The organism is Streptomyces sp. WM6378, assembly GCF_001279695.1.
In the GTDB taxonomy this organism is placed as follows: Bacteria; Actinomycetota; Actinomycetes; order Streptomycetales; family Streptomycetaceae; genus Streptomyces.
The window spans coordinates 1-57671 of record NZ_LGDD01000235.1; the positions used below are offsets into that span (position 1 = coordinate 1).

The 57671-nt window shown below is 70.8% G+C and carries 46 protein-coding genes and 2 pseudogenes; 19 read left to right on the forward strand and 29 right to left on the reverse strand.

Annotated features, from left to right (window positions below; translation table 11 throughout):
- The 4 genes from ADK54_RS19275 to ADK54_RS19290 form a co-directional block, all read left to right on the forward strand.
- Positions 1 to 353: potassium-transporting ATPase subunit C (locus ADK54_RS19275; protein WP_159047840.1), on the forward strand; the 353-nt coding region annotated here is incomplete at its 5' end.
- A 130-nt stretch (positions 354 to 483) separates the two neighbouring features.
- On the forward strand, positions 484 to 1170 hold the full coding sequence (locus ADK54_RS19280; protein WP_053726904.1) for a response regulator: 687 nt from the start codon (positions 484 to 486) through the stop codon (positions 1168 to 1170).
- A gap of 87 nt (positions 1171 to 1257) precedes the next feature.
- Complete coding sequence (locus tag ADK54_RS19285) at positions 1258 to 3801, forward strand: sensor histidine kinase (RefSeq protein WP_053726905.1); 2544 nt, start codon at positions 1258 to 1260, stop codon at positions 3799 to 3801.
- A 116-nt stretch (positions 3802 to 3917) separates the two neighbouring features.
- Positions 3918 to 5735, forward strand: coding sequence for an APC family permease (locus ADK54_RS19290; RefSeq protein ID WP_053726906.1), 1818 nt, complete (start codon positions 3918 to 3920; stop codon positions 5733 to 5735).
- A 208-nt stretch (positions 5736 to 5943) separates the two neighbouring features.
- Here the strand turns inward: ADK54_RS19290 and lysA are convergent, their stop codons facing one another.
- The 4 genes from lysA to ADK54_RS19310 all read right to left on the reverse strand — a co-directional run bounded on the left by lysA (position 5944) and on the right by ADK54_RS19310 (position 9447).
- Positions 5944 to 7287, reverse strand: a complete 1344-nt coding sequence (lysA, locus tag ADK54_RS19295) for a diaminopimelate decarboxylase (protein ID WP_053726907.1) — start codon at positions 7285 to 7287, stop codon at positions 5944 to 5946.
- A 10-nt stretch (positions 7288 to 7297) separates the two neighbouring features.
- Positions 7298 to 7705, reverse strand: a complete 408-nt coding sequence (locus ADK54_RS19300; protein WP_053726908.1) for an SAV_915 family protein — start codon at positions 7703 to 7705, stop codon at positions 7298 to 7300.
- Positions 7706 to 7939: 234 nt separating this feature from the next.
- Positions 7940 to 8191 carry a hypothetical protein gene (locus ADK54_RS19305; RefSeq protein WP_053726909.1) on the reverse strand — a complete coding sequence of 84 codons (252 nt, stop codon included), beginning with the start codon at positions 8189 to 8191 and terminating at the stop codon, positions 7940 to 7942.
- On the reverse strand, positions 8188 to 9447 hold the full coding sequence (locus ADK54_RS19310; RefSeq protein ID WP_053726910.1) for an RICIN domain-containing protein: 1260 nt from the start codon (positions 9445 to 9447) through the stop codon (positions 8188 to 8190). Before ADK54_RS19310 ends, ADK54_RS19305 begins: the two co-directional genes overlap by 4 nt.
- Positions 9448 to 9831: 384 nt before the next feature.
- Between ADK54_RS19310 and ADK54_RS19315 the strand changes: the two genes are divergently transcribed.
- From ADK54_RS19315 to ADK54_RS19330, 4 genes are all read left to right on the forward strand, one after another.
- Entirely contained in the window at positions 9832 to 11283 is a 1452-nt protein-coding gene (locus tag ADK54_RS19315; protein ID WP_053726911.1) for an amidase, read from the forward strand.
- A gap of 665 nt (positions 11284 to 11948) precedes the next feature.
- Positions 11949 to 13532, forward strand: coding sequence for a UDP-N-acetylmuramoyl-L-alanyl-D-glutamate--2,6-diaminopimelate ligase (locus ADK54_RS19320; RefSeq protein WP_078966477.1), 1584 nt, complete (start codon positions 11949 to 11951; stop codon positions 13530 to 13532).
- 245 nt (positions 13533 to 13777) lie between these two features.
- Positions 13778 to 15391: a purple acid phosphatase family protein gene (locus ADK54_RS19325; RefSeq protein WP_159047841.1), complete on the forward strand. Its 1614-nt coding sequence runs from the start codon at positions 13778 to 13780 to the stop codon at positions 15389 to 15391.
- Between the two features lie 158 nt (positions 15392 to 15549).
- The gene (locus tag ADK54_RS19330; protein ID WP_053726913.1) at positions 15550 to 16203 is read left to right on the forward strand and encodes a DUF6629 family protein; all 654 of its coding nucleotides are present in this window, start codon (positions 15550 to 15552) and stop codon (positions 16201 to 16203) included.
- Between the two features lie 42 nt (positions 16204 to 16245).
- On the opposite strand, the gene ADK54_RS19335 is transcribed toward ADK54_RS19330, so the two are convergent.
- From ADK54_RS19335 to ADK54_RS19375, 10 genes are all read right to left on the reverse strand, one after another.
- Positions 16246 to 17217, reverse strand: coding sequence for a class I SAM-dependent methyltransferase (locus ADK54_RS19335; RefSeq protein ID WP_053726914.1), 972 nt, complete (start codon positions 17215 to 17217; stop codon positions 16246 to 16248).
- A gap of 54 nt (positions 17218 to 17271) precedes the next feature.
- Positions 17272 to 19428, reverse strand: a complete 2157-nt coding sequence (locus tag ADK54_RS19340) for an MMPL family transporter (RefSeq protein WP_063802012.1) — start codon at positions 19426 to 19428, stop codon at positions 17272 to 17274.
- A 30-nt stretch (positions 19429 to 19458) separates the two neighbouring features.
- Positions 19459 to 21168: an AMP-binding protein gene (locus tag ADK54_RS19345; RefSeq protein ID WP_053726916.1), complete on the reverse strand. Its 1710-nt coding sequence runs from the start codon at positions 21166 to 21168 to the stop codon at positions 19459 to 19461.
- Complete coding sequence (locus ADK54_RS46090; protein WP_053726917.1) at positions 21165 to 21419, reverse strand: acyl carrier protein; 255 nt, start codon at positions 21417 to 21419, stop codon at positions 21165 to 21167. The genes ADK54_RS19345 and ADK54_RS46090 overlap by 4 nt, the downstream gene beginning before the upstream one ends.
- Positions 21416 to 22492, reverse strand: a complete 1077-nt coding sequence (locus ADK54_RS19355) for a 3-oxoacyl-[acyl-carrier-protein] synthase III C-terminal domain-containing protein (protein WP_053726918.1) — start codon at positions 22490 to 22492, stop codon at positions 21416 to 21418. The genes ADK54_RS46090 and ADK54_RS19355 overlap by 4 nt, the downstream gene beginning before the upstream one ends.
- Positions 22489 to 25110, reverse strand: a complete 2622-nt coding sequence (locus ADK54_RS19360; protein WP_053726919.1) for an aminotransferase class III-fold pyridoxal phosphate-dependent enzyme — start codon at positions 25108 to 25110, stop codon at positions 22489 to 22491. The genes ADK54_RS19355 and ADK54_RS19360 overlap by 4 nt, the downstream gene beginning before the upstream one ends.
- 37 nt (positions 25111 to 25147) lie before the next feature.
- Positions 25148 to 26185: an NAD-dependent epimerase/dehydratase family protein gene (locus ADK54_RS19365; protein WP_053726920.1), complete on the reverse strand. Its 1038-nt coding sequence runs from the start codon at positions 26183 to 26185 to the stop codon at positions 25148 to 25150.
- Entirely contained in the window at positions 26182 to 27942 is a 1761-nt protein-coding gene (locus ADK54_RS19370) for an N-acyl-D-amino-acid deacylase family protein (protein WP_053726921.1), read from the reverse strand. The genes ADK54_RS19365 and ADK54_RS19370 overlap by 4 nt, the downstream gene beginning before the upstream one ends.
- A 99-nt stretch (positions 27943 to 28041) precedes the next feature.
- On the reverse strand, positions 28042 to 28170 hold the full coding sequence (locus ADK54_RS48305) for a hypothetical protein (protein ID WP_267887021.1): 129 nt from the start codon (positions 28168 to 28170) through the stop codon (positions 28042 to 28044).
- A gap of 132 nt (positions 28171 to 28302) precedes the next feature.
- On the reverse strand, positions 28303 to 29529 hold the full coding sequence (locus ADK54_RS19375; protein ID WP_053726922.1) for an MFS transporter: 1227 nt from the start codon (positions 29527 to 29529) through the stop codon (positions 28303 to 28305).
- Between the two features lie 25 nt (positions 29530 to 29554).
- On the opposite strand from ADK54_RS19375, the gene ADK54_RS19380 reads away from it, so the two are divergent.
- On the forward strand, positions 29555 to 30031 hold the full coding sequence (locus tag ADK54_RS19380) for a helix-turn-helix domain-containing protein (protein WP_159047842.1): 477 nt from the start codon (positions 29555 to 29557) through the stop codon (positions 30029 to 30031).
- Positions 30032 to 30356: 325 nt separating this feature from the next.
- Complete coding sequence (locus ADK54_RS19385; RefSeq protein ID WP_053726924.1) at positions 30357 to 30893, forward strand: response regulator transcription factor; 537 nt, start codon at positions 30357 to 30359, stop codon at positions 30891 to 30893.
- A 65-nt stretch (positions 30894 to 30958) separates the two neighbouring features.
- Here the strand turns inward: ADK54_RS19385 and ADK54_RS19390 are convergent, their stop codons facing one another.
- The 10 genes from ADK54_RS19390 to ADK54_RS19435 all read right to left on the reverse strand — a co-directional run bounded on the left by ADK54_RS19390 (position 30959) and on the right by ADK54_RS19435 (position 42334).
- The gene (locus ADK54_RS19390; protein WP_053726925.1) at positions 30959 to 32065 is read right to left on the reverse strand and encodes a M16 family metallopeptidase; all 1107 of its coding nucleotides are present in this window, start codon (positions 32063 to 32065) and stop codon (positions 30959 to 30961) included.
- Positions 32062 to 33138, reverse strand: a complete 1077-nt coding sequence (locus ADK54_RS19395; RefSeq protein ID WP_053726926.1) for a M16 family metallopeptidase — start codon at positions 33136 to 33138, stop codon at positions 32062 to 32064. Before ADK54_RS19395 ends, ADK54_RS19390 begins: the two co-directional genes overlap by 4 nt.
- Positions 33135 to 33896: a DUF5944 family protein gene (locus tag ADK54_RS19400; protein WP_053726927.1), complete on the reverse strand. Its 762-nt coding sequence runs from the start codon at positions 33894 to 33896 to the stop codon at positions 33135 to 33137. The genes ADK54_RS19395 and ADK54_RS19400 overlap by 4 nt, the downstream gene beginning before the upstream one ends.
- 10 nt (positions 33897 to 33906) lie before the next feature.
- Positions 33907 to 36075 (reverse strand): TOMM precursor leader peptide-binding protein, encoded by a 2169-nt coding sequence (locus tag ADK54_RS19405; RefSeq protein WP_053726928.1) that lies wholly within the window; start codon positions 36073 to 36075, stop codon positions 33907 to 33909.
- Complete coding sequence (locus ADK54_RS19410) at positions 36072 to 37604, reverse strand: SagB/ThcOx family dehydrogenase (RefSeq protein ID WP_053726929.1); 1533 nt, start codon at positions 37602 to 37604, stop codon at positions 36072 to 36074. The genes ADK54_RS19405 and ADK54_RS19410 overlap by 4 nt, the downstream gene beginning before the upstream one ends.
- Positions 37601 to 38524 carry a hypothetical protein gene (locus ADK54_RS19415; protein ID WP_159047843.1) on the reverse strand — a complete coding sequence of 308 codons (924 nt, stop codon included), beginning with the start codon at positions 38522 to 38524 and terminating at the stop codon, positions 37601 to 37603. The genes ADK54_RS19410 and ADK54_RS19415 overlap by 4 nt, the downstream gene beginning before the upstream one ends.
- 201 nt (positions 38525 to 38725) lie before the next feature.
- A complete protein-coding gene (locus ADK54_RS19420) occupies positions 38726 to 39913 on the reverse strand; it encodes a cytochrome P450 family protein (RefSeq protein WP_053726931.1) in 1188 nt (395 codons plus the stop codon).
- Positions 39910 to 41100 (reverse strand): MAB_1171c family putative transporter, encoded by a 1191-nt coding sequence (locus tag ADK54_RS19425; protein ID WP_053726932.1) that lies wholly within the window; start codon positions 41098 to 41100, stop codon positions 39910 to 39912. The genes ADK54_RS19420 and ADK54_RS19425 overlap by 4 nt, the downstream gene beginning before the upstream one ends.
- A complete protein-coding gene (locus tag ADK54_RS19430; protein ID WP_053726933.1) occupies positions 41097 to 41624 on the reverse strand; it encodes a regulator component in 528 nt (175 codons plus the stop codon). Before ADK54_RS19430 ends, ADK54_RS19425 begins: the two co-directional genes overlap by 4 nt.
- A gap of 254 nt (positions 41625 to 41878) precedes the next feature.
- Positions 41879 to 42334, reverse strand: coding sequence for a helix-turn-helix domain-containing protein (locus tag ADK54_RS19435; protein ID WP_053726966.1), 456 nt, complete (start codon positions 42332 to 42334; stop codon positions 41879 to 41881).
- 660 nt (positions 42335 to 42994) lie between these two features.
- Here ADK54_RS19435 and ADK54_RS19440 point away from each other — a divergent pair.
- A complete protein-coding gene (locus tag ADK54_RS19440) occupies positions 42995 to 44518 on the forward strand; it encodes a catalase (RefSeq protein WP_053726934.1) in 1524 nt (507 codons plus the stop codon).
- Between the two features lie 115 nt (positions 44519 to 44633).
- Positions 44634 to 45728 carry a carboxylate-amine ligase gene (locus ADK54_RS19445; RefSeq protein ID WP_053726935.1) on the forward strand — a complete coding sequence of 365 codons (1095 nt, stop codon included), beginning with the start codon at positions 44634 to 44636 and terminating at the stop codon, positions 45726 to 45728.
- Positions 45729 to 45750: 22 nt separating this feature from the next.
- Here ADK54_RS19445 and ADK54_RS19450 read toward each other — a convergent pair whose 3' ends face one another.
- Entirely contained in the window at positions 45751 to 45939 is a 189-nt protein-coding gene (locus ADK54_RS19450; protein ID WP_053726936.1) for a hypothetical protein, read from the reverse strand.
- Positions 45940 to 46257: 318 nt separating this feature from the next.
- On the opposite strand from ADK54_RS19450, the gene ADK54_RS19455 reads away from it, so the two are divergent.
- The 3 genes from ADK54_RS19455 to ADK54_RS19465 all read left to right on the forward strand — a co-directional run bounded on the left by ADK54_RS19455 (position 46258) and on the right by ADK54_RS19465 (position 47894).
- The gene (locus ADK54_RS19455; protein WP_234392135.1) at positions 46258 to 46671 is read left to right on the forward strand and encodes an STAS domain-containing protein; all 414 of its coding nucleotides are present in this window, start codon (positions 46258 to 46260) and stop codon (positions 46669 to 46671) included.
- 111 nt (positions 46672 to 46782) lie between these two features.
- Positions 46783 to 47097, forward strand: a complete 315-nt coding sequence (locus ADK54_RS19460) for an Lrp/AsnC family transcriptional regulator (RefSeq protein ID WP_053726938.1) — start codon at positions 46783 to 46785, stop codon at positions 47095 to 47097.
- Between the two features lie 419 nt (positions 47098 to 47516).
- The gene (locus ADK54_RS19465) at positions 47517 to 47894 is read left to right on the forward strand and encodes a peptidase inhibitor family I36 protein (RefSeq protein ID WP_053726939.1); all 378 of its coding nucleotides are present in this window, start codon (positions 47517 to 47519) and stop codon (positions 47892 to 47894) included.
- A 77-nt stretch (positions 47895 to 47971) separates the two neighbouring features.
- Here the strand turns inward: ADK54_RS19465 and ADK54_RS19470 are convergent, their stop codons facing one another.
- The 4 genes from ADK54_RS19470 to ADK54_RS19485 all read right to left on the reverse strand — a co-directional run bounded on the left by ADK54_RS19470 (position 47972) and on the right by ADK54_RS19485 (position 53296).
- Positions 47972 to 48853, reverse strand: a complete 882-nt coding sequence (locus tag ADK54_RS19470; RefSeq protein ID WP_053726940.1) for a geranyl diphosphate 2-C-methyltransferase — start codon at positions 48851 to 48853, stop codon at positions 47972 to 47974.
- A 17-nt stretch (positions 48854 to 48870) separates the two neighbouring features.
- On the reverse strand, positions 48871 to 50124 hold the full coding sequence (locus tag ADK54_RS19475; protein ID WP_053726941.1) for a family 2 encapsulin nanocompartment cargo protein terpene cyclase: 1254 nt from the start codon (positions 50122 to 50124) through the stop codon (positions 48871 to 48873).
- A 99-nt stretch (positions 50125 to 50223) separates the two neighbouring features.
- Positions 50224 to 51636: a family 2B encapsulin nanocompartment shell protein gene (locus ADK54_RS19480; RefSeq protein WP_053726942.1), complete on the reverse strand. Its 1413-nt coding sequence runs from the start codon at positions 51634 to 51636 to the stop codon at positions 50224 to 50226.
- Positions 51637 to 52246: 610 nt separating this feature from the next.
- On the reverse strand, positions 52247 to 53296 hold the full coding sequence (locus ADK54_RS19485) for a YncE family protein (protein WP_053726943.1): 1050 nt from the start codon (positions 53294 to 53296) through the stop codon (positions 52247 to 52249).
- 163 nt (positions 53297 to 53459) lie between these two features.
- Here ADK54_RS19485 and ADK54_RS19490 point away from each other — a divergent pair, with 163 nt between their 5' ends.
- From ADK54_RS19490 to ADK54_RS19500, 4 genes and pseudogenes are all read left to right on the forward strand, one after another.
- A complete protein-coding gene (locus tag ADK54_RS19490) occupies positions 53460 to 54377 on the forward strand; it encodes a LysR family transcriptional regulator (RefSeq protein WP_053726944.1) in 918 nt (305 codons plus the stop codon).
- A 184-nt stretch (positions 54378 to 54561) separates the two neighbouring features.
- Positions 54562 to 55179: pseudogene (locus tag ADK54_RS43515) on the forward strand (GntR family transcriptional regulator); the annotation flags it as partial.
- Positions 55161 to 55782: pseudogene (locus ADK54_RS43520) on the forward strand (oxidoreductase); the annotation flags it as partial. The pseudogenes ADK54_RS43515 and ADK54_RS43520, both read left to right, overlap by 19 nt.
- A 221-nt stretch (positions 55783 to 56003) precedes the next feature.
- A complete protein-coding gene (locus ADK54_RS19500; protein WP_053726946.1) occupies positions 56004 to 57155 on the forward strand; it encodes a hypothetical protein in 1152 nt (383 codons plus the stop codon).
- Positions 57156 to 57671: the final 516 nt, after the last annotated feature.

A 57671-nucleotide genomic window follows, 5' to 3' on the forward strand; every position in this document is an offset into this window, starting at 1 on the left:
TCATTTCCGGTGCGACCAACCTCTCCGGCGACAACGACAAGCTGATCAAGCAGGTCAAGGACGCCAAGGACGCGGTCGTCAAGGACAACTCGACCGCCGACTACCAGGTCAACCCGGCCGACGTGCCCGCCGACGCGGTCACCTCCTCCGGCTCCGGCCTCGACCCGGACATCTCGCCCGAGTACGCGAAGATCCAGGTGCACCGGGTCGCCGAGCAGAACAAGCTCACAGTCCAGCAGGTCGACAAGATCGTCGCGGACGCCACCAGCAGCCGCGCCCTCGGCTTCATCGGTGAGCCCGGCGTCAACGTCCTCAAGCTCAACATCGCACTCAAGGAACTCACGCAGAAGTGATCGGCTTACCGCGAGGGGCGGGGGCCAGCGGTCCGGGTACCACCCGCCGCGGGCTCCCGCCCCTCTGCACGAGCACGCCCCTCCTCGGGTTCCCTTTGGATTCGCAGCAAGCAAGAAAGGCGGCACACCGATGACCCGGGTGCTGGTGGTGGAGGACGAACCACAGCTCGTACGGGCTCTTGAGATCAACCTCAGGGCGCGAAAATACGTCGTTGACGCCGCGCCCGACGGGGCGACCGCGCTCCGCCTGGCCGCCACGAGCCCACCGGACGCCGTGCTGCTCGACCTCGGGCTTCCGGACATGGACGGCCTCGACGTGATGAAGACGCTACGCCGCTTCTCCCGGGCGCCGATCCTGGTGGTCTCGGCCCGCAACACCTCTGACGAGAAGGTCGCAGCCCTGGACGCGGGCGCCGACGACTACATCACCAAGCCGTTCAGCATGGACGAACTCCTGGCCCGGCTGCGGGCCGCCACCCGGCGCACCGGTCCCGAGGGCCAGGCCGAACAGGAGCAGGGTGTCGTCACCACCAAGGGTTTCACCATCGACCTGCTCGCCAAGAAGGCCAAGAGCGGCGGCAAGGACATCCGGCTCACTCCGACCGAATGGCACCTGGTCGAAGTCCTGGTCCGCAACCGCGGCCGCCTGGTCACCCAACGCGAGCTGCTGCAGGAGGTGTGGGGGCCCAGCTACCGTACGCAGAGCAACTATCTCCGCGTCTACATGGCCCAGTTGAGACGCAAACTCGAAGCGGACCCTTCACATCCGCGGTACCTCATCACGGCACCGGGCATGGGCTACCGCTTCGAGGTGTGACCCCAGCAAGCCCCCACTTCGTCCGCCTTCACCAGCAGTGAGCCGGGGTCCGGCCTCCCAACTGCAGCGACCACAGGGATCGGAACCATGGCACGCGGCAAGCTCCGCATCTACCTCGGCGCGGCGCCGGGCGTCGGCAAGACCTACTCGATGCTCTCCGAGGCGCACCGCCGCATCGAACGCGGCACGGACTGCGTGGTCGCCTTCGTCGAGCACCACAGCAGGCCGCGTACCGAAGTGATGCTGCACGGCCTGGAGTTGCTGCCCCGGTGCGAGATCGAGTACCGCGGGACCGTCTTCACCGAGATGGACGTGGACGCGGTCCTGGAGCGCCGCCCCTCGGTGATCCTGGTGGACGAGCTGGCGCACACCAACATCCCGGGTTCGCGCAACACCAAGCGCTGGCAGGACGTCGAGGAACTGCTCGCCGCCGGCATCGACGTCATCTCCAACATCAACATCCAGCACCTGGAGTCCCTGGGCGATGTCGTCGAGTCGATAACGGGCGTACGCCAGCAGGAGACCGTACCGGACGAGTTCGTACGGCGAGCCGACCAGATCGAGCTCGTCGACATGTCACCGCAGGCACTGCGCCGCCGCATGGCACACGGCAACATCTACAAGCCCGAGAAGGTCGATGCGGCGCTCTCCAACTACTTCCGGCCCGGAAACCTCACCGCGCTGCGGGAGTTGGCGCTGCTCTGGGTCGCCGACCGGGTCGACGAGTATCTGACGGAATACCGCAGCGAGCACAGCGTCAACCGGATCTGGGGCTCGCGCGAGCGCATCGTGGTCGGCCTGACCGGTGGACCGGAGGGGCGCACCCTCATCCGGCGCGCGGCCCGGCTCGCCGAAAAGGGCGCGGGTGGCGAGGTGCTGGCCGTATACGTCGCGAGGAGCGACGGCCTGACTGCTGCCTCTCCGAAGGAACTCACCGTCCAGCGCACCCTGGTCGAGGAGCTCGGCGGAACCTTTCACCACGTCGTGGGCGACGACGTGCCGCCGGCCCTGCTCGACTTCGCACGCGGGGTGAACGCGACACAGATCGTGCTGGGCACGAGCCGCCGCAGAGCTTGGCAGTACCTCTTCGGACCGGGCGTCGGCGCCACGGTCGCCCGCGACTCCGGCCCCGACCTCGACGTCCACATCGTCACCCACGAGGAGGCCGCGCGCGGGCGGGGCCTGCCGGTGGCACGCGGAGCACGGCTCGGTCGCACCCGGATCCTGTGGGGCTGGCTGACCGGCGTCATCGGCCCGGCGGTCCTCACCGTGCTGCTGACCCGCATCAGTATGGACCTCGGCCTCGCCAACGAGATGCTGCTCTACCTCGCGCTGACGGTCGGGTCGGCGCTGCTCGGCGGCCTGCTGCCCTCGCTGGCCTCGGCCGCACTGGGCTCGCTCCTCATCAACTGGTACTTCACCCCGCCGGTCCACGAGCTCACCATCGCCGACCCGAAGAACATCGTCGCCATAACGGTCTTCTTCCTGGTCGCGGCATCGGTGGCCTCAGTGGTGGACCTTGCGGCCCGGCGCACGCATCAGGCGGCCCGGCTGCGCGCCGAGTCGGAGATCCTCTCCTTCCTCGCGGGCAGCGTGCTGCGCGGTGAGACCAGCCTGGACGCGCTGCTCGAACGGGTCCGGGAGACCTTCGCCATGGAGTCCGCGGCGCTCCTTGAGCGTACGAGCGAAGTCGAACCGTGGACATGTACGGGCAGTGTCGGACCCGCCCCGGCTACCCGGCCCGAGGACGCCGACGTGGACATGCCGGTCGGCGACCACATGGCGCTCGCCCTGTCCGGGCGGGTGCTGCCCGCTGAGGACCGCCGCGTGCTGGGCGCGTTCGCGGCCCAGGCCGCCGTCGTCCTGGACCGCCAACGCCTCCAGGAGGAAGCCCACCAGGCACGGTTGTACGCCGAGGGCGACCGCATCCGCACCGCGCTGCTCGCCGCGGTCAGCCACGACCTGCGCACCCCGCTCGCGAGCATCAAGGCGTCGGTGACGTCCTTGCGCTCGGACGAAGTGGAATGGTCCGAGGCGGACGAGTCCGAATTCCTCGAAGGGATCGAGGCGGGCACGGACCGCCTGGACCACCTGGTCGGCAACCTCCTCGACATGTCCCGGCTCCAGACCGGCACGGTCACCCCGATCATCCGAGAGGTGGAACTCGACGAGGTCGTACCGATGGCGCTCGGTGGCGTCCCCGAGGACAGCGTGGTTCTTGACATCCCCGAAGACCTGCCGCTGGTGGCGGTCGACGCGGGGCTCCTGGAACGCGCGGTGGCCAACGTCGTGGAGAACGCCGTGAAGTACAGCCCCGAGGGCGAACGCGTCCTCGTCTCCGCCAGCGCCATCGCCGACCGGGTCGAGGTCCGCGTCGCCGACCAGGGCCCGGGCGTCCCCGACGAGGCCAAGGACCGCATCTTCGCCCCGTTCCAACGCTACGGAGACGCGCCGCGAGGCGCCGGAGTCGGCCTCGGTCTCGCGGTGGCGCGTGGCTTCGCCGAGGCGATGGGCGGCACGCTGACCGCCGAAGACACCCCCGGCGGCGGCATGACCATGGTCATCACGCTGAAGCAGGCGGCCGAGCACCCGCCGGCCAGCCCTGAACTCCCGCCGACCGCTGCCTCGTAGCGCAGGAGGACGGCTTTCCGCGCCCGTGAACCCTGGCGCGTCGTTGACTGCTCGCGCCGCAGGCGGACCGTCACACTGTGCCGGACACCATCCGCCCCCTTCCCCGCGAGGTTCCCATGGCGTTCGGGCTGGCTCGCCGAGAGCTGCGGCCGAGAGTTCCACTGCGGCACGGGGAGGGCGACAAGTACCGCCTGACCAGCGTCGAGGGGCTTGCCGCGCTGTCCCTGGACGCGCTGAGCTCGGTCGCCTACGGACCCGAGGCGATCGTGCTCGTGCTGGTGGCTGCCGGGACCGGCGCGCTGACGGCCACGCTGCCGGTGACCCTGGTCATCGCGGCCCTCCTCGCGGTCCTCGTCGTCTCGTACGGGCAGGTCATCGCGGTGCACCCGGACGGCGGGGGTGCCTACGCGGTCGCGAAGAAGGATCTCGGGCCCCGGACGAGTCTGCTCGCGGCGGCCAGCCTCGTCGTCGACTACGTCCTCACCGTGACCGTGAGCCTGGCCGCCGGTGCGGCGAGCCTCGCCTCCGCGTTCCCCGCCCTCGGATCGCACCTGCTGGCCGTCTGCCTCATCGGGCTCGCCCTCCTCGCCGCGGTGAACCTGCGCGGAGTGGCGGAGAGCGCCCGGGTGCTCATGCTGCCCACGATCCTGTTCATCGTGAGCATCCTGGGCATCATCGTCCTCGGTCTGCTGCGCTCGCATCCCGCGGCCGTCGTCGGCACCGCCCAACCCGTCCACGCCACCGAGACGTTGGGGGTACTGCTGCTCCTGAAGGCGTTCTCCTCCGGCTGCTCCGCGCTGACCGGAGTGGAAGCCATCGCCAACGGAGTGCCCTCCTTCCGCACCCCGCAGGTCAAGCGGGCCCAGCGCACCGAGCTGATGCTGGGCGCACTGCTCGGGCTGATGCTGATCGGCCTCGCGGTGCTGATCCGCCGCGACCACGTGGCCCCGCGCGGCGGCGTCACCGTCCTCGCCCAGCTGACCGCGGGCTCGTACGGCACGGGCTGGCTGTACTACGCGACCAACCTGATCGTCACGCTCGCCCTCGCCTTCGCCGCCAACACCAGCTTCGGTGGACTGCCCGTCCTGATGAGCCTGCTGGCCCGCGACCACCGGCTGCCCCACCTCTTCGGGCTGCGCGCGGAACGGCCGGTCTACCGCTGGGGAGTGGTGGCCCTCGCCCTGCTCGCCGCCCTGCTCCTGATCGCCGTGAACGCCGATACCCACCGGATGATCCCGCTGTTCGCGATCGGTGTCTTCATCGGGTTCACGATCAGCCAGATCGGACTCGTACGGCACTGGGCCGGCCAACAGCCGCCCCGCTGGCTGCCGCGCGCCCTGCTCAATGGTGTCGGCGCGGCCCTCACCGCCGTGGCGGGGGTCGTGCTCCTGGCCACCAAGTTCCTCGAAGGCGCCTGGGTCGTGGTCGCCGCCGTGCCCCTGCTCATGCTGCTCTTCGCCAGAATCCAGCGCTACTACACGGCAGTCGGAGTGGAACTAGGACTCGGTGAGCTCCCGCCGCCGCCCGTGCGGCACACCGACTCCCTGGTCATCGTGCCGGTCGGCGAGGTCAGCAAACTGACCCAGTACGCGCTCACCGCCGCCGGCACGCTCGGGCGCGAGGTCGTCGCGGTCGCCGTGCACAGCGATCCCGACAAGGTCCGTGCCCTGAGGGAGAGTTGGGGCCGCTGGAACCCGGGCGTCCGGCTGGAGGTCATCGACAGCCCGCACCGGTCCCTGGTGCAGCCCATCGTCGAATACGTCCAGGAGATGGCCGAGGGAGGGCGGCAGATCGCCGTCCTGATCCCCGAGGTCGAACCCCGCCACCGCCGCTACCAGATCCTGCAGAACCAGCGCGGCATCCTGCTGGCCACCGCGCTGAGAGCACGCACGGATGTGGTCGTCTGCATCGTGCCGTACCGGCTGAGCCTGTGAGCAAGTCACGGGCCCGGCGGTGCCCGCGCTAGAGCAGCGCGTCAGCGATGGTGCCCAGGGACAGCGCCGGAAGGAAGCTGAGCAGGGCGAGGATAAGGGCCTCGTCCTTGCACAGTAGGAGGTATGTTTCGGTCTGCCGGGAGCATGCGTGAGTCACCCCTCCGCCGAGCCCGTGACCCGGCGGAGGCCGGGGGATCCAGAAGCGGTCCTACAGGCCGACGTCCCGGCGGCTCATGTCCTCCAGCGACTCGCGGCGCACCAGCATCCGCGCGGCACCGTCCCGGACCGCGACGATCGGCGGGCGGCCGACGAGGTTGTAGCCGGAGGCCATCGACAGGTGATAGGCGCCGGCGGCGGGCACCGCGAGCAGGTCGCCGGGGCGTACGTCACCGGGTAGCGGCACCGCATCCGCCAGCACGTCGCCCGCCTCGCAGTGCCGACCCACCACGGTGACCAGGGCGGGCGCGGCTGTTGAACGGCGTCCTACGAGCCGGGGCGAGTAGCGGACTCCGTAGAGGGCGGGCCGGGGGTTGTCGCTCATGCCGCCGTCGACGGCGACGAAGATGCGTCCTGCGGTCTGCTTGACCGCGAGCACGTGGTAGACGGCGACCCCGGCGGGTCCGACGAGTGCGCGCCCGGGTTCGAGGGTGAGGCGGGGGACGGGCAGTTTCGCATGGGCGCAGCCGTCCACGAGTTCAGCGCGGACCCGGCCGGCCAGGACGCCGATGTCGAGGCTGCTCTCGCCGGGGCGGTAGGCGATGCCGTGACCGCCACCGATGTTCAACTCGGGCAATTTGACGCCGTGTTGGTCCCGCACCTGGGACATGAGGCCAACCATCCGGCGGACGGCGGCGACGTACGGCTTGACCGAGGTGATCTGCGAGCCGATGTGGCAGTGCAGGCCGACGAGTTCGAGGTGAGGCCGGCGAAGGACGTTGGCGATGGCGTGCTGGGCGGAGCCGTCCGTGATCGACAGACCGAACTTCTGGTCGTCCGTGCCGGTCCTGATCTTGGCGTGGCCGCCGGCGGCGATGCCGGGCACGACCCGGATCATCACCTGCTGACGGTCGCTGTGCGGCACGATGGAATCCAGTTGGGCGATCTCCGACGCGCTGTCCACGACGATGCGGCCGACACCCAGGCGGATCGCGGTGCGCAGGTCCTCCGGGCTCTTGGCGTTGCCGTGCATCACGATCCGCTCGGCGGGGAAGCCCGCGGTGACGGCGAGCCCCAGCTCACCGGCCGAGCAGACGTCCAGGCCCAGCCCCTCCTCCTCGACCCAGCGGACCATGGCCCGGCACAGGAACGCCTTGGCCGCGTAGACGACATCGGCTTGGGGAAACGCGGTGCGATAGGCACGGCACCGGTCGCGGACCTCGCCCTCGTCCAGGACGTACAGCGGAGTGCCGAACCGGTCGGCGGCCTCCTTGAGGGAGACTCCGCCGACGGTGAGGTCGCCGTCGGCGGCGGGGCGGGCGGAGGCCGGCCACACGGACAGCCCCTCGGAGTCGTCCGGTGTCAGAGCGGGCGGGGTCAGGGAAGTGACGGACATGAGCAACCCCTCAGCCGATCAGGAGGTTCAGACAGGACACGACCGCGGCGGCGCCGATGACGCGCAGCATGCCGATGTGCTGCGGATCCCAGTCACGCCAGGCGGGCACCGGTTTGGGGTGCGAGGTGGAGGCGCCGGGGGCGGAGAACCGAGGGTCGATGGTCAGGACGCTGATGCCCAGTGGCGCGGCGAGGGCGCGCAGCGCGGGCTCGGAGAGCCTGATCCAGCGCTGGCCCGCGCCCAGTGCGGCGGTGAGCCGTTCCTCGGAGGTGAAGCCGACCGCCGTGCGGACACCCGGCGGCGTACGGAAGAAGCGGGCCGAGCAGCCCGAGGGCCCCGGCCGGACGGGGACGAAGAGAGGTCCGGCCGGGACGCGTTCACAGGGCTCGGGATCCTCGACATGGCTGGTCGAAGACATGGCGTTCCTCCAGGTGCAGTACGTGCGATGTGGCGCCCCGCGGGGGACGGCCGCGGGGTGCTCCGGTGACGCTATGCCCGGAGTGCCGGGGGAAGAGTCCCTCGCTGACGCATGCTTGACGGCAATCGCCCAAGCGCTGACGCGGCGCTGACGGGCCCCGAATCGCGGAGAAACACGGCGTCCCCTCGCCTGGTCACAGGCAGGGGGGGACGCTTCGTTCAGCGGTGGGTCAGGTCACCTGGTGCATTCGGCGAGGCCGATGATGAGGCCGCCGAAGACTCCGCCCAGGACGGCTTCGGGCTGGCCCAGGGCGGCACCGAGGAGGCCGAAGGTGGCTCCCTCGCCCATCTTGTCTCCGATGCAGTTCATGCGGCCCCTCTTGTCGCTGGACGCGGCGGGCCGCATCATGGCGGCCGTCTTCATCATGGTCTTCTTCGCGGCGGCCGGTGCGGCGGCTGCTTTCACCGAGAAGACCGGCGGGCTCACGGTGTCGGTGATCGTGTCGCCGGTAACCCCTTCGACGGTCTGGGTAACGTGTTGCCGGAGACGGTCAGGCCGACCTTGTGGGCCGTACCGTTGGTGTCCGTCAGCGTGGTGGGGAGGATGGTGGCAACAGTGCCGTCGGTGTCCGTCGCGGTGACGGTGCCGTTGGACGACGTCACCTGACTTCCCGCGGGAAGGCTGAAGGTCTTCCTCGTGGTCGTGGCGAAGGTCTGCGGCTTCACATCAGGGCTGGTCGTACTGCCACTGCTGCCGGACGGGTCGGTGCTGGTGTGGGCGATGTACATCGTGGATCCGGCGGCCGAGTTGATGACGGGGACGGTGACCGTCGCGTCCGTGGTCCACGGCTGGTTGTCCGTGTTGAAGGTCCAGGTGCCGGTGACTTTCTTGCCGACGGCCGCGAAGTGGACCCACGCGTAGTTCTTCGACGGGACGTCCACGGCGATGCCGTTGATCGTCGTCTCGTCGGAGGTGTACACCGTCGTCGCGGTCAGCTGGTTGGAGATCGTGGCCTGGAGCGGGACGGACACGCCCACGGAGGACGACAGGCCCACGGAGAACGCCTGCGACCATCCGGAGTGGTAGATCGTGGTGAAGACCTGCTCCATGGACGAAGCAGTGTCGTTGTACCAGACCGACGAGGCGGGCTGGCGGGGCAGGGCTGCGGGCTGCCCTTCGGACTTCTCGGTCCACGAGCAGGTGGAGGTCTTCTTGGAGCACAGGTCGCTGTAGTAGTCGAGGGCGAGGCTCTTGGCTTCGGCCGCCTTCGACGCGGGGATCGTCCATTCCTGGCTCGCGCTGCCGTTGCAGGCGTTGGGCTGGGCGAGGATGCCCCACAGGTGGAGGCCACCCCGGTTGTCCATGCAGTACTCGGTGCCGCTGGAGTCGTCGCGGCGGACGATGCCGAAGGCGTTGGGTTTGCCGTCGACGGGGCGGAAGTGCCACTGCTCGCCGTCCTTGCCGCAGGACTGCTGTACGGCGGGCTGGGAGGCGTAGATGCACTTCCCGGAGGAGGTGCTGGCGATGTTGAACGTGCCGGGATCGCTCAGCTTGATCAGGCGCCAGTTCGTGTAGTTGGTGCCGTCGGGGGTGACGGAGATCTGGTTTCCGTCACCGGTGCCGGTCGAGTTGAGGGTGCCGTCGGTGTTGGTGAAGGTGTAGGCGTCGGTCGTCGCGGCGCTGGCCGGAGCGGCGAGGGCCGCAAGGGCGGGCGTGAACAGGGTCAGGGCGAGGGCCGGCACGGTTAAGGGTTTCGCGGTTCTTTTCAGTTGGGGTGAGGCGGCGGTAGTCAGCCAGTTGACTGACCTCTGCCACTGGCCCTCAAGGACCCGGGTCTGCGCATTGCGGCGCGCGAGTGACGACGGTTCGGAATGCTCGGCGAGACATCGCAAGCTGTCAGCCGGTACTCGGTCTTGTGGCCGTAGGCCGTCTTCTTCGACCGCTCGCGCTCGGCAGCGGTCGGGAATATCGGGCGGGCCGGGGCACCACCCGCCGCCTGCCGCCATCGCCGGCGGGCGGGCGAATTGTCGGTGTCCGGAGAGGAAGATGATGAGCATTGAGACGGCAATCCCGTTGCGCGAAGCGGCATTTCATGGCTTGTCCCAGAGGTCTGTACGGTCGGATTCATGGACTGGAATCTTCAGACGGCAGAAGAACTCGCGGCCGCTTTGCGTGCTGGTGAAGTGACCTCGGCGGAACTGACCGACGAGGCGATCGCCCGTATCGAGCGCGACGACAAGGTGATCAACGCGATCTGTGTGCCGGACTTCGACCGTGCACGGGCCGCCGCGCGCGGTGCCGACCAGGCGCGTGCCCGCGGTGAGGACCGGCCGCTGCTCGGCATTCCGGTGACGGTCAAGGAGTCCTACAACATCGCCGGGCTGCCCACGACTTGGGGCATGCCGCTACACCGGAACTACATGCCGCCCGAGGACGCGGTGCAGGTGTCGCGGCTCAAGGCCGCGGGCGCGGTGGTGCTCGGTAAGACCAATGTGCCCTTGGGGCTGCAAGACATACAGAGCTTCAACGAGATCTACGGCACCACCAACAACCCGTGGGATCAAGCTCGCACGGCGGGCGGATCGTCCGGCGGATCGGCGGCGGCCCTGGCGTCCGGATTCGGCGCGCTGTCCATCGGCTCCGACATCGGCGGTTCGCTGCGCACCCCCGCGCATTTCTGTGGTGTGTACGCACACAAGCCGACACTCGGGCTGGCGGCGAACCGCGGCATGGTCCCGCCGCCCGCGCCGGCATTGCCGGTCGACCCCGACCTCGCCGTCGTCGGTCCGATGGCGCGCACCGCCCGCGACCTCACGCTCCTGCTCGACGTCATGGCCGGCCCGGACCCGCTGACATTCGGCGTCGCGTACGACTTGACGCTGCCGCCCGCGCGCCATGAGCGGCTCTGCGACTTCCGGGTCCTGGTCCTCGACCAGCATCCGTTCATCGCGACCGGGGCCGCTGTGCGTGCGGGCGTGAACCGGGTGGCCGACGCGCTGGTCGACGGCGGCGCCCGCGTCGAACGGCACAGTCCGCTGCTGCCCGACCTGACCGAGGCCGCGACGCTCTACACGCAATTGCTGATCTCCAGCTCCGTCGCGCGTTTTCCCATCGACTCGTACGAGCAGCTGCGGACCCGAGCTGCCGGACTGAGCCCGGACGACCAGAGCCTGGACGCTGCGCGGTTGCGCGCCATGGTGTTCAGCCACCGCGACTGGATGGAGGCGAACAACCGTCGCGAACTCCACCGCCACGGCTGGCGGCAGTTCTTCGCCGAGTTCGACGCCGTGGTGTGCCCGATCACGCCCACTCCCGCGTTCCCACACGACCACAACCCCAATCCGCTGGAACGCCGGATCGACATCGACGGCGTCGAGTACCCGTACCTCGACCAGCTCGTCTGGGCGGGCCTGGCCACCATGCCCGGTCTGCCCGCCACCGCCATACCCGCGGGTCGGTCCCCCGAGGGCCTGCCGGTGGGAGTGCAGCTCATCGGCCCCATGTTCGAGGACCGCACCCCGCTGAGGCTGGCCGAACTGCTTGAGCAGAAGATCGGCGGCTTCCAGGCGCCGGAGTAGGGCGTACTGCCGGGCGTCCGTCGAGGACGAGGCGCGGACCACGACGAGATCCTGCGAATGGGTGTGCTGCGGTCCCGGCACTGAACATCACCGAGGACGCATTGGGGCACGGGCTCGACGTGATCGAGGCGGTGCTGAGGGGACGGTAGCCCGGCTCGCGGACTCGCCCATGACAGGCCGGAGCCCGCCAACCCCGAAAGGGTGGCGGGCTCCGGCCTGCTCTGCACCGGGGTGCGTCGGTCGTCCCCGGGGCGGGATTCGTGCGGCTCTGTGGGACGTACACTCCACCCATGGGTTGCACATATGTGGTGAGGGAGTGCCTGAGAGGCGTCCCGCGCGTGCTGTGCACCACTGCGCCACGGATCTGCTGCCGTGCGCTGCACGGTTTCGGCTAGCCCGGGCCGGCCGTTCCTGACGGATCCGATTCCGGTCGTCCTTTCCGCCCGCGGAGTTCTGCCGCCGCGTCGGCGCCTTCTCGCTGTTCCGTTTTTCTCCGGTTGGTGCGCGTTCCTCAGTCGCCCGCACCACTGAGCTGTCTGTCCCGCACTTCCCTGTCGCCCAGCCCTTGCACGTTCCCGCACCATTCCCGCGGCCCCTCGGCGTGCCGTCGCCGCTGTCGGCGACGGTTGGACGTCCGACCGGGCCGCACCCTTGAGAGGCCCCCTGTGAAGTTGAGCGAGTTGCTGGCCGGACACGACCACGAGGTTCTTCTGGGCGATCCGCACACACAGATCACCGCGGGAACGTGCTTCGACGCACACCGCGTCTCGCCCGGCTCCCTGTTCATCGCGGTGCCGGGGCACCGTGAGGGTGGCCCCGAGGCCATCGGCCCTGCCCTGGCTCGCGGCGCCGTCGCGGTGCTCGTCGGCACCGCGACGCCCGACCTCCCGGCCTCGGTGCGGGCGACGGAAGCCGGCGTGTGTGTTGTACGGGTGCCCGACACCCGGACGGCGGCCGCATTCGTCACCTCTCGCTACTACGGTGAGCCCGGCCGGGACATGGACATGGTGGCCGTCACCGGCACCAACGGGAAAACGTCGGTCTCGTACATGGTGGAGTCCGTGCTGCGGCTCGCCGAAGGCGCACGGGTCGGGGTGATCGGGACGGCCGGCAGCCGCATCGGCGACGCACTGATCCCCATGCCGAGATCGGTGCTGACCACACCGGAGTCGCCGGACTTCCAGTACCTACTGGGACAGATGCGCGACCGCGAGGTGAGCACCGTGGTCCTGGAAGCCACCTCGATGGGCCTGCTGAACCACCGGGTGGACCACGCCTTCATCGACGTCGGCATCTTCACCAACCTCACCCAGGACCACCTGGACGACCACGGCACCATGGAGAACTACCGGGACGCGAAGCTGCGCCTGTTCCAGGGGCTGTGCCGGCGGGCGGTGGTCAACGCCGACGACCCGGTGGGAGCCGGAATCGGGGCGATGATGCCCGGCCAGGTCACCACGTACGCCCTGGACGCCGAGGCGGACTACCGGGCGAGCGAGCTGAGCATGGACGCTTTCGGTACGCGCTTCACCCTCCACCACGACGGGCACAAGTACCCGGCGGCGATCCCTGTCCCCGGGCGGTTCTCGGTGGCCAACGCGCTCGCCACCGTGGCGGCGTGCCACCTTCTGGGGCACGACCTGGAGGGGCTGGTCGCCGCCCTCGACCGAATGCCACCGGTCCCGGGACGTTTCGAACGCTTCCAGACCCCCCGCGGTACGTCCGTGATCGTGGACTACGCGCATTCCCCCGACTCGCTGGACAAGGTCCTCACCGCCATCCGGGAATTCGCCGCCAACGAGGTCATCACCGTCTTCGGCTGCGGCGGCGACCGGGACACCACCAAGCGCTCGCAGATGGGGGAGATCGCCGGTACCCACTCCGACCTGGTCGTCCTGACCTCCGACAACCCTCGCAACGAAGGCCCCGAAGCGATCCTCGACCAGATCACGCCGGGCCTGGTGACGAGCGGCACCCGCTTCGAGCGGTACGCCGACCGCGGACAGGCCATCGCTTTCGCCCTGGCCACCGCCGGGCCGGACGACATCGTCCTGATCGCGGGGAAGGGGAGCGAGCCACACCAGATCGTCGGCGAACAGCTGCTTCCGTTCAGCGACATGGCGACGGTACGCGAACTCGCCTCCGCGCAGGAGCAGTCGCACGCCACACGGCCTGTGCAGGTGGGAGGGAGGCAGCCCGTCATCCGAAGCGGTGCCGGAGCCATGCAGCACAGGACACCCGAGCGGTAGGTCAGGCTCCGGCCGGCGGGAGTTGGGCCACCAGGTGTGAGCCCGGGCCACCTCAAGTTGCGTACGGAGCACGGTGATAGGGCTGCGGAGACCGAAGTAGCAGCCCGCTCGCCCCACTCCGTGGTCAATTGCCGCTCTGGCGAGGCCTGTTCACGCGTTGTTCGCTGTCCGTCCCTTCCGTGCTGGCTCGGCTGTCGGTCTTCGCTGTCACTGTCCGGACGATTTCCGGGATTCAGGAGGCCGCAGTGACGCACCCTTCGCGCAGGACCGTTCTTCGGGGTACGGCAGCCGCCGGTGCCCTCGCCGCGGTGCCGGGCTCGGCTTTGTTGTGGAGCCGGCCCGCCGTCGCGGGCACGCGCGGCCCTGAGCAGGTGCACCTGCAGTACGGCAACGAGCCGTCGCGTGAGATGACGGTCTCCTGGGCGAGCGCCGCTTCGGTGCGCCGGCTCCGGCTCCGGCTGGGTACACCCCGCGGCGGCTTGGGTCACACGGTCCCGGCCGAGACGCGTACCTACGTCGACGGGCTGAACAAGGTCGAGACCTACACCCACCACGCGAAGCTGCACGGCCTGCGCCCCGACACCACGTACGTGTACGAAATCGTCCACGACGGCGCCTCGCCGGTCCACGGGACCTTCCGTACCGCGCCCGGCCGTGAGCGTGCGGCGTTCCGGTTCACCAGCTTCGGCGACCTCGGCACCGGGTCCGCCTCCTGGAGCAAGTCGGCGATCCACGGCGCCGCCGCGGTGCGCCAGGTCGAGCGGTTCAACCCGCTGTTCCACCTCCTCAACGGTGACCTGGCGTACGCCAACAACAACCAGGACCGCCAGCCGCAGTGCTGGGACGCGTTCATGAACAACATGTCGGTCTCGGCACGCAACCGGCCCTGGATGCCGGCACCGGGCAACCATGAAGTCGAGGCAGGAGGGGGCGAGTTGGGCTATGCCTCATACCACGCCCGTTTCGACCTGCCGGACAACCAGACCCGCGACTTCTGCGGCAACTGGTACGGCTTCCAGGTCGGCTCGGTCCTGTTCCTCTCCGTCGACGGCAACGACCTCGCGATCGAGGACGACGCCAGCATCGATCCGGCCACCGGGCGTTCCGTCTACATCAGCGGCTACAGCGAGGGCGCCCAACTGCGCTGGCTTGAGCGGACGTTGAAGCGGGCGCGTGCGGGCCGGGAGGTGGACTGGATCGTCGTGTCGATGCACCAGTTCGCCATGTCGTCCTCGGCCGCAAGCCACGGCGGCGACATCGGCATCCGAGAACAGCTGCTGCCCCTGTTCGACCGGTACGCGGTCGACCTGGTCCTGTGCGGCCACGACCACGACTACGAGCGCACCCACCCGGTGCGCGGCACCGACCCCGGCAGCCTGCTGCGGCCCAGCGTCGTCGACGACGGACTCAAGGAGATCGACACCTCCAAGGGCACGGTCCACCTGATTCTGGGCGGTGGCGGAACGGCCTCGCACGACGACACCTATCTCGGCGACTCCGACGGCAGCGGCATCCCGGACGCCTTCGTGCGCACCAAGCGTCTGCCGTTCAAGGCCGACCCCGACGCGAAGGAGAAGGCCACCTGGTCGGCGGTCCGCGACCCCGACACCGCCCACCCCTACGGCATGGCGGTCTTCGACGTCGACCCCGGCCGTCTCCCCGGCGGGCGCACCAGCATCACCGTCAGCTATTACCACTCCCAGGAAGCGACCACGACCAACCCGTTCCCGACGCCGGTGCTCTTCGACCGCTTCACCGTCCACCGCAACCGCCGCGACGGCTGGACCACCCCCGACCCCGACCACCGGCCGACCGCCAACGATCTTTCGGGCACGCTCAAGGCTTCGACCGCGCGGTGACCGCCCAGCCCGGTGAGCGCGCCACAGCTGACATCGCACCAGCGAGTTGTTCTTGGCGGTGATCCTCGTCTTCGCAGGAGCACACATCTCCCATTTACCCGGACGTCGGCGGGGCGTCCGGCCCGTTCGGAGCCCAGGGCGGCCGTAGCGTTGCCGGCATGTGTTGGAGTGCGACGGCCGATCTCGTTGCGGGCACGGCCATCACGGCGGTGGGCGCCGCCTCGGTGACCCTGGCGGCTCGGCACCCCCGTGACGTGCCGTTGGCCGCGCTCCCCGTTCTTCTGGGGCTCCACCAGATCATCGAGGCCGCGGTCTGGCGCAACGGCGGTGGCGCTGGGCCCGCCACTGTCGCCTGGGCGGTCATCGCGCTCCCGCTGTTGCCGCTCTGGGTACCCGCGGCCGTGTTGTGTGCCGCGCTCCCGAACACCCGCCGGCGCCTGCTCTTCCCGTTGGCAGCGGGAGTCATGACCTCGGCGGCGCTCGTCCATGCGCTGGCGACCCGTACCGTGCGGGCCGAGATCCGCGGGCACACCGTCGGGTACTCCGTGGGGCTGCCCCAGGCGGGGCTCATCCTCACCGGCTACCTCCTCGCCACCGTCGGCTCCCTGGTCTTGTCCGGCGACGGCGGTCTCGTCCTCCTCGGTGCGCTGGTCGGTGTCGGCGTGGTGGTGTCCTTCGTGCTGTGGCGGGAGGAGTTCGTCTCGACGTGGTGTGCGTTCGCCGCCGTGTGCTCGGTGGTCCTCCTGCTCTGGGCGATGCGGCGTCGGTGGCCGGGCCCTCCGCCCGCGTGCGCGAGGTCAGGCCGAGCATGATCGAAGACGCCTCCGCCACCGGCCCGCGCGGGGACGGCCGGGTCAGATCGCCCCGGGGCGCCGCTGCAAGAGCTTCGGTGTCGGCAGGGAGTCGCGGCCGATGACGTTGTTCACCAGGAAGCGGCGGGCCGGGCCGACCGGGCGGGGGACCGGGCGGAAGGTCAGCCGGTGCAGATAGAACCAGCCCTCCTGGAAGACGCGGACGGCGGTCGTCATGCACGTCCTGAAGTCGTCCGTCCGCCGTCGTCCGACCAACTCCACCGCACGGTCGTAGTCCGACTCCAGGTTGGCCAGCCAGCATTGCAGCGTACGACCGTAGTGGTCGAAGTCGTTGCGCACCGCGACCAGGTCGAACAGGCCGTCGCTCGCGGCCTGCAACTCGCCCAGGTAGGAGGGGTTGCACTCGGGGTAGACCTGGCTCGCCAGGTACAGGCCGCGCAGCAGGTCCAGGTCCATCGGGAAGCGGTGCCCCCAGGTGATCGTCTGCACGACGAGCCTGCCCTCCGGGGCGAGCCACTCGCGGGCGCGCGTGAAGAACTCCCGGTAGCCGCGGACCTTGGCCCGGCCGGACATCCCGGGCCGGGCGAAGTGCTCCATCGCTTCGACGCAGAGGATCGCGTCGTAGGGGTGCGCGGGGCGGTGGTCCGCCCAGTTCTCGCAGCGTACGTCGACGCGGGGGATCGCCAGGTTCCGCGTCCAGGCGACCGCGGCCTTGCTCAGGGTGATCCCCATGACGGATTCGACGTCGTAGTCCGCGACCATCCGCTGCATCTCCCCGCCGTAGCCGCAGCCCACGTCGAGCACCCGGCTGCCCTGCCGCACACCCGCCTGGCCCAGGAGGTAGTCGGTCTTGCGGAGTTGGGCCTTCTCCAGGGTGTCGTCCTCGCCGTCCCACAGCGCGCTCGCGTACGCCAGGCTCGGGCCGAGCCAGATGCGGAAGAAGTCGTCGGAGACGTCGTAGTGCTTGGCCGCGGCCGCCCGGGAGACGCCGCGATAGCCGTTCGTACGGGACATGGTCCACCTCTCGACAGGGAGATCGGTCGGAGCGCCGGGGAAGCCCGGCGAAGGTCATTCCTTCCACACGGCCGGAAGCCGCCGCCCCAGCCAGGGGGGCAGCCACCAGTTGGCGCCGCCCGCCACGGCCATCACCGCGGGGACGAGCAACAGCCGTACGACGGTGGCGTCCAGCAGGATCGCGAAGGCCAGGCCGAAGCCGAACTGCTTGAGTTCGAGGACCCGGGCGAAGAGCAGGCTGCCGAAGACGATCACCATGATGGCGGCGGCCGTGGTGATCTGCACGGCCGTGCGCGCCAGGCCCGCGGGGACGGCCTCCCGGTCGCTGCCGGTGCGCAGCCGCTCCTCCATGATCCGGCTGACGAGAAAGATCTCGTAGTCCATGGAAAGACCGAACAGGACCGCGAACAGGGCGACCGGGAGGTACGCCTGGAGCGTGCCCGAACTGGTGAAGCCGAGGACGTGCTCGCCCCACCCGAACTGGAAGATCACGGTGGTCGAGCCGAGGGCGGCGGCCGTCGCCACCAGGTTGAGCAGGACCGCCTTGAGCGGTACGAGCACGCTGCGGAAGACCACCAGCAGATAGCAGAACGACAGCACCAGGATGACGAGTACGACCAGCGGCAGCTTGCCGGAGGTCTCGTCGGCCAGGTCGACGTACTGCGCGCTGAGCCCGCCCACCCGTACCTCGGTGCCGGAATCGGTGAACGCGGTTCGCACCGGACCCGACCGCAGGTCGCGGACGAAGGTGCTGGCCTCGGGGGAGTCGACGCGCTTCGTCGTCACGATCTGCACGCTCGCGCAGTCTCCCGAGCGCTCGACGGGCAACAGCTGGGCGATCCGCGGGTCGTTCCCGACGTCGGCGACCAGCCGTCCCACCCCCGGCTCGGCGGCCGGCCCGCAGGCGACGACCTGCACCGGGCCGACCGCGCCCGGGCCGAAGGACGAGGCGACGATCCGCTGGCCCTTGCCCGACGGGGTGCCGGTCAGGGACGCGAGACCCCAGTCGACGCCCAGCTTGATCGAGGCCAGCGGCGTCGCCAGCAACACCAGCAGGCACAGCGCAGGAACGCCGAGGCGATAGGGGTGGCGCAGCACGGTGGAGGCCCAACTCGCCCAGCGGCCACGGTCGTTGGCCATGCGCAGGCGGCGCGGCAGCCTGCCCTTGTTCACCCGCGGACCCAGCACCGCGAGCAGCGCCGGGAGCGCGGTGAGCGAGGTGAACAGGCAGCACAGGACCATCAGGCCGGACGCGACCGCGATCTCCATGAAGATGTGGCCCCGGATGAGGACCATCGATCCGAGCGCCACCCCGACGATCAGACCCGCGGTCAGCACGGTCCGGCCCGAGGTGCGCAGCGCGATCGACACCGAGGTGTTGACGGCCGCCCTGTCGTCCCCGAGCCGGGCCAGTTCTTCGCGGAACCGGCTGGTCACGAACAGTGCGTAGTCGATGCCGATCCCGATGCCGATGACCGTCGCGACCACCGTCACGAACCGGTCCAGGCTCAGCGGCTCCGCGAGGAGTCCGAGCAGCGCCGTGCACACAAGGACCGCGCCCACCGCCATCATCACCGGCACAAGGGCTGCGACCAGCACGCCGAACGCGAGCAGCAGGGCGAGCAGCGCGATCGGCAGTCCGATGGCCTCGGCGACGGACTGGTCGCGCAGTTCGACGGCCGACAGGTCGTCGGTGAGCGCCGAGGGCCCGGTGAGGTAGGCCTCCACCGGCTGGCCCACGGCCGCCTCCCGGATGCGGCGTTGCAGATCCGCGGCCTGGTCGGAGCGCTTAGAGAGGCTGCCCGTCATCGGGAAGGTCGCCACCGCCGCATGCCCGTCCGCCGAGATCTGCCCCGGCGTGCCGTACGGCCCGGTCGGCCGCACGGTGTCGGCGGGCAGCGAGGTCAGGACGTGTTCGACCGAGCGCCGGTACGCCGGATCGTCGGCCGTCAGGCGCGCGGAGCGGAACACGACCACGCCGTGCTCCGCCCCCGCGTCCGGGAAGTGCCGCTCCATGAGCCGCTGTGCCTGACCGGACTGCGAACTCTGCACCGTGTAGTCGGGAGCGGCCAGCCGTGACTCCACGCTCGGGTAGAACAGCGCCGACGCGATCAGCAGACCGAGCCAGGCGGCGAGTACCACGACGCGGTACCGGGCCATGAGCCCGCCCCAGCGATACAGCGGGGAGGGGCCACGGGGTGGGTCGGACAAGGGAACGTCCTCATCTCGTGTACGGGTACGTCATGCGCGGTGCGACGGGCCATGCGGAGCCGTCGGTTCGAGCAGCGTCCGCAGCGTCCGCTCGGCCTTGAGGCTTCCGTCGGACAGCCGCTGCCGGGTGGTGTGGTAGCGCTTCTTTCCGCTGGTGGTCCGCGGGATGACCCGGCGGCGGGCGAACAGGACGACGTCGATGGGAAGATCGAGCAGGCGCAGCTGCCTGGCCTGATGAGCTGTCAGTTCATGGGCTCCGCCGTCGTGTTCCACGAGCGCGGTGATGTCGCTCGCCGGGTCGTGGATGTCGGCCTCGAACACGATGATCTCGTGGGCGGGGTGGTCCAGGATGCGGGAGACCTGCTCCTCAAGGAGCGTGGCGAGGTGGTTGCGGCCCTGCCGGATGATGACGTGCTTGCGGCGCTCCAGGACGAACAGCTCGTCCCGGTGCCGGAAGCCCAGGTCGCCGGTGGGCAGTCCTTCGGGGAAGGGCTCGGGGCTGCCGGTCGCCGGGTCGAGCCGGCCGAGGGCCACGCTCGTGCCGCGCAGGATGATCTCGCCGAGCACGCCCTCCGCCTCGACCGGGCGGCTCTCCTCGTCGACGAGCGTGACCGTCAGTCCGTCGAGGGCCCGCCCCACGGAGAACACCGGGATGCCCGGGCCCGCCGGTGGCTCCTCGCCGAGGAGACCTTCGCCGAGGAGCCGCAGCGAGGCACCGCTCTCCAGGCCGACCGGGTCGACGACCACGTAGCGCGGGGTCTCGCCCGGCGTCCACATGGAACTGGCTAGCGTCGACTCGGCCATGCCGTAGCTGGGGATCAGACTGCCGTCGCGGAGGCCGTAGGGAGCGTAGGCGCGGTGGAAGCCGGCCATGGTGGTGAGCCGGATGGGCTCCGCGCCGATCACCGCGCAGCGCAGCGCCGACAGGTCGCAGCCCTCCAACTCGCAAGGGTCGACGGCCCGGTAGGCGTGGTCGTAGCCGAAGTTCGGCGCTGCGGTGATCGTGCCCCGGTAGGTGCTGAGTGCCTGCGCCCACAGGTGCGGGCGCACGATGAAGTCGGTGGGCTTCATCATGTACAGCGGCCAGGCGTGGAAGAAGCTCAGCAGTCCCATGCCGACCAGGCCCATGTCGTGGAAGAGCGGAAGCCACGACACCACCCGGTCGTCGTGCCCGGCGTGCAGGGAGACGTACAGCGCGCGCAGATTGGCGCAGACGTTGGCGTGCGAGACGGCAAGGAGCTTGGAGTCGCCGGTGGAGGCGCTGGTCGCCTGGAGGAAGGCGACCGCGTCACCGCCGGGCCCGGCCGTCGCGGGAAGGAAGTCGAGGGCGTCGTACCGGTCGGCCTCGCGGGGCAGCATCACCACCGGGTCCGGGAACTCGGTCTCGGTCAGGCCCTCCTGAAGTGCGAGGACCGCCTGGCCCGGCGGGAACATCGCGAGCGTCCGCTCGATGTGCCGGCGAAATGCCTCCTCGCCGCCGAGCGCGCGCGGCGACGGCAGGATCAGCGGCCGCCCGCCGGCCCACAGCGCGGCGAAGAACGCCTGCAGCGTGGGCAGTTGATCATCGGCCGCGATCACCACCACCCGGTCCTCGGGCAGCTTGCGGCCGAGCAGCGCGCTGGTGCGCAGGAACCTGTCGTACGAGAGGAACACCTCCGGCCTGCCGGGGGACAAGAAGTGCACACCGCTGCCGGGGTCGGCGTCCCGCACGGCATCGCGGACGGCGTCCAGGAAGTTCATGCCGCACCTGCCAGCCGTCGCTCGACCAGGGTCACCAGGTCCAGTGGGGACATCGCGAGCAGCGAGTCGCTGTCCTCGAAGGGCACGCCGCACACTTCGGCGAGCCTGACGCCGACGCGCAACTGGCTCAGCGAGTTCAGCCCGTAGGCCTGGAAGGGCGTCTCGTCGAGCCGGAGCACCGAGGTGTCGACGCCGTCGTCCACGGCCGAAACGGTCTCGACGAGCCGCTCGAAGATCATGTTCTTGGTCATGCCGCATCCCTTCGCGGTCCGTGGAAGACGAAGCTGGCCAGCGCCGTGGTGATCCCCGCCGAGGCCACGAGCAGCAGCACCCGGTCGCCCTCCGCCAACTCGCCGTCCCGCAACGCCTCGGACATGCTGACCGGCACCGCGGCCGCGACCGTGTTGGCGTGCCGGGCATGGTGGAAGCGGTACTTCGCGGCGTCGATGCCGCACTCCGTCACGACGTGACGGCTCGCCCCGTCGCTCGCGGAGTGCCCGAAGACCAGGTCCGCCTTGAACTCCTCGAACCGGGGCTCCTGCCGGTAGTGCTCGATCAGCTTGCGGGTGCCGAACTCCATCAGGCTCAGCCCGAACGACACGAACTGGAGCGGGCGCGGCTCGCCCGCGGCCGCCGGCTTCTTGGCGAAGTAGGCGTCGAAACCGGGCAGCGGCACGAAGCACAGGTCGCGCGCCTCGCCGTGGGTGCGGAAGTCCGCGTCGAATCCGTCGTCGTCCTCGCCCGGTGGCTGCGCGGTGACGATGGTGGCGGTGGCCGCCTCGCCCAGGGTCACCGTCGGATGCCAGTGTGCGAACTCCGCGAGCGAGCGCAGCTCGTAGCGGTAGACGTCGGCCGCCCCGAACTCGGCGTTCACGATCATGATGGTGCGGTAGCGGCCGGTGCGCAGGAAGGCGTCCGCGACCTGGAGGGCCCGCACCCAGCTCGCGCACGCCTCCAGTACGTCGAAGGCGCTGGCCCGGCGCAGGCCCAGCAGATCCTGGAACGTGGTCGCCGAGGCAGGCTCGATCACGCCCCGGCCGATCCCCGCGTACAGCAGCAGATCGACGTCCCACGGGTCCAGGCCCGCCGACGCGAGCGCCCGGCGCCCGGCGTCCACGGCCAGGCCGCTCGGCGTCTCGCCCGGGGCCCGGTGGCGGCGCACGGTGGTGCCGCTGGAGGCGAAGCACGCCTCGACCAAGCTCTCCACGGTGGCCAGTTCGGACGTGGACAGATGCGGGGCGCTCGCCTCCCGGACCCGCGCCTGCACCTCCTCGTTGGTGACCACCCGGGTCGGGAAGCTGTGCTCGATCGCCAGGAATTTCACTCGATCCCCCCAGAGTTCTGATGAGCGTCGAAAAAACCGGTCGAGAGCATGTCGCGCAGGCTCTTGCCGAATGCCGTCGAAACCTGTTCCAGATCGCTGTCGGAGTGTGCGGCGCTGAGCAGCATCGTGTGCAGCTCCGGCAGGAAGACCCCGTAGCGGCGCATGTGGTAGGCGAGTGCCAGCGTGGCCGTGACGTCCAGGCCCGCGAGACGGTCGCGGACCCGGTGCGGCGCGGCGTGGTCGAAGGCGACCGAGAAGATCGAGTCCCGGCCTCGCACCGCGCACGGCACCCCGCAGTCGGCGGCCTGCGCGGTGAGGTCGGCGACCAGCCACGCGGTCCGCTCGCGCAGCCGGGAGTAGACCTCCGGTCGGTCGCGCAGCTCGCGCAAGGTCGCCGCGCCCGCGGCACAGGTCACGGAGTTGCCGCTCATCGTGCCGCCCGCGAAGGCCCGGCTGTCGACGTCCCGGAACGGGTCCCCGCTGGTGCGCGCGGTGTCGACGAGATCCGCCCGGCCCACCACCGCCCCGGCCGGAAGGCCGCCGCCGATGATCTTGCCGAGGCAGGTGAGGTCGGGCCGCACGCCGGCGAGGTGCTGCACCCCGCCGTAATGGACCCGGAACCCGGTCACCACCTCGTCGTGCACGACCAGGACCCCGTGCGCCGCACACACCCGGGCCAGCTCCCGCAGGAACGCCGCGTCGAAATCGCCGAGCGCCGATGGCATCGGCTCGACGATCACACACGCGAGCCGGTCGCCGTACGCCTCGATCCGGCGCAGCGAGGCCGGCTCGCCGTACTGGAGGACGAGCGTGTCGTCGACCACCGTCTGCTGCATGCCGGCGCAGTTGCCGACCGGCTCGGGGGCCTCGGCCTCGCCGCGGTAGCGGAACCAGGAGCTGACCAGGCCCTGGTCGGAGAACCCGTGGTAGTGGCCCTCGAACTTGGCTACCTGCTGGCGGCCCGTGTACGCGCGGGCGATCCGCAGGGCGATCTGCACGGCCTCGGTGCCCGAATTGGCGAGCACCACCTTGTGGTCGGCGCCGAAGGCCTCCGCGATCAGCGCGGCGAGGCGCACCTCGTCCGGGTTGCCGATCGCGTTGACCGCGCCCCGGGCCGCCGCCTCCTGGATCGCCGTCACCACCGCCGGGTGCGCGTAGCCGAGGATGTGCGGCCCGTACCCGCCGGACAGGTCGATGTACTCGTTGCCGTCCAGGTCCCGCAGCCGCGAGCCGGTCGCCCCGGCGACCGCCAGCGGGAACGGGCTCGGCAGCACGAACCGGTCGAAGTGCGTGGGCGCGACCAGATGCCGGGCGGCCTCCTCCCGCAGGGCCGCCGTGCGGGGGGAGCGCTCGGCGATCTCGGCGCGGAAGGCCTGGCGCAGGTCGTCGTTCAGGTACGGCGAGAAGCGGCCCGTGAAGCGGCGGGTGGTCGCCCACAGGTCGATGTCCGGGTCGACGGCCGAGATGAAGCCCTCGCCGGTCAGCAGGGACAGGGCTAGCACCGAGAACGTCGTCGTGATCCGCGTGCCGTGCCGGCCGAGCAGCCGGATCGCGTCGTCGAGGAACGCCAGCGTCGACCAGCGCGAGGCCTCCTCCTCGAAGTGCCGCCGCAGCACCTCGCCGAGCTCCGCCTCGTACGCCCCGTGGCCGAGCACCTTCTGCGGGTGCACCGCGAACGCACGGGTGAAGCGCCGCACCGCCAGGTCCCACTCGCCGCGCATGCACGCGTAGTAGAAGGACGCGAGGTCCCACTTGTCGTCCTCGGAAAGCCGCCCGACGAGCCCGAAGTCGAGCAGCACGATCCGGCCGTCCGGGCGGAAGAGGATGTTGCCGGGGTGCGGGTCCACGTGGAAGACGCCGTGGAAGTAGACCATGCAGTAAAAGGCGTCCTGAAGGCGCGCCGCCAACTCCGGCCGCCCGAGCGTCACTTCGTCCACACGGTCGCCCGGCACCCCGTCCACGTACTCCATGACCAGCAGATCCGGTCCGTAGGACTCCTCGTGCACCCACGGCACCCCTACGAACGGGTGGTTGCGGAAGTTCTCGCCGATCTCCCGCTGCCGGGCGGCCTCCTGGAGCAGGTCGCACTGCCCGACGAGCAGCGGCCGCAGCTCGCCGAAGTGCCCGGGCAGGTCGTAGCCGCGCAGCCGGGGCAGCAGGTGCGCGATCGCCGCGAGCCGGCCGATCACCGCCGAGCCCGCCTCCAAGCGACCGCGTACGCCCGCCTTCACGACCTTCACCGCTACGGCCCGCCCGTTCAAGACGGCCCGGTGCACCTGCGCCACCGAACCGGCGGCGACCGGGGTGCGCTCGAAGGAGTCGAACACCTCCTCCGGCGGCCGCCGCAGCGCCCGCCGCAGTACCTTTTCCAGTGCCGCGTCCCGCATCGGCGGCAGCTGTGCGAAGAACTCCCGGAACTGCTCGGTCACTTGACGCGGCAGCAGCCCCGACTGGGTGCCAAGCACCTGCCCGGCCTTGATGTAGAGCGGCCCCATCCTCAGCAGATACCTTCGCAGCAGCCGTGCGGCCCGTACTCTGTCCCGCCGCCCGAGCCCGAACCCCACGACGAGCACCGCCGTCCACCAGGCCACACGGAAGCTCTCCAGGACAGCCTTCACCGGTCCTCCTCCTTGGCTTCGGTCACCGCGCGGTCGCTCACTCGGCGGTCGGGGCGTGCTTCGGCGGCCGCTCCCCGGATTCGGCACACCTCGCCCGGTGCAGCGCGGCGCGCAGCCGCCGGAGCCCCTCGTCCGTCGTGACCCGGGGCTCGTAGCCGAGGTCGCGCCGGGCGGCGGTGATGTCGAACCAGTGGGCCGTGGTGAGCTGGTTGGCCAGGAAGCGGGTCAGCGGCGGCTCGCCCGTCCGCAGGGCCCGCGCCCCGTATTCCAGGGCGGCGGCCAGCGGGCGGGCCGCCCACGCGGGCAGTTCGCGCGTCACCGGCCCGACTCCGGCCGCCCACAGCAGTTGGTCGATGGTCTCGCCGACCGGGCGGGGGTCGTCCTGGGTGATGAAGTACGCCCGCCCAGCGGGGGGAGCGCCGTAGGCGAGCCGGTCCAGGGCGAGCAGATGGGCGTCGGCCGCGTTGTCGATGTAGACGGTGTCGATCCGCTTCGTGGCCGCGCCGATCCGCCGCAGCCGGCCGCGTCGCGCCTGCTCGGCGAGGCGGGGCACGAAGTGCGGGTCGCCGGGCCCCCACACGATGTGCGGGCGCAGCGCCACCGTGGCGAGGTGCGCGGAGTTCGCGCCCAGCACCAGCCGTTCGGCGAGCGCCTTGCTCTGCGGGTAGGGCGCGAGGAACCGGGCCGCGTACGGCAGCGACTCGTCGGCGCCCTCCAGGTCGCCGCCCGTGTGCACCACCGCCGGGCTTGAGCAGTGGACCAGACGCCCGACGCCCCGGGAGCGACAGGCGTCCAGGACGTGTGCGGTGCCGGTGACGTTGACGGCGAAGTAGGTGCGAGCCGGGCCCCATGTCCCGGCCAGCGCGGCACAGTGGACCACGGCGTCCTGGTCCTCGACGGCTCGCGCGGTGGCGTCCGCGTCGCGCAGATCGCCGAGGTGCTGCTCGACGCCGAGCTCCGCCAGGGCGGGTTGGTGGTGACGCTGGAAGGAGCGCACGCTGTCGCCGCGCGCGGCGAGTTGCGCGCACACCGCTCCCCCCAGGAAGCCGCCCCCGCCGGTCACCAGGACCCTCATCGCGTGACCTCGCCGTGCCGCAGGAACCGCCCGGTGGCCCGGGTGGTGCCGTAGCCGTCCGCGAACCTCCCCGCCTCGAAGACCACCTCGCCGGCGACGCAGACCGCGTCCACGGCGGCGTCGTTGCGGTTGACCATGCGGGAAAGACCGCCGTACGCCGCCACCGGCGCCTCGTGGTAGGCGGCCAGTTCGTCGTCGAGGCCGGCCGGGTCGACGACCACCAGGTCGGCCCGGTCCCCTTCGCGCAGGGTGCCCGCGGGCAGGCCGAACCAGGCGCCGAGCTCCCCGGTCAGCCGGTGCACGGCGGCCTCCGCGGACAGGATCGGACGGCCCGCGCGCTCGGCGTCCCGCACCCGCTTCAGCAGCCGCAGCGGCGCGTTGTAGAACGCCATGTTCCGCAGGTGGGCGCCGGAGTCGGCGAACCCGAACTGCACGACGGGGCTTGCCGCCAGGCGGTCCAGGACGGCCGGGCGGTGGTTCGCGAGCGTGGTCCGCCAGCGCACCCCGGTGCCGTGCGCGGCGACCAGGTCGAGGAAGGTGTCCACCACGTGCTGCCCGCGTTCGTCCGCGACCGCGCCGAAACTCCGGCCCGCGAGGCCGGGTTCGGGGCAGGAGACGATCTCGGCGTCGTACAGGTCGCGGTGCCAGGCGCGGGGTGGCAGGGGGCGCCGGTATTCGCGCCGGAACCGTTCGCGGAAGCCGTCGTCGAGGAGCAGCGCGCGTCGCTCCGCCTCGGTGCGCAGGTGCAGCGCGGCGGCGGTCGCGCCGAACTCCTCGAACACCACCAGGTCGATCCCGTCGGAGTACAGCTCGAACGGCACCGGCAGGTGCTGCCAGCGCAGGTCCGTGCCGAGCAGCCGACTGGTGACGGCGGTGGTGCGGGTCAGCGCGGTGGCCAGGCCGGGTGCGGCCTTCGGGTCGATCGCGGTCAACAGGGTGGTTCTGAGCGCCGGTCGGGCCCGGCCGGCCGCAGCGGCGAGGAACAGCAGCGTGTTCAGCGGCATCGCCGGGTTCGGGGCGCTCTGCAGGATGCCGCCGGTGCGGCGCAGCGTGCGGTGCAGCCGCCGGTACTCGCCCCACGAGGCGTAGGTCGAGGGCAGCCGGGCGGAGCGGTAGCGGTCCCCGGCCAGCCGCGAGAAGGGGCTCGTCATGGTGGAGAGACCGAGCAGGCCCGCCGCGCGGGCCGCGGCCACGAGCTCTTCCATCCGGCGCAGTTCCCGCTCGGTGGGCCGTTCCTTCGGGTCGACGGAACGGCCGAGCCCCATCACGTGCGCCCGCAGGTCGGAGTGGCCGAGGAAGGCCGCCACGTTCGGGCCGAGCGGCCGCTTCTCCAGCGCGTCGACATAGCCCTCGGCCGACTCCCAGGAGCGGTGCGCGGTCAGCGCGTCGAGGATGCAGTCGTACGGTACGGCCTCGACGCGCGAGAACAGGTCGGCGCAGTCGAGCTCGGTCGCGTACACGGTGGACAGCGAGCAGTTGCCCATCACCACGGTGGTGACGCCGTGCCGTACCGACTCGCGGAGTCCCGGGTCGAGCAGGACCTCGGCGTCGTAGTGGGTGTGGATGTCGAGAAGGCCCGGCAGGACCCAGCGCCCCCGGGCGTCGATCGTCCGCCCGCCTTCGCGGGCGTGCAGCGGGCGGGCCGAGACGGCGGTCACCACGCCGTCCTCGATGCCCAGGTCCCGCACGGCGGACGCCGCCCCGGTGCCGTCGAACCAGCGTCCGCCGCGTACGACCACGTCGAATGGCTTGGGCATGACCCTCCGCTCGCTTCTCTGGCGCGTTCTTTTCTCCGGTGGGCAAAGTGCGCGGCCCGCGGCGGATGCCGCGGACCGCTGACGGCGTACGACTTGTCGCTACTCGAAGTCGACGTCGGAGATGTCGAGCGAGCTGCAGGAAGAGCTGCTGCTACACCCCTCGTCCATGCCGATCTCTTCGAGACTGGAAACCTGCTCGTCGACGACCGTGATCTCGATGTCGAACATATTCGTCTCCCCTCGTTCGCGGGTGATCTGGCCCGAACGACACTACGAGAGCCAAGAGAGCGGAGACCATCACGGAATTCCGTAGTTAAACCTTCTGAGAAATTGATCCGCCGGGCCCGGTGATCCGAGCGGTCAAGCGGATTTCTCTGATCCGGACGGCGTTTCCGCACCGGCCGGCGAGGATTTCGGACGGCGCCGGTGTCGGCTCAGGAGTACGGCGCCGACCAGCACCGCAGCAGCCGCCGCGACTCGGGCGGCCCCGGTGAAACCCAGCCCTTGCATGGCCCAGCCGGCACTGAGCGGGGCGATCGTGAGCCCTCCCGTGTAAGCGAGCGTATAGAGGGCGTACACCGCGCCGTAGGCCGGTGGTTGCTTCGCCTCGGCGATCTCCGACATGACGGTGATGGTCGGGGTGAGGACGAACGAGGCGCCGATGGTCACCGCGGCGAGCGCGGCCGCGGTCGCGATCAGGCCGTGCACCGAGCCCAGGGCGAGCATCGCGACGGCGGCGACCACGCAGCCGCCCGCGGCGACCCGGCCCGGCGCGACCGTGCGCAGCAGGCTCCCCGCGATGGGCGGGGCGAGCGTGGCGGCGACACCGGCCGCGCCGAAGATCAGGCCGACCGCGCCGACACCGGCATTCTCTGTAGTGAACAGGTGCAGCGGCAGGATGGGCTCCATGAACGCCAGCAGCGCGGCGCCCGCCACGGTCAGGAGCGCCACCAGGGCCAGACCGGCACGCCCGCGGATCTCAGAGAGCGTGCCGCGCGCCGCGGCGACGGCGCCCTCGCGCGGCACGAGGTACCAGCGGGCCGCGCCATCGGCGACGGCGAGCACGGCGGCGAGCAGAAAGGGCGCGCGCGGGTCGAACCAGCCGCTCAGCAGTCCGCCCAGGGGTGGGCCGATCAGCATGCCCACCGCGAACGAGGACAGGGCCATGCCCATGGCCCTGCCGCGCTCGGCCGGTGCGTGCGTGGCCGCGATCAGGGACAGGCCGGCCGTCCACACCACGCCGGCGGCGGCGCCCTGCAGCGCTCGCGCCACAAGGAGCAGGGTCGTGTCGTGGGCGAAGGCGAACAGCAGGGTGGCCGCGGCCAGACCGATCACCCCGGCCAGCATGGGCCGACGGTTGCCCTGGCGGTCCACCCAGGCACCGACCAGGGGCGTGGCGGCCACGAGCGCGGCCGCGTAGACGGCGAACAGGATGCCGACGTCGAGTGGCTCGGCGCCGTTGTCGGAGGTGAGTTTCGGCAGCAGGGGCACCGCCATGCCGTACACGAGCGCGTCGGTGGCCAGTGCCAGGGACGCGACGGTGAGCGCCGCCGTGCTGCGGGTTGTCTTCGGATGCTTGTACTCCATAGTGAATGTGACTACCATAGTGAATGTGACCAAGCAACAGATCCCCCGGCCGACCCAGCGCATGGGGGACCGGATCAGAGCGGCCCGCGAGGCGCGCGGCCGGTCCACGCAGTCGGCGGCGGCGGAGGCCGAGATCTCGTCGGGCTACCTGTTCAAGCTGGAGAGCGGCTACGTCGGCACCCCTTCGCCGCGCGTGCTGCACCGGCTCGCCCAGGTGCTCGGCCTGGACTACTGGGAACTGATGGGTCTTGCGGGATACGTGGTGCCCGACGGGGCGGGCGCGCCCTCCGCCGTCGCGGCGGCGCCGCCGCTCGCATCCCCAAGGCCCTTCGCATCCCCGGGGCCCGTCGAGTCGCCCGCGTCCCGCGCGTCCCCCGAGCTCCCCGCGCCGGACGCTCTCGGCCGTATCGCCGACGCGCTGGAGGGCATCCGGGAGGAGCTGGGGATGATCAGAGAAGCCATGGCGGCGCAGGAAAACGCATCGCGCGGCGAGAATTCATGACGCGCGATCCATGGATCCCACGGATTTCCTTAGGAGGGATCCACGGAAATCCGAGGGTCGGGAAGTGAAATCTGGCCACCACGCGACTGAGACAAGCTTGACAGTTGCCCCACTTCGTATGTTTACATGACTCTTGCATATGCGCGTCCGTGATCGTCTTTATTTCCGCCTCGGTCCCCGCATTCCTGTATCGGAAGGGATTATGGCCTTCGAATTGTCTTCACCGAATTGTGTGACGACGGACAGAGACGAATGTGCGGTGGTGCTCGTGGGCTGGTGGAAGGCGGCCGAACGATTACCTTCGGGCAGCATCCTGCAGGGAAGAATGGAGATCCATCAGTGCGCGGACTCCGATCTGTTGGCCGCCACCATCCATGCCGTCCAGGCCGAATGGATGCTGGTGGGTGAACAGATCGACGACAGCGAGATCCACCGCGCCTTCTCCCGGGCGAAGGCGATCCGGGAGGACCTGAAGCTGGCGATCCTCGGCCCCCGTCGTGACTGGCGCCGCTGCGAACGCTGGCAGCGGCGCGGCTGTCGGGTCTACCTGGAGGACACCGCCGACCTGCACCGCACGGCCGAGGCGATCCGCATCGCTCACGAACTCGGAGTCAACGTCACCGACCGCAGCTTCTTCCAACTGCTCCAGGAACGTTCCACCGGCCCCGCCCCGCACCTCACCCGGCGCGAGCACGAAGTCCTCGATCTGCTCCGGCGCGGCCTGCGCAACCAGGACATCGCCCACGCCCTGCACGTCACCGAGAACACCGTCGAGTACCACGTACGCCACCTGCTGTCGAAGTTCGGCGCCCGCAGCCGACTGGAGGCGGTGGAACGTGCCTCCGCGTTCGGACTCGTCTGACCGCGGCACAACGTCGCGGGCCGCGGCAGGAACCCACAGACCGCGGTCGGGCGGTGCCTCCCCCGTCACCGCTCGGCCGCACCCACCATCCGGACCTCGATCAACCGCTCCGGCGCGAGCAGGTCCCGGGCGACGGCGCTCACCTCCGTACCGCTCACCGCCGCCAACGCCGCTGGATAGCCGTCGAGTTCGGCCTGCCCCAGGCCCGCCACCCGATACGCGACGAGCCGCTCGGCCAGGGCCCGCTCCGACTGGAGCGCCCGATACCGCTGGACGATCAGCCGCTCTTTCGCCGCCCTGAGCAGACCGGGCGCCACCGCGGCCCGGCCCAATTCCTCCAGCGCCGCGCGCACGCACCCGGCGACCTCGTCCAGCGCCTCGGGCCGGCATCCGGCGAAACACATGCCGTACCCGCCCTCGGCGAGTTCCCGGCTGAACGCCGCGACGGAATAGGTCAGTTGACGCTCCTTGCGCAGCACCCGGTCGAGGATGCCCTCCCTGCCGCCCAGGAGGGCCCAGGCGAGGTGCAGGGCGGACTTCCGGCCGGAGGACAGGGGGACGCCCGGCGTGCCGAGGAGGTAGTGGGAGCGGGGCCCTTCGATCGGGACGGTCCTAGGCGCGAGGGCGGGGGCGGTATCGAAGGGCTGGAACGCGGGGCGCTCCCCGAGCAGTTCAGCCGCGGCCGCCTCGACCTCCCGGTCATCGGCCGTCCGGATGCGGCGCACGCGCTCCTCATGGACGACGCCGTACCGGTGCCGCTCCCCGAACAGCGCCCGCCGGACCAGGTCGGGGCCGCGTTCGCCGGACGACGACCGGACCAGGCATTCGGCGCGCAGCCGGTCAAGGAGTCCGGCATCCACGGCCGACCCTTCCCTCGGAAACCAGTCGGGCAGAGAACGCAACAACTCCCTCTCGCTGCCCAGGACTTCGGCGGTGACCCCGGCGAAGTCGGCCGTCACCACGGGTTCCACCCGGCAGACCAGCCCCTCCGCCCGCGCGGCCCGGGCCACCGCCCGCGCCCACCTCGCGGCGACCAGGGGCGCGGCCAGCAGTGCGGGCCTGGAGACTCCGGCGAGCGGCACGGCCAGACTCGCCGCTGCGACGGGGCCCGCGGGACCCTCGGGCAGGGCGAAGACAAGATGCGGCGCGGCTGCCGCGCCACGGTCGTTCATCCGAGCTCCTGCGCGAACCAGCCCCGCCACTGAGTGAGCACGGCAGCGACCTCCTCCACGGAACCGGCGGTCAACTCGCCCACGAGCGGCTCGGCGTACCGGCGGGCGACCGCCTCGACATCGCCCTCCGCCCGCAGCCGGGGGATGAGCACCGAGGCCCGCAGCCAGTCCGCCCCACCCGGCGCGGTGAGCCGCACGCGGGTGGCCGCGAGGGCGTTCAGGAGCGCCTGACGCGCGGGCCGCGCCCCCGATGCCGCCATCAGGGCCCACACGCACAGCCACCCTCGCAGCGGCAGAGTCTGTACGACCAGACCGGTCGCCGCCTTGACGGCATCGCAGGCCAGAACGGAAACCGCCGACGCGGCCCCCGGACGCGCCACGGCGACCCCGGACGCGGACCCGTATGTCACCTCGGCGCCCGGTGACGCGGGCTGTACGAGTGGGTGGGGCGCACGGACCGGTAGGCCCGGCCCCCACTCCGAGACCATCGAGGTCACCTCGGGCACCAGCTCGGCCGCTCCGTCCGTCACGATCACGAGGGTCGCGTCCCGCGGGTCGTACCACCTCCGATGGGCGTCACGCAGTGGTCGCGGGGTGAGCGCGTCGAGCACCCGCGCGCTCCCGAGCACCGGGTGTGCGCACGACGTCCCCGACCACAACGCCCCGAGCAACGCCTCCCGGAGCTGCCAGGAGGGATCGGCGCAGCGCTCCGCGCGCTCCTCCCGGATCGCGGTGACCTCGGCGCTCAACTCCCGTACGGATACGTCCAGTTCATTGAAGATCCGGCCCAGGGCGCGCACCGCCGTGAGCGTGTCCGCCCGTCGCACCACCGTGTCGTACACCGTCGCCTCCCTGCCGGTGCGGGCCGACATCGGCACACCGTCACCGACCAGACCCCCCGCCAACGAGCAGCGCACGACGAGGTGTTCGAGCGCATGGGCCGTTCCTTCGGCGCCGGGCGACTCGTCGGCGCTGCCCACCGGCAGGCGCAGCAGCACCGCCGCGAGCGGGGATCCGCGGTGGGGAACGGCGATCAGCCGGAGACCGGAGGGGGTCACCCGCAGGTCCGTCACGGCGCGCTCTGCACCGTCACCAGCGTCTGCGCGAGGAAGCGGTCCTGTTCGTCCACCGCGATGAGGACCCAATCCCCGCACGCGAGCAGCGGGTTGTCATCGAGCGGCAGGTCGAGATGGACCTCCGGATGCCGCGGTGAGCACGTCAGCTCCACCCGCTCGATCCAGCCCATGCCCTGCCGGGCGAGGGCAACCGTGACCGGCTCGGTGAGACCGGTCAGGCCGACGGTGAAGCGCAGGACGCGGCGGCCGGTGTCGTCCACCGTCTCCGTCAGGTCGGCCCGGCCGAGGTGGAGCGGAGAGACGTATCGCTGGGTGAACGGGTACGGGGTGGTGCGTCCGTCCTTGTCGAAGACGATCGCGTGCACCGCGAGCAGCCTGTTCTCGGCGTCGTACACCGAGGCGTGGCAGTAGTCGCGCTCCCGGCCGTCGAAGAGGACCAGCAGATCCGTCGTGACCTCGGGACTCTCCGGAGTGACCACGTGGAAGCGCTCCCGGGTCTCCTCGCCGTCGACGAAGAAGAACTTGTGGGTGAGCATGGCCGGTCCGCCGAGCCCGTCGACCTTGGAGGAGAAGCGCAGCCGGACGCCGGAGCCGACCGCCTCGCCGGACACCGAGCAGTGCACCGGCGCTTGGCCCGACGGCAGGCAGCGGCTTGTGATGTGACGTGCGTACGCCTCGGGGATCAGGGAGGTGGAGGCGAAGTCCTCCTTGCGGACCACCGCCAGGGACGGGACGGCGACGAAACGGGCTGCCATGGCAGGTCTCCTAGGGGAGCGGGTGCGGATACGGGTTGTCCGGGGCCGAGTCGAAGCCCAGCTTGCGTACGACCGTGTGGAGCCGGGGGTTGCCGAGCAACCGGAACCGGTGGGCGCCCGAGAGGTGCTGCAGCCCGGGCACGAGGACGCGGACGACGTGCACGCCGAGCCGCCGGGTGTCGGGGGTCGTCAGGTCGACGACGTAGGTGTGCAGCCCGATCGAGGCGAGCTCCTTGACGATCAGGTCGACGTCGTCCCCGGCTGCCGCCGGGAGGTCCTCAGGGGCCGGTCGAGCTGGGCGGTCGCAGGGCGTGGGCACGCTCGGATGGACGAGGAAGCCCGCGCGCGGCCGCAGTTCGGGGTGCCGGGTGTAGAGGATGGCGTGCTTGTTGAACTCGTCGACCTGGTCGAAGCCGGAGGCGGCGTCGAAGCCCTCGTACGCCTTGACCAGGCGCCGCACGTACGTCAGGCCCTGGGCGGCCTCCAGGAACGCCTTCTCGACGGCCCGGACGGGGGAGCGGCGGCAGGCGGCCCCGAAGGAGAGGACGGGCCCACCGGCGCCGCGGTGGTCCATGACGGCGACGACGACCGGCGGGGTGAGATCGAGGGACACGTCGTAGAAGGAGACGCGCCAGCCGGACGCACCGGACAGGTGGTAGCTGACCTGGGACGAGGCGGCGACGACCTCTTCGGGGACCGGGCGCGGCGGCAGCCGGTGCAGCCAGGAGATCGCGAGGGCGTCCCGTTCGACGATCTCGCTCAAGCCGCCGAGGACCGCGTCCGCGAAGGTGGGCCCGGCCGCCAGGCCCGTGGAGATCGACGCCGCGATCGGCGCCTCCTCCTTCGCGCGGCGGTAGTACAGGTACACCTGGGAGGCCGGTACCCAGCACGGCGCCCCGTCCGCCCAGCGGGTCGCGCGCACCCAGCGCACCCGGGTGTCCTCGGTGAACGGCGCGAACGGGAAGCCGGGGGAGGCGTACTGCTCGGCGCTGAAGAGACCGAACGCGTCCGGCGCGACCGCCTCCTCGCCCAACTGCGCGTACGACGCCGTCCGCAGCCGCGACGAGCGGTACAGCCCCGCCGCACAGCGCTCCAGGGACTCCCCGATCGCCGCGTTCAGGGCCTCCTTCTTGGCGAACCCGGCGCCCCCGTTGCGGACCACGCCCAGGTTCGGGCGCAGCAACGACAGGTCGGGGGAGGTGCTGCCGGCCAGGTAGATCGCGGGCCCGCTCTCGGCCCGGCGCACGGAGACCGTGTGTACGGCGCCGACCTTGTCGTCGACGGCCGCGGTGAGCGGCGCCGCGGCCTCGGTCCCGGCGTTCTCGCGGCCCCCGCAGACCGGGCACGTCGGTACCGGCAGCACGAAACGGGTGGTCTCGCCGCCGTCCTCGTCCAGCCAGAGCAGCTCACCCGGCGGGTCGTCATCGCGCCGCTCCAGCCAGGCCGTCGCCCGCCGCGCCACCGCGCCGGCCAGCCGGGCCGCGGTCCAGGGCGGCACCCGCCGGTCCAGGGCGGGCGTCCCGGACGCGGCCAGGGAGGCGGTGTAGGCGCTCCACACCGGCCCGTGCACGGAGTTGGAGAAGATCCGGGTACGCAGACAGGCGTAGCAGGCGACCGTACGCCCCGGCGACCAGAGCGGTCCCGCGAACGCGGCGCCGCCCGGGAGGAGGCCGAAGAACAGGCAGGGCAGATCCTCGCGCACGCACCGCTCGTTCACCGCCGCGGCGCCCGGGTCGAAGACGGAGGCGGTGGCCGTGATGAGCAGATCGGCAGCGCGGGACGGCGGCTGCGCCGGGTCGCCGAGGTCGTGCACCGCCACCCGCGTCCGACCCAGTACGGCCACGAGGTCGCAGGTGAGCTCGGTGGGCCCGAGCACCGCGACCGACCCGGTGCCCGGCGGCCGATCGCCCCGCGCGTACTCGACGATCCGCTGTTCCCGCAGCCCTTCGAGCAGCTCAAGGACCCGCGTGCGCGGCACCTCGGGGGAGAGGGCCGCGGCGATGTCGGCGGCCCTGGCAGGCTCGGCGAGCCGGGGCAGCAGGTGGTCGGCGAGCAGCCGCAGGCCGCTGCCGTGCAGCCGGCGCACGCCACCGGGTGCTTCCACGAAGCCACTGTGGTCGTCCTGGAGGTGCAGCCGGACATCGGGAACGAGCCGGATGACGCTGTCTTCCCTGATCATGCTTGGGCCTCCCCCAGGAGAGTCAGATGGACGACGGCGTCGTCGGTGCCGTTCACCCCGACCAGCCGGTCGAAGTAGTCGTCGACGAACCCCGCGAGTGGATGCGCCACCAGGCCGAGCGCCGCCGCCGCGGTCACCACGCTCTGCGCGACGTGGCCGCACTCGATGAGGGCCATGCGGTAGCCGCGCTCCCCGTACTTCCACCGGCCCCGGCGGAACGCGGCGACGAACACCACCACGGCCGCCGCCTCCCCGACCCGCCCGGCGTAGCCGGTGTGTGCGGCCACGTCCTCGAACGGGCAGTCGTCAGCGACCAGTTGCAGGACTCGGCGCCCCGGGTGGACGTAGTGCACGCCCGGCGTGAGCCCTTCGACGTGCCGGGCCAGTACGAACAGGTCGTACGAGCAGAGCCCGCCCGCCGACGGCGTGGCCCGCAACGGCAGTTCGACCCCGTCGGGAGTGCGCGCCGTTCCGGTGATGCCGACGGACAGCTCCAACACGCGTGCCATGTCGGCCAGTTGGAGGGGTCGGCGACTCATGGGCGCCGCCGATCGACGCCGCCGCAGCGCGGTGTCCAGGGGCAGCAGGGGGCGGGCGCCCTGCACCGGCCACGGCTGCTCGGTCCGGGTGCGGCCGTAGTCGCGGTACGGGCGGGCCAGCTCGCGGCGGGTGTCCGGGGCGAGACGGTCGACGTCGACCGGGGGGAGCGTGCGGAACGCGGCGCGGATCTTGGAGTTCTCGTGGAAGGTGCGGGAGATCCGGGTGAGTTCCGGGTCGCCAGCGAGGGAGAGGTCGACCGGCGCGAGGCGGCCGGCGGGCTCCGGCCGGGGAGCGATCCCGGGCAGGCGGCACTGGACGACCGTGCCGCCGGGGCCGTCGTGCACCGTCCGCAGCTCGGCGCCGACCGGCTCGACCCACTCGCCTTCCGGGACGCCCACGACCTCCCCGACGAACTCCGGATCCTTGTCCGGCGCGCTCCACCGGTCCTCGGCGGCCAGGGTCAACACCTCGTCAAGCGCGCGGCCGAGGGCGCCCCGGACCGTCGTGCCGCAGCCGAAGGCCCGGATCTCCCGGTCGTCCCGTCGCAGGACCGCCCCCACCCAGGGCGCCGAGCCGTCGTCGCCGTACAGATGACAGTCGAGCTGGACGTCCCATGCGGGATGCAGGGGCGACCGTACGGTGTCGGACCATGCCGTGAGTCGGCGTGCGACGGTCGGCGGAGTGCGGCGCTCCAGGGCGTCGCGAAGTGCCTCGCGCACGGCGACTTCCCGGGTGACGGCGGCGCCGATGCCGAACTCCGGGTCCCCGAGCCTGAGTTGAGCCGCCCGGGCGGCCAGGAGCCGGAGCGCCGCCTGCGGTTCCTGACTGGCCGTCAGGGCGAGTAGCGGGATCGCCGCGCCCGACGGTTCCAGGCGCGGGGTGCGGTGCTCGGTGGGGACCAGGGCGTATGCGGTGCCGCGGAGGCGGGCGGGCAGGGGATAGGGGCGTACGGCGAATCCGAGGGCCTCGATCAGGGTGCGTAGGGTCATGGGGCCACCCACTCGCGGGCGGCGGGGGCGTGGGCGGCGCAGTCGGGACAGAAAGGGTCGCGCCAGGTGGTGACCGAGGACTGCTCCCCGCTGGACACGTCGAGCGTGGTGACCCGGCCCCAGGCGTGCTCCGCGCTCATCGGGAGCAGGCTGCGCAGCGCCAGGTGGGCGACGAGCCCGCCGGCCCAGTGCAGACACCCCGGTTGGAAGGTGGCCCATCCGGCCGGGCGGAACGCCTGCCGCGTGGGGCGCGCGGGGAGGTGGCACCGCAGGCAGCCCGACTCGCCGACCCGCACCCAGGGGCCGATCCGCACGCGCTGGGCACCGAACAGTACGGGCACCCAGTCGGTGGCCTCGGCACACAGCTGCCGGTTGGCCGCGGCGAGACCGGCTTCATCGCAGGCGACGACGATCCGCAGGGCGGGGTCCGAACCGGAGGGGCTCGGGGCGGAGGGGCCCGGGCCGTACTCCGTGATGTCCCGGCCGTGTTCCGTGACGCTCAGGCCCTGTTCCGCGAGCAGCGGCGACCAGACGGAGACGACCTCCTCAGGGCCGGACACCGCAATGCATTTCTCCCGGAGGCCCGCGAATATCCGATCCGGATCCTCGCTCCGCCGGCAGATATAGGAATACAGCCGACGGCCGGGCTCGTCGTCGAGGCGGACTTCCTCCCCCGGAAACAGCAGAATCCCCATGTCCCGGAACCGTTTGACGAACGGTTCCAGCCGCCGCGCGTCGTCCGGCGACAGCTGCCGGCGGACCGGTGCGCTGCGCCGTATTGTGGGCACGACCTGGGTCAGCACGTCCGCCAACTGCCGTACGGCGTCCGGCTCCGCGGTCAGCGCGTAGGTGCGCGGGCCGACGTCGATCTCGCACCTGCCCGGCCCGCGTATCCGAAGCCCGACATCGGTGGCGGCCACCGCCACGGCCTCCATGAGGCCGAATTCGGCGGAACCAGCAGGATCAGATGGTTCGGAAAGAGGAGAATGAGGCACCCGGCCAGCGTAGGGTCGCCGGGAATTCCGGCCGACCCTGCTTTCCCTAGTTCCTTACTACGGAATTCCTTGGTGTCGGCCCCCGATCGAGAAGGCCTTCTGCCGCGCAGTGTGACCTGTTGTGGGTCAGAGGATCAGGGGGAGGGCGGCCAGGCCGCGAGTGAGGCGGGTTCGACGCCAGGTCAGGGATTGTGCGGGGATGGCCAGATGGAGGTCCGGGAAGCGGGTCACCAGGGTGCGCAGCGCGATTTCCGCCTCGGCGCGGGCCAGGGGGGCGCCCGGGCAGCGGTGGATGCCGTGGCCGAAGGAGAGGTGGCCGCCGGCGTCGCGGTCGAGGTCGAGGCGGTGCGGGTCGGGGAACGCCGCCGGATCGCGGTTCGCGGCCCCGGGGGCGATGAGCACCGGGAAGCCGGCCGGGATGTCGACCCCGCCGACGCGCAGGTCCTCCGTGCTGTGACGGAAAGTGGCCACGCTCACCGGCGAGTCGAAGCGGAGCAGTTCGTCCAGGGCGCCGGGGATCAGGTCCGGGTCCTGGCGCAGGCGGTCGAATGCCTCCGGGTGCCGGAGCAGGGCCAGGACCGCGTTGCCGATGAAGTGGGTGGTGGTTTCGTGCCCGGCGACCAGGAGGAGGGCGGCCAGGGAGACGGCCTCGTCCCGGTCGAGGCCGCCCTCGTCGCAGTCGCGCAGAAGGGAGTGGAGCGGGCCGTCGCCGGGGGTGGCGCGGGCCGTGTCGACGAGGTGGGTCAGATAGTCGCCGATCCGGTGCGACGCGGCGTCGATACGGCCGTTGTCGGTCGCGTCGAAGAGGTCGTGGGACCAGCCGGCGAGCGTGGCGCGGTCGGATTCCGGCACGCCAAGGAGCTCGCAGACGACGGTGACCGGCAGGGGCACCGCCAGGTCCGCCACCAGGTCGACCTCCGTGCCCGGTCGCCACGCGGTCATGAGGTCGTCGACGACCCGGGTGATGAACGGGCGCAGTTCCCGGACGCGTCCGGTGGTGAACAGGGGCGTCGCCACCCGCCGTTGGCGGGTGTGCGCGGGTGGGTCGCTCGCCAGCATGTTGCGGGAGATCGCCGGGTGCAGGTCGCGGTTCGAGGGACGGCCGGCGAAGAAGCGGACCGTGTCCTTGGACAGCCGGGGGTCGGTGAACGCCTCGCGCGCCTCGGGGTGACCGGTGATCAGGTAGGCGTGGTGTCCGCCGGAGCCGGTGGGAATGCGTTGCACCGGGCAGCCTTCGCGCAGCCGGTCGTAGGTGGGGTAGGGATCGGCGAAGAAGCGCGGGTCGCGCAGCGGGTCCTGCCGCGGGGCGGTCATGAGGCCACGCCCGCGTTCTCGGCTGCCGGGCGCCGCGCGTAGGCGTCCGCCACGAGCAGCAGCCAGGCGGTCTCCGCCGGGAGGTCGCCCTTGCGGGAGCGGGTGCCGGCGGCGGGCGGGGCCTCGTCGCCGTCGAGGGGGAGTCCGGCGCGCTTCGCGTCGACGGCCGCGGCGATGACCGCCGCCTCCACCTCGGCGTCGCCCTCGGGGGTGTCGGCCGTGCCCCGGTGGGCGACCTCGGCCGCCGCGGCGTCCCGTACCGATGCCTGACGGTACCGGCGCAGGGCCAGCACGCAGTCGTTGATCTCGATGACCCGGCGGTGGAGGTGGAAGTCGAGGTCGTGGGTGCCGGCCTCGGTGCTGCCCGGGTCGAGCACGACCTCGGGGACCGCCGAGGTGACCTCCCGCCACAGGGGTTCAAGCGCGGTGAACGAGTTCCGTTCCCAGCGGCGGCGGCGCAGTTGGCTGAGCGGCCACAGCAGGGCGGGGAGGGTGAGCCCGACGGTGATGAGGAGGACGGCGACGGCGGGCGCGGTCACGCTGAACGTACAGCGGACGGGGGTCAGCGGGCTCGAACACCGGGCGTCGTCGGGCACGAGCCCCAGGCCGAGCCCGATGGAGACCAGGGCGAAGAGCTTGTACGCCGCGTAGACGAGGGCGAAGCCACAGCCGGCCGAGGTCGTGCGCAGGCCCCAGCGCTGACTGCGGCGGGTCGAGCGCTTGGACTGGGCCCAGGTCTGCAGCATGAAGTCCTTGGCCGCGTACACCAGGTAGGAGACGTAGATGAGCACGTAGCACGCGTACAACACCGGGTTGCGTCCGGTGAGTTGTTCGGCGGCGAAGAAAGCGGTCATGCCGGCGACGGAGATCACGAGGGCGATGACGCGCAGTCGGATCTGCCGGTGGGCCCGTTCGCGGTCCAGATTGAGCTGGAAGAGGAAGGCCAGGATCGAGGTGGCCGCCGTCAGGGTGAAGGTGTTGCTGAGGAGGCGGGCGACGTCGGGGACCACCGATTCGACCGCGCGCTCCACGGCGGGGGCGTAGGAGGCGAAGGCGAGGGCGAACGAGGTCAGCAGCGCCGCCATCGCCCAGGTGCCCGTGGGGCGGTGTCCGCCGCGTCCGCGCACCCAGTAGGCGGCGAAGCACAGCAGCACGACGGCCGTGCCCGTGAACACGATGTTGATCATTTCCGGTGGCGATTCTTCCTGTGTGGCTCGGCGAACAGCGCGTCCCAGCTCTCGGCGCCGCTGGTGGGCCGGCTCGACGGGCCTTCGCGTCCCCGGTACATGAGTTGTCGGATCACGCTGGCCATCACCTCGGCCTCGCGCTCGTCCTCGCTGGTGTAGCTGGTCCGGCCGGACATGCGCTGCACGAGGGTGGGGTTGAACCCGATCGCGCGCAGGGTGTCCTGGTCCAGTTCCAGGCTGCCGGGATGGTCGCAGATGATGTGGCTGATCTCGTGGGCGAGGATGTGGTTCTGGTGGAGGGGGGAGGTGGCCTCCTCGTAGAACAACAGGTCGGCGTCCGGGGTCTCCAGGCGGATGCCGCACGGAGCGTCCATGGCGCCCAGAGTGCTCAGGGGGCGCAGGATGATGGGGCGTCCGCGTTGCTCGGCCACGGCGTCGCGGAGGTCGCGGGTGCTGAATCGGTGCGGGAGTCGAAGCGCCTCGACGCGCGCCTCACACGTGGCGCGAAGCTGCTCAAGGTCCATGTCCTCACTCCGGTGACGCCGGTCGGGGGAGGTCGGCCGGGGCACACCTCTCGCTGGAAGCCCGGTATGCGGGCCCCATGCTGACATGATCGCGACTCCGCTTCGAGGGCGGGGTGCCGCCGCCGTCGGGCCCTGCGGCTGGGGATGCCCGGCTTGTACCGGGAAACACCTGATGCCCCCCTGCCGTCGAGCTGTCACAAGGGGGGTGCCGTGCCGGGGCGCGGGGATCGCGTGATCGTCGCCCGGTGAGCGGTTCAGTCGTCCAGGTCGAGGTCCTGCGCGGGGTCGTCGGTGGTCAGTCCTTCGAGTTTCCGGGCCTGTTCAATCACGGTGGACAGCATCTTCAGGCTGTCGACGCTCAGGCCGTTGGCGCGCAGGGCCACCTTGCGCACGTCCTGGTCGCGCATGGCGGCCAGGAGGCCGATCTCCGCCCTGGTGCGCTCGGCGGCCGCGCTGTCGACGAAGTAGCCCGCCGGTACGCCGAAGAAGTCGGCCAGGGCCTTGATGGTGTGCCGCGTCGGGTTCCGCTTGGCCCCGGTGCGCAGTTGCTGGATGGCACTCGCCGTCACCCCACGCCCCTCTCCGGTCGCGGCCTTGCGGATTCCCTCGGCGACCTCCGCGTAGGTGTAGGGCCCCCGGGAAGGGGGGTGCACCTCGCGGAAGAGGTGGTCCAGGAGTTGGGCGAAGGTGGGCGACTGGTCATCCTCCACGTACACGACCTCCTTGGTGTGATGTCGAGCCTTTGCCCACCACAGTGTTGCTCGAAGCCCCTCGGGCCGGCCCCCGGCAACACTTTGGTTGACGCCGGACAGTCACTCTGGTGTACGTTACCAATGCTTCTCCGCCACTGAAGTGTCGAGGGGGAGTGGTGGCGGTGCCGGCCGGGTCGAGGTCGAGCTTCACGGGGGTGAGCTCGGCCTACGGCCCGGAGCGCCGTGACCGCGCCGGACGGGTTCGCCCCGCGCTGCGACCTTCACACGGTCGCGAGCACAGCAGGTCGGTCGACCTGGGTCTCCGGCTCCTCGAACTCCGGCCACGGCCTGCCGCACGCGTGAGCCGCCCCGGTAGCAGGCCCGACGACGACCGTGCACACCGCTTCCCCCGTCGGCCGACCGCACCGGGCCGTGCGGGGATGTCCGGCTGGCGGGAGCGGCGTACGGCGGCTAGAGGTAGGGGGTGTGGGTACGCCGCCCAGGGGTACTGGCGGACCGCGAAGGGGGCGACATGTGACGAGGAGGAGCGATGGGGCTGTCGAGCCCGGCTTCCCCCGGACGAGCTGAACCGCCGACTCGCCCAGCACGGGCCGGCGCGACGTCGCGCCGTTGATTGACCAGTGTTTCGCCTTGCACCGTCTGACGGAGGACAGATCGATGACCGACACTTCGCGTGAGCCGACCACCACTGATTCCGGCGCTCCGGCGGAGAGTGACGAACACTCGCTCACCGTCGGCCCTGGTGGGCCGGTCCTGCTGCAGGACTCCTACCTGATCGAGCAAATGGCGCAGTTCAACCGGGAGCGGATTCCCGAGCGTCAGCCGCACGCCAAGGGGAGCGGTGCCTTCGGGCATTTCGAAGTGACCGGCGACGTCAGTGCCTACACCCGTGCCGCGCTTTTCCAGCCCGGCGCCAGGACCGAACTGGTCGTCCGGTTCTCCACGGTCGCAGGAGAGCGCGGCAGCCCGGACACGTGGCGGGACCCGCGCGGCTTCGCGGTGAAGTTCTACACCAGCGAGGGCAATTACGACATGGTGGGTAACAACACCCCTGTGTTCTTCGTCAAGGATCCGATGAAATTCCAGCACTTCATCCGGTCCCAGAAGCGCCGCGCGGACAACAATCTGCGCGACCATGACATGCAGTGGGACTTCTGGACCCTGTCGCCGGAGTCGGCTCACCAGGTCACGTGGCTCATGGGTGACCGTGGCATCCCCCGCACCTGGCGCCACATGAACGGCTACACCTCCCACACCTACATGTGGATCAACGCCCAGGGTGCGCGCTTCTGGGTGAAATACCACTTCAAGACCGACCAGGGCATCGAGTTCTTCACTCAGGACGAGGCCGACCAGATGGCATCGGCCGACACCGACTACCACACGCGGGATCTCTTCGAGCACATCCGCGACGGCGAGTATCCGAGCTGGACTCTGCATGTGCAGGTCATGCCGTACGAGGACGCGGCGGAATACCGGTTCAACCCGTTCGACCTGACCAAGGTGTGGCCCCACGGCGACTACCCGCTGATCGAAGTGGGCCGGATGACTCTGGATCGCAATCCCACCGACCACCATGCGGAGATCGAGCAGGCGGCGTTCCAGCCGAACAACTTCGTCCCCGGGATCGGCCCCAGCCCGGACCGGATGCTGTTGGCCCGGCTGTTCTCGTATGCGGACGCGCACCGTCACCGGATCGGCGGCAACTACCAGCAACTGCCCGTCAACGCCCCGGTCGTTCCGGTGCACACCTACTCGAAGGACGGGGCGATGGCGTACCGCAAGACCGTCGACCCGGTCTACGCGCCGAACTCGAAGGGCGGCCCCGCGGCCGACACCGACCGGTACGGGAACCCGCCCAGCTGGCACACCGACGGGGAGATCACCCGCTCGGCCTACGTCTCTCATGCCGAGGACGACGACTGGGGCCAGGCAGGCACCATGGTGCGCGAGGTCATGGACGACGCGGCCCGGGACCGGCTGGTGGACAACGTCGTGGGCCACCTCCTCAACGGGGTCACCGAGCCGGTTCTGCGACGTGCCTTCGAGTACTGGTCCAACATCGACAAGTCGATCGGGGAGCGCATCGAGCGGGAGGTTCGCGCCGAGGCGGACGCGAAGGACCCCAAAGCCGCGGAGCAGAGCAACCCCGCACGACGGGACATGCAGGGCAAGGCCTGACCACAAGGGGTCGCCCCCTCGGCGGCCACACCGCGTCGGCACAAGGCCACCGTGGTCGGGGCGCGGGTGAGGCGGGGGCCGGTACGGTCGGCCGTGCGGCGGGTAGTCACTGGCCATGATCACCATCGGGGTCGAAGAGGAGTACCTGCTGCTTGATCCGGTCACCGGGCACCCCGTGCCGCTGTCCGAGGAGGTGCGCCGCGCCGCGGGGCTGGAGGCGCTGGCCGAGGACGACGAGGTGCAGCTGGAGCTGCTGCAGGCCCAGGTCGAGGCCGCCACGCCCGTGTGCGGCAGCCTGGAGGAAGTAGCCGGTCATCTGCTGCGTCTGCGCCATGCCCTGGGCGCTGCTTCGGAGCGGGCCGGGTGCCGGCTCGCGGCGACCGCCGCGGCTCCTGTGGCGGGCGCGGAGACCGTGCCGGTCACGGACAAGCGCCGGTATCTGGAACTGAGCAGGAAAGGCGGTCATCTCGTCGACGGCATGCTGATCAACGGGATGCACGTGCATGTCGGGATGCCGGACGGGGAAGTGGGCGTGGCGGTCCTCAACCGCCTCCGGGTCTGGCTGCCCACACTCCTGGCCATGTCGGCGAACTCCCCGTTCTGGGAAGGCAACGACACCGCCTTCGCGAGCTGGCGCACCCCCTCGTTCAGCCGTTGGCCGGTCAGCGGGCTGCCACCGCGGTTCGCGGACTTGGAGGACTACGAACAACGGATCGCCGCGCTGGTCGCGTCCGCAACCATCGCCGACGCGGGGCAGCTCTACTGGCAGGCCCGGCTCTCCGAGCGCTACCCCACGCTCGAAGTGCGCTGCATGGACGTCCAACTACGCGTGGACGACGCCGTGATGCTCGCGGGAATCGTCCGAGCCCTGGCCGCCACCGCCATCCGCGAGCAAAAGGAGGCCGTCCCCGAGCCGGCCTGCCCTCCCGAACTGCTCCAGGCCGCGATGTGGCACGCCGCCCGCCACGGCCTCGGCACCACCCTCATCGACCCCGGAGGCCGCCCCCGCCCCGCCGGCGATGTCCTGGCCCAGCTGGCCCAGCACATCGCCCCGGCCCTCGCGGAACACGGCGACGGCCGCCACGTCGACCCCCTCCTCCACCGTCTACTGCGCCAGGGCACGGGCGCCGACCGTCAGCGCCACGCCCTGGCCGAGGGAGGGCTCCCGGCCCTGATCGACTTCATCATCGGCGAAACGGCCTCCACCTGAACGGCATGCGAGTGGCTGGAGGTCACGCGGGTTCGGTCGCCTGCATGCAGCGCTGGAAGGCCGCCATGCACGGCAGGCAGTGGTGATCGGTCTGCGTGTCCTCTTCAGGGTCGAAGGGCTGGCCGCACAGGGCGGCGCGCTGGCCGTGGGCGACGACGTGCCACACCGGGCGGGCGCCGCTGACGGCTATGCCGACGTGCATTTCGTACATGACAGTCCTCCGTACAGTGGACAGCACTCCACGCCATCACGGGTACGGGCCCCGCGCCCCTGGAGCGTGGCGTTCGGGTGACCCGCGCATGCTGGCGGCGCGGGTTTCCGCGATCGGTGCGGGAGGCGGGCGTGGCCGGCGTGGAACGTCCACCCTGTACGTGCTTCCGGCCCGTCGCCCGTCCCTCCCCATAGGACGCTGATTTCACGCAACAAAAAGGCGGAATTCCATTTCCGGTATCTCTTGACGCATGACGGGACGGAGGGGAGATTAATGGGGACGGACGTAGCCGGGTGGAGTCCTCTTGGGGAGGCTGCCATGACAGCTCCAGGCCCGTCCCCGCGAGCCGGGGGCACCGAAGTAGGCACCTCCGCGCAACCGTCGACGCCCGCTGATCGCGGGCGCACGGTCGTCCTGGTCGAAGGCGAGCTCGACCTCGACACTGCGCAGCCCCTTTACCAGCACTTGCGCAGGGCATTGGACCGCTCGGAGGGCGGCCTGGTCCTCGACTTCCACGGGGTCGGCTTCTGCGACTGTTCTGGACTGAACGCGGTGCTCCGCATTCGCCATCGTGCTCTGGCACAGGGCAAGACGATCAGCATTCGGGCGGCGGGCCCCGCGGTGGAGAGGCTCTTGGTGATGACCCGTACCCGCGCCCTGTTCACCCCCGTCGGCCACACCTGCCCCCGGACCGAAGTGACCCCGGCCCGGGTCCTGGGACCTCCGGCGTGAACGAGCAGCACGCGTCGGAGAACGCGGGTGGTTTACGGCGCGGCCTGAACAGGCCGATCAGCGGGTGAACTGCTCGCCGGGAAACGGGGCAACGCGGGAGCCGCGGGAATCGTGGCGATCCAGGTCCTGGTCGAGCCCCGCCGTCTCGGGCTGCCCATCGAGGCCAAACTCCTGCTGCACGTGGCCCCCGACCACCTGGCCGCCGCCGGCCGAGCCCTGGCCGACCACCCCTCTGTGCACGGCGCGTTCGCGACATCGGGCCCCTCGAACCTGCACGCGGCCGCGTACTTCCCGGACCTGGCCGCCCTCTACGGCTCCCTCTCCCACGACTTGGTCGACCTGGGCATCACCCATGTCGAATCGGCCATCGTGAGCCACGCCGCCAAACGCACCCCGGCACCGGTCCAGCCGCTCCTGTCGAGGTGACAGCCCCTGATATGGAACTGGCCATGGGGAACTGGGCCTGCTGGAAATTTCCGAGCCTCCGTCGGTTCGGCGCGCATTCGAGCAGGGGCCTTCCATGGATAACCCGCAGCCGGGGCAGCCGGGGCAGTCGTGTTGCCCGTGGCGTGGAATTCGCTATTCCGCGACGGGTATCTCTTTCGGCGGGTCGCCATCCCTCCAACCAGCGCTGTAGACCCCGGGTTGCATGGTGCGTCGGCCTAACCCTGTCGTTGCAGCTGCCACCACACCCTCGTTGGATGTGCTGGTCCGGTCGATTCCCCTACCGTCATCGGGGTCAGGAGGGGAAAGCCGAGAGGGCCCATAGGAGTCGGGCGCGAATGCGTTCCGCCATTCCCATGATTGGCTCGGTGCGGCCACCCACGTCTCAGAGGAGATAACACATGCGTATGACCCAGAAACTCGCGGCCATTGCCGGTGGCGTCGCGCTGACCGGTGGTCTGCTGGTCGGGGGCGCCAGTGCGGCACAGGCCAGTCCGCAGGCTGCGGCGGACTGCCCGGCGGGCTACTTCTGCGTCTGGGCCGGGGCGAACTACACCGGCCACCGGCAGCAGGTCGCGGGGACCAACGACGACCTGACCCAGTACTCCGTCTTCCAGAACTTCAAGTCGTGGTACAACCACGGCAGTTCCTGTGACTTCGAGTGGTACTCGGCCAAGAACCACGGCGGATCCAGTGGCGTCATCCCCAGGGGATACAAGGTGGCGTCCGACGGCGCGTCCCACTACATAAAGTCCAACTCCTGGGTCAACTGCGGCTGACCGGCGGCCAGTTGAGCGCTCCGGCCATGTCCCGGGGAGGCCGGTCCCAGGACATGGCCTCCCCGGTCAGCGGCCGGTCAGACTCGGTCGGCCGCGATCAGGACGTACTGGAACGACCCGTCCCGGTACGAGTTGATGAACGCCTCCTCGATGCCGGTGACCAGCGACGACGTGGCCCGCAACTCCCAGTACGGCAGGGTGTCGGGGGTGAGGTCGATGACGGCCTGTGGGACGAGGCGGTTGTCGGCCATCGCGCGCAGGTACTCGCGCCGCGAGTGGATGTTGCACTCGAAGTGCGCGTTGATCTGCGAGACCCACTTCGAGGGCTGGCCGTACCGCGGGTTCCAGCAGCCGGTGATGGTCACGTAGCGGCCGCCGACCTTCAGGATGCGGGAGTGTTCGGCGAAGAGGTCGGGCAGGTCGACGTACATGCTCGACTCGTTGTTCCACGACGCCGCGGCCTGCCCCGTCTCGAACGGCGTGGAAAGCATGTTGCAGACGCGGGCGCGGACATGGTCCTGGATGCGGAGTTCGCCCGCGCGCCGGTTGGCGAACTCGGCCTGCTTGGCCGACAGGGTGACACCCTCGACCTTGCATCCGAAGCGCTGGTGCGCCATCACCATCGAGCCGCCCCGGCCGCAGCCGGCGTCCACCAGGGTGTCGTCCCGTCCGATGTCACCGAGGTGCTCCAGGAGGAGCTCGGCCTGCGCCGACTCCAGCCGGTGGAGCTCGGTGATCAGCTTCTTCTCGCTCTCGCTGTCGTCGGCGTCGCCGAGCGCGGCATGGTCGACGTCACCGATGCCGTAGTGGTGGTGGTAGAGACCGTCGACATCGCCGAGCCGCAGGTTCACGGGCCTGGCCTCGCCGTCCCAGTACCGGGCGATGTCCCCCTGATAGGGCGTCGTCGGGCCGGGGATGAAGACGGAGGCTTCGGTGGCGGTGAGTTCGGTGCTGGTCACAGATGAGTCCATTCTTCCTACCAGAAGTCCGGCAGGCTGTAGCGGTAGGTGTTCGTTTGGTGCCAGTGGTGGTTGCCGTCGACCCAGGCGGCAACGCCGCGCAGGAAGCGCTGCACGCTCGGGACGGGGCAGTCTGCGGCCAGAGCCGCGGCTTCGGTCTCGAAGTCGTGCATGAGGTCGTTGTGGACCTCGACCGACTTCAGATAGGCGTCCCGGTCGGAGAGGCCCTCACGTTCGGCGATCACGACCGGCAGGTTCAAGTGCCGCCCGGGAGCGTCGAGTTCCTTGGTGTACGAGTACAGGTCGTTCACGATGGTCGTCGCGTTGCCCGCGAGCGCGATGACCTTCTGCATGGCGGGTTGCGCGTGCAGGTCCGCCGGCAGTTCGTAGCCGCCGACGGTGTCGGTGATGGTGGGGCAGGGGCGGAAGTTGTTGAACTGGCGCATCGCCAGGTACTCCCACACCTCGGGTACGTGGTCCTGCTGGGCCCATGCTGCTTCGGCGAGGTATCCCATGTGCAGCCGGGCCATGTCGTGCCGGAACCGGTCGGTCTGCGAGGCGCTCGCCGTCTGCGCGAAGTACTCCATGGCCGAGCGGTACGCGCGCCGGGGCGCGTCCGAGTGGAGCGACTTGGCCCACTCCGGTTGGTACTCCCGCGTCGTGTGCAGGGGGTCGAGGGCGGTGTGGGCGAGCAGAAGGCGTTCGCCGAGGCCGATGGGCGAGCCGCCGTGGTCCTCGCAGTAGCAGTCGTCCACCGCGTTCTCCGCCACCATCAGGCGGGTGGCGATCATCAGGTGGTCGACGGTGGGCGCGTCCGGATGGCAGCCGACCATGTAGCGGCCCACGGAGAAGCCGTCGAACTCCTCCTCCCAGTCGTCCGGATACAGCGAAACCTCGTCCAGCGCCCAGGACTTGATCCTGCGGCTGACCTCCTCGACCCGCACCGGGTCGGGCTCGGGCACCGGGTGGTGGTAGAGGCCCGGGATCGGCGTGCCCTGAGCCGGCGCCGGCGCCGGCGGTTCCTCCGGCAGGGTCAGGCGCAGGCCCGCCGTGCCCAGGCCCGTGGGACCGCGCAGGACCCGTTCCAGACCGGCGCTCGGTGCCGGTACGTCGGCTGACGGGGCGGGCAGGACGGGTGCACCGGGCGGGCCGCCGGTGGCGGCCGTGATGTCGCGGGCGCGGGCCGCAGCGTCGGCGAGGACGTACGCCCCGAAGTGGGCAGCGGCCTCGGGCAGGCTCGACCGCGGGGGTGTCGGCTCAGGCGCGGGCATCCATGGCTCCTTGGTGGGATGGGCGTCGTGCCCAGGGTGTTTCGGGCATGCGCGAGCACCCCGGAAGGGGGTGGCGCCACGCCGGGCGGGCCGGGCCCGCTAGCTGGGCCGGCGGGCGATCTGCACGTTCTCCAGGACGCCGACCGCGTCCGGCACGAGGATGGCGGCGGAGTAATAGGTGCTGACGAGGTACGACGTGATCGCCTTCTCGTCGAGGCCCATGAAGCGGACCGACAGACCCGGCTCGTACTCGTCCGGCAGACCGGTCTGGTGCAGGCCGATGACGCCCTGGTTGTCCTCGCCGGTACGCATGATGAGGATGGAGCTGGTCCTCTCCTTGGTGATGGGGATCTTGTCGCAGGGCAGGATCGGGACCCCGCGCCAGGCCTGGACCCGCTGGCCGCCGAGGTCGACCTGGTCCGGGCAGAGGCCGCGCGCGTTGAACTCACGCCCGATCGCCGCGATCGCCCTGGGATGCGCCAGGTAGAACTTGGAGCCGCGGCGGCGGCAGAGCAGCTCGTCCATGTCGTCCGGGGTCGGCGGGCCGGAGCGCGGCTGGATGCGCTGCTTGAAGTCGGCGTTGTGGAGCAGGCCGAACTCCCGGTTGTTGATCAGCTCGTGCTCCTGGCGCTCGCGCAACGCCTCGACGGTGAGCCTGAGTTGCTCCTTGGTCTGGTTCATCGGCCCGTTGAAGAGGTCGGCGACCCTCGTGTGGACCCGCAGAACGGTCTGCGCGGCGGAGAGCTCGTACTCGCGCGGCCGGGCTTCGTAGTCGACGAACGCGCCGGGCAGTCCGTGCTCCCCGTGGTGGCCGGCGGACATCGCGATCTCGGCCTCGCCGCGGTGGTTCTGCCGCTGGCGGGGGAGGGACTTGAAGCGTTCGACGTGGTCCCGCAGGCCGGGCGCCCCGGACAGCACGGCCGCGAAGTCGGCGCGGGACAGGGTGAGCAGGGTGCCCGAGGTCTCGGCGGTGGCGGTGTGTTCCCACCGGGCGTTCTCGTCGAGCAGGGCGCTCTCGCCGAACCGGTCGCCGTCGCCGAGCACGTCCAGGGCGAGCTCGTCGCCGTACCCTCCGACGGAGGTCTGGCTGATCCGGCCGTGGGCGATGAGGTGGAGCCGGTCCGCGGGCGCGCCGCGCTCGACCAGCGTCTCGCCGACCTCGAAGTCGCGCTGGACGCAGTGACCGGCGATGGCGGTGAGGACCTCCACGTCGTCGAAGCCGCGCAGCAAGGCCAGTTCGCCGAGTTCACGGGGGATCACCCGGACGTCGGCGCCGTCCTGGACGAACTCCACCCGCCCGTCGCCGACGGTGTAGGTGAGGCGGCGATTCACCCGGTAGACCCCGCCCTTGGTCTCCACCCAGGGGAGCATCCGCAGCAGCCAGCGATCGGAGATCCCCTGCATCTGCGGGGCGGACTTGGTCGTGGTGGCAAGGTTGCGGGCGGCCGCCGTGCCCAGGGTGGACTGCTGCGGCGGCTCCAGTTGGGTGTCGGGGCTCGAATCAACAGTCATCGGCGCGCACTCCTTGGTCAGGGCGGTGACGGGCGCACGTGGACGCCGCCGGGCAAGGGGAGGGAAAGCGGGGTAATCCGGGTATGCGAACGGAAATCCGTCCAGAGCCAGAAGGACATTAACGGCCGGTTCGCCCCCTGGACCAAGGGAAGTCGGGGACATTAGCTCGATACGATGATCGCGCCCGTGGGATGTTTGGCCGGGTACCGACGGAATCCAGCCATGCTGGACGGCGCGTTCCGGCGGGGTTCGGTTACGCGGATTCGAGTGCTTGAGCCAGGACGGCACCTCGATTGGCGTGCGGATGGCTGGTTGGGCGTGGGGAGTGGCGGCTACCGTCGAGCAGTCATCGGCTCGCAGGGCGACGAACGGAGTTGCGCATGGCGAAGGGGCAGGACTCCAAGAAGGACACCAAGAAGAAGCCTCTGAAGACCCGAGCTGAGAAGAAGGACAAGAAGAAGGCGAAGAAGTAGGCCGGCACGGATACTGCGGGGGAAACGCCTGACAGGTCCCCGGACATCGTGTCCGGGGACCTGTCGCACTGCCGGGCGAGGAGCCTCACGCAGCGACCTCAACAGAGGGACTCGCCTCGTCCCCCGAGCTGTGGGGGTCAGGCCGGGCGGGGGATGTAGGCCAGGCCGTGGGCGCCCACCTCGCCCAGCGCGGAGTGACCGATGCGGTTCAAGGTCGTGAGCGTCTCCAGGTCGATGACGTCGACGGTGGACGAGGCGTGGCAGGCCACGTACGCGATGCGGCCGTCGGGGGACGACGTCATGGTCAGCGGGCAGAGCCCCACCTCGACCTGGCCCAGCTGCTTGTGGGTGTCGGCGGAGAACACGGTCAGGCGACCGGGTGCCATGCGCCTGCCGCCGGACGTGGGGTCGTCCTCCATGCGCACCTCGCCCGCGAGCAGCCTGCCCGTCGAGGTGAGGTGCACCGGCATGACGGTGTCTGCCAGTGGAAGGGTGTCGATGACGGATGCCGTGTTCGTGTCGATCACCTTGATTCCAGGGGGTGTTGCCTCCTCGGAGGGGGACGGGCCCAAGTGCGGCGCGGCGACGAAGGCGCGCGTGCCGTCGGCGGAGACGGCGAGTCCCTCACTGCCCGCCACCTCGACCTTCGCGGCGAGCACGCCCCGTTCGAGATCGAGGACCGACACGAACCGAGCCTCCTTGTTGGTGACGTACCCGGTCCTGCCGGCCGCGTCGATGACGACCCAGTGCGAGCCGGGGGCTCCGGTGTCGATCCTGCCGAGGGGCCGCCGGGTCTGCGTGTCGATGACCAGGACGCCGCCGGACCGGTCGTCGGAACCCTCCACGGTGACGTACAGGCGGCCGCGCGCCGCGTCCAGCGCGAGTCCGTGCGGGGCGTGTTCGGGGGCGAGGTCGATGACCTCTACGATGCCGCGGGTGTCCGGGTCGATGAGGGTGAGCTCGGTGCGCCGGCCGCTGTTCGCGCCGTAGAAGCCCGAGTCGTACGTGTTCGAGCACCACAGCAGCCGCTGGGTCGGATCGAAGCACAACTCGTGTGGCTGGGCGATGGTTTCGAGCGAGCCGAGGTAGTGGTCGTCGCGGGCGTCGAAGAACGAGACCGAGGGGCCGCTCTGGCTGACCACGGCCAGCACATTGCCTTCTCGACCGGCACGGGGGGACTGTCGCATGGCCAATTTCCTTTATCTGATGGGTGGTTGGGCCGCGCTAGCCGCAGTGGGTGCGGCGTTCTCGCGGACATCGCCACTCTTCGCCGGAGAAGGCCCATCAGCAATGCAAGAATTGGCACTCCATCATTGACTCCATCGTAAAACCACAGCTCAGGGGCGCCTCATGGATCTCAATCTGCTACGTGTCCTGGATGCCTTGCTCCAGGAGAACAGCGTGAGCCGCGCCGCCGAGCGCCTCGGCACGTCACCCGCGGCGGTCAGCCGCAGCCTGGCCCGGCTCCGCCGTGCGGTGGGCGACCCGCTCCTGGTCCGTGCCGGACAGGGCATGGTCCCCACGCCCCGAGCCCTCGAACTCCGCGGAGAGGTGGGCGAGTTGCTGCGTGGCTGCGACAACGTCCTGCGGCCTGGGGCCGGTTTCGAGGCCGTCCACCTCCAGCGCACCTTCACCGTGCAGGCGACCGATCTGCTCCTGGCGGGAGTCGCCGGGCCCTTGACCGACCGGATCCGGGCGGCCGCCCCGCATGTGGACGTGGTGTTCCTGCCCGAGGCGCTGGAGGGCGGGCCCGCACTGCGTCAGGGCACGGTGGACGTCGAGCTCGGCGTCCTCGGGCAGCTGGAGCCGGAGATCCGCACCCGGCACATCACGCAGAAGCACCTGGTGGGGGTGGCTCGCGCCGGTCATCCCCTCTTCGACAAGCGCATCGACGCCCGCCGGTTCGCCGCCGCCGACCACATAGGCATCTCCCGGCACGGCAAACGGCGCGGCCCCATCGACCAGGCCCTCGCCGAGCGCGGGCTGCAACGTCGCGTGGCGGTCGTCGTCCCCAGCCACACGAGCGCGATGATCCTCGCCCGGGACAACGACCTCGTCGCCCTCACCCTGGCCGACTGGCTCCCCGGCACCGCCGCCGCGCTGGGGCTGCGCACCTTCCCCATCCCCTTCGACGTGGCGCCCATCGACCTGGGCCTGGCCTGGCACCCTCGCAACTCCGGTGATCCCGGCCACAGTTGGTTCCGCGACCACGTGGCGGCCGCGGTCCTCGCCCCGTCGGGGACGGGGGTTGAGAACACGCGCCGCTGACCGTTGGAGATCCTCCCGCCCCCGGGTGTAAGGGTGCACAGAGTGTCCACCTGGTGGGCGGGAAAGTGGCAGATCTTGCCACGCCCCTGGCAAAGGCACAGGTCAGAAGCGTTCGTATGTAGCGTCAAGTGGCGCAATGTCGTGGCAACACCATCGGAGGGACTCGGCCGGTACGTTCCCTGCCATGCCAGCCGAACCCGCCCCCGCCTCGCTTCCGGTCGCCGCCGCGCGCCGCCGGCGGCTGCGTGCCGACCGGGCCCGGCAGCTCGCCGACCTGCTGCGCCACCAGATCCTGGCGGGCGGCTTTCCCGGCGGTGTGCTCCCCCTGGAACACACCGTCGCCGCCGACTACCGGGCGAGCCGCAACACCATGCGCCAGGCCCTGGAGATGCTGCGCGACGAGCAACTGGTCGACCGGCATCCCGGCGTCGGCACCGTGGTGGTGTGCGAGAAGTACCCGCACGGTCTGAACCGGCTCCAGGGTCTTGCCGAGACCCTGAACGAGCACGGCCGGGTCACCAACGAGGTGCGCACCCTCGGCCCGCTCCGCGCCCCGGGCCCAGTGGCCCACCGGCTCGGCCTGCCCGAGCACAGCGACGTGCTCTGCATCGAGCGGCTGCGCCGCCTCAACGGCCTCCCGCTGTCCCTGGACCTCTCCTACCTGCCCCTGGACGTGGGCGGTGAACTGCTCGGCTGCGACCTGGAGAACACCGACGTCTTCCATCTCCTCGAATCGCTGACCGGCGCCCCGCTCGGGCACGCCGACGTCACCCTGGAGGCCCTCAATTCTCCGCTGAACTCGCCTCCGACCGGGCCCCGGTCTACCTCAAGCTCAGTCATCTGCCCGAGGAGACCATCGGCGCCGTCGAGGCGATCCCGCACACCACGGAGCGGCCCACTCGGGGCACCTTCCACGAGGGCCGCGGCCACGACTACCGCACCCACGACATCGAGATGCACATCTCGGAGATCGGACTGTGCGGCGGCCACTCCGCGTCCGGAGTACGCGGCGACGCGCACGCCCGCACCACCGTGCCCCGCCTGTACGCAGGCCGGCGACCTGGCCTGCGTACCGCACAACTACATGATCGGCGCGTTCGTCTTCGGGGAACTGGTGGGCGAGGACGTGGCCCAATTCCCTTGCTATGAGGGCGAGTTCCCCGTCGAACAGCTGGCCGCCGCCCACGAACTGATCTACCGGCCGCTGCGCCACCCGGACGGGCCTCCGCAGCCGCAGGTGGAGTGCAAACTGCGGAGGTTCGTCAACGACTACGTGGCGCCGCCGAAGTCCGGGACGAAGCTGTCGCTGGCGGTGGAGGCGTTCGACAGGATGCGGGTCGAGATCGAGGGGATGGGCGCCCGCACCCCGCACGAGCTGATGCGCTGCGCCGAGGTGTCGTTCATCCCGGGCGACGTCCTGACCCGGCCGGGTCCCGGGCCGCCGCCGGGCCAGTACCGCGAGGGGTCCACCGCGCAGCCCCCGTGTCAGGGACACCCGGCGTCCCATTCGACCTCTACCTCTACGTATGCCCCTGCGGCACGGCGAAGTCGTGGACCTGGTGCCGATTACATACGGAGGGCCGCAGAGCATACTGGTCGGGCCCCGATCACCTACAGAACGACTCCATGGCCAAGAACAGCACCTCCTCGACCACCGTCCCCGACACCGCGTGGCTGGGGCGCGGGCGCCACCTCGGGCCCGAGCCCGAGCGGGACGTCCGGCGCAACCTGATCGCCCTCAAGGCGGCCGGGGTGCTCGACGACTTCCTGGACCTCGACCCCGTCGAGGCGGCCCGCTCCACCGCTCTCTATCCGCGGGACGAAGCCGCCGACCCCGGCCCATCGGCCCGCCGTCTCTTCGAGGCCCGCTGGCGCGTGGCCGACGACGTCACCGTGCGCGCTCAGCTGACCACGTACGAACCCGAGGGCCGCCGCAAGGGGGACGAAGGCGTCACGTGGATCGTCGCCGCGGAGGCGGAGCGGGCGTGGGACGTGCGCTGGCCCTCGCCCGCCACCATGTTCTGGCCCGACAGCGACCAGATCGCCTGGGACCACGACACCCTGCCGGGCCTGCGCCTGCGGAGCACGAACCACCTGCCCAAGGACGACGACGAGCTGCGCCACCTGCTGCGGGACTGCACCCGGCAGAGCTGGTTCATCCACGTCGTGGTGCACGAGGCGATGACACCGGACGCGATGGGGCAACGGCCGATCTCGACGTTCCTGCCGCCGAGCCTGCGGCACCGGGTGGTCGAGCACCGGGGCACGCCCGAGCAGGCGCAGATCGCCGACTTCGCGATGAAGCGGGAGCTGAACGTACGGATGCCGCGCGGCGGCGCCGTCGTCCTGCCCACCACGCCCCAGAGCCCGTGGTACGAGGCCGAGCGATACACCGTCCGTACCGTCTTCCTCGACGGCTCGGAACCCACCGAACTCCTCGACAGGATCAGGGAGTTCGCCGCCCTGCCGCAGCCGATGCCCACCGAAGCGGAGCCCGCCCTCAGGCGGCTGCGCCAGGGCTGGCACCTGCTCACCCCGGACGAGGAACTGGTACACGCCCAGGCCATGGTCGCCAAGTACGCCGAGGCCCTCGATGTCATGACCAACTCCCGCGACCTGTACCGGGAGGCCGCGGAGGCGGCGCACGCCGCGCTCGCCGAGGCGAACGGCGGCGACGGTGTGCCCCGGCTGCCCGGACCGCGGCCGGTCAAGACGGACGCCTCGCCGCTCGGCGCCCTCACGAAGGCGTTCGGCCGCTTGCGGGGGCCGAACAAGTAGGAAGCGTTTCGGGTTCGCGCAGCCCCGCCCACCCCTCCGGTGCGCGCCTGCTCCTTCGGGGGCGCGCCGGTCACCCTCCCCCCTTGTAAGTTTCCGGCTCCCCTCTTGTAAGTTTCCGGCCAATGACCGCACCGGATGGAACTGTTCCGCGGGATCGCCGTCGGGGGCGTGCGAGGGAGCGCCGAGTGGGCTCGGGCGGCAGGAGGCGCCGGTCCGCCGGGCGTGGGGTGTTCGGCGCCCGCGGGCGGTCGCCGGTTCGCCGGCGGGAAGGTGCATATGCCGGACGGAGTGCGTCAACTCGCCTGTTCTGCCTGGATGTTCGCCTGAGTGAATGAGCGGGGCGGGGTCGCGTTGACGCCGCGCCGCCGAGGACGATTCCGCTCCCTTTCCCTTTTGCCCCGGCAGGCGCGAGCCCTCAGAGCCGCCCCCGCTCCCGATCAAGCAATCGGATTCTTTGCCCGGCCCTTACGGAGTCCGATTCCGGCCTCGCCGACCGAACCCTTGTGACTCCGGCGG

Coding starts and splice junctions, on each gene's coding strand:
- ADK54_RS19280 (WP_053726904.1), top strand. CDS start 484: ATGACCCGGGTGCTGGTGGTGGAGGACGAACCACAGCTCGTACGGGCT.
- ADK54_RS19285 (WP_053726905.1), top strand. CDS start 1,258: ATGGCACGCGGCAAGCTCCGCATCTACCTCGGCGCGGCGCCGGGCGTC.
- ADK54_RS19290 (WP_053726906.1), top strand. CDS start 3,918: ATGGCGTTCGGGCTGGCTCGCCGAGAGCTGCGGCCGAGAGTTCCACTG.
- lysA (WP_053726907.1), bottom strand. CDS start 7,287: ATGTCCGTCACTTCCCTGACCCCGCCCGCTCTGACACCGGACGACTCC.
- ADK54_RS19300 (WP_053726908.1), bottom strand. CDS start 7,705: ATGTCTTCGACCAGCCATGTCGAGGATCCCGAGCCCTGTGAACGCGTC.
- ADK54_RS19315 (WP_053726911.1), top strand. CDS start 9,832: ATGGACTGGAATCTTCAGACGGCAGAAGAACTCGCGGCCGCTTTGCGT.
- ADK54_RS19330 (WP_053726913.1), top strand. CDS start 15,550: ATGTGTTGGAGTGCGACGGCCGATCTCGTTGCGGGCACGGCCATCACG.
- ADK54_RS19335 (WP_053726914.1), bottom strand. CDS start 17,217: ATGTCCCGTACGAACGGCTATCGCGGCGTCTCCCGGGCGGCCGCGGCC.
- ADK54_RS19345 (WP_053726916.1), bottom strand. CDS start 21,168: ATGAACTTCCTGGACGCCGTCCGCGATGCCGTGCGGGACGCCGACCCC.
- ADK54_RS46090 (WP_053726917.1), bottom strand. CDS start 21,419: ATGACCAAGAACATGATCTTCGAGCGGCTCGTCGAGACCGTTTCGGCC.
- ADK54_RS19365 (WP_053726920.1), bottom strand. CDS start 26,185: ATGAGGGTCCTGGTGACCGGCGGGGGCGGCTTCCTGGGGGGAGCGGTG.
- ADK54_RS19370 (WP_053726921.1), bottom strand. CDS start 27,942: ATGCCCAAGCCATTCGACGTGGTCGTACGCGGCGGACGCTGGTTCGAC.
- ADK54_RS48305 (WP_267887021.1), bottom strand. CDS start 28,170: ATGTTCGACATCGAGATCACGGTCGTCGACGAGCAGGTTTCCAGTCTC.
- ADK54_RS19375 (WP_053726922.1), bottom strand. CDS start 29,529: ATGGAGTACAAGCATCCGAAGACAACCCGCAGCACGGCGGCGCTCACC.
- ADK54_RS19385 (WP_053726924.1), top strand. CDS start 30,357: ATGGAGATCCATCAGTGCGCGGACTCCGATCTGTTGGCCGCCACCATC.
- ADK54_RS19390 (WP_053726925.1), bottom strand. CDS start 32,065: ATGAACGACCGTGGCGCGGCAGCCGCGCCGCATCTTGTCTTCGCCCTG.
- ADK54_RS19400 (WP_053726927.1), bottom strand. CDS start 33,896: ATGGCAGCCCGTTTCGTCGCCGTCCCGTCCCTGGCGGTGGTCCGCAAG.
- ADK54_RS19405 (WP_053726928.1), bottom strand. CDS start 36,075: ATGATCAGGGAAGACAGCGTCATCCGGCTCGTTCCCGATGTCCGGCTG.
- ADK54_RS19410 (WP_053726929.1), bottom strand. CDS start 37,604: ATGACCCTACGCACCCTGATCGAGGCCCTCGGATTCGCCGTACGCCCC.
- ADK54_RS19420 (WP_053726931.1), bottom strand. CDS start 39,913: ATGACCGCCCCGCGGCAGGACCCGCTGCGCGACCCGCGCTTCTTCGCC.
- ADK54_RS19425 (WP_053726932.1), bottom strand. CDS start 41,100: ATGATCAACATCGTGTTCACGGGCACGGCCGTCGTGCTGCTGTGCTTC.
- ADK54_RS19430 (WP_053726933.1), bottom strand. CDS start 41,624: ATGGACCTTGAGCAGCTTCGCGCCACGTGTGAGGCGCGCGTCGAGGCG.
- ADK54_RS19440 (WP_053726934.1), top strand. CDS start 42,995: ATGACCGACACTTCGCGTGAGCCGACCACCACTGATTCCGGCGCTCCG.
- ADK54_RS19445 (WP_053726935.1), top strand. CDS start 44,634: ATGATCACCATCGGGGTCGAAGAGGAGTACCTGCTGCTTGATCCGGTC.
- ADK54_RS19450 (WP_053726936.1), bottom strand. CDS start 45,939: ATGTACGAAATGCACGTCGGCATAGCCGTCAGCGGCGCCCGCCCGGTG.
- ADK54_RS19455 (WP_234392135.1), top strand. CDS start 46,258: ATGACAGCTCCAGGCCCGTCCCCGCGAGCCGGGGGCACCGAAGTAGGC.
- ADK54_RS19465 (WP_053726939.1), top strand. CDS start 47,517: ATGCGTATGACCCAGAAACTCGCGGCCATTGCCGGTGGCGTCGCGCTG.
- ADK54_RS19475 (WP_053726941.1), bottom strand. CDS start 50,124: ATGCCCGCGCCTGAGCCGACACCCCCGCGGTCGAGCCTGCCCGAGGCC.
- ADK54_RS19480 (WP_053726942.1), bottom strand. CDS start 51,636: ATGACTGTTGATTCGAGCCCCGACACCCAACTGGAGCCGCCGCAGCAG.
- ADK54_RS19485 (WP_053726943.1), bottom strand. CDS start 53,296: ATGCGACAGTCCCCCCGTGCCGGTCGAGAAGGCAATGTGCTGGCCGTG.
- ADK54_RS19490 (WP_053726944.1), top strand. CDS start 53,460: ATGGATCTCAATCTGCTACGTGTCCTGGATGCCTTGCTCCAGGAGAAC.
- ADK54_RS19500 (WP_053726946.1), top strand. CDS start 56,004: ATGGCCAAGAACAGCACCTCCTCGACCACCGTCCCCGACACCGCGTGG.